The 56,461-nt window shown below is 54.5% G+C and carries 43 protein-coding genes and 2 pseudogenes (1 of these 45 only partly in view); 35 read left to right on the forward strand and 10 right to left on the reverse strand.

Features of this window, described 5'->3' with window-relative positions; genetic code table 11:
* On the reverse strand, nt 1–332 hold the beginning of the coding sequence (locus FBY13_RS19425) for a MurR/RpiR family transcriptional regulator (RefSeq protein ID WP_063880591.1). Its footprint begins 508 nt before the window's first position; 332 of the gene's 840 nt are visible here — the first part of the coding sequence; it begins with the start codon at nt 330–332; the stop codon falls past the left edge of the window.
* Between the two features lie 155 nt (nt 333–487).
* Between FBY13_RS19425 and yfhb the strand changes: the two genes are divergently transcribed.
* The gene (gene yfhb / locus FBY13_RS19430) at nt 488–1,126 is read left to right on the forward strand and encodes a phosphatidylglycerophosphatase C (protein ID WP_063880590.1); all 639 of its coding nucleotides are present in this window, start codon (nt 488–490) and stop codon (nt 1,124–1,126) included.
* A 73-nt stretch (nt 1,127–1,199) separates the two neighbouring features.
* Nucleotides 1,200–1,694 carry a tRNA adenosine(34) deaminase TadA gene (tadA, locus tag FBY13_RS19435; protein WP_096012804.1) on the forward strand — a complete coding sequence of 165 codons (495 nt, stop codon included), beginning with the start codon at nt 1,200–1,202 and terminating at the stop codon, nt 1,692–1,694.
* On the opposite strand, the gene mltF is transcribed toward tadA, so the two are convergent.
* Complete coding sequence (gene mltF / locus FBY13_RS19440) at nt 1,691–3,148, reverse strand: membrane-bound lytic murein transglycosylase MltF (RefSeq protein WP_096012805.1); 1,458 nt, start codon at nt 3,146–3,148, stop codon at nt 1,691–1,693. The two genes, tadA and mltF, sit on opposite strands and share 4 nt — an antisense overlap.
* A 267-nt stretch (nt 3,149–3,415) precedes the next feature.
* Between mltF and purL the strand changes: the two genes are divergently transcribed.
* The 5 genes from purL to glnB all read left to right on the forward strand — a co-directional run bounded on the left by purL (nt 3,416) and on the right by glnB (nt 11,738).
* Nucleotides 3,416–7,306, forward strand: coding sequence for a phosphoribosylformylglycinamidine synthase (purL, locus tag FBY13_RS19445; protein WP_145394924.1), 3,891 nt, complete (start codon nt 3,416–3,418; stop codon nt 7,304–7,306).
* Between the two features lie 566 nt (nt 7,307–7,872).
* On the forward strand, nt 7,873–9,300 hold the full coding sequence (locus FBY13_RS19450) for a HAMP domain-containing sensor histidine kinase (protein WP_096012807.1): 1,428 nt from the start codon (nt 7,873–7,875) through the stop codon (nt 9,298–9,300).
* 3 nt (nt 9,301–9,303) lie between these two features.
* Nucleotides 9,304–9,975 carry a two-component system QseEF-associated lipoprotein QseG gene (qseG, locus tag FBY13_RS19455; RefSeq protein WP_063880585.1) on the forward strand — a complete coding sequence of 224 codons (672 nt, stop codon included), beginning with the start codon at nt 9,304–9,306 and terminating at the stop codon, nt 9,973–9,975.
* Nucleotides 9,975–11,309, forward strand: coding sequence for a two-component system response regulator GlrR (glrR, locus tag FBY13_RS19460; RefSeq protein WP_063880584.1), 1,335 nt, complete (start codon nt 9,975–9,977; stop codon nt 11,307–11,309). Before qseG ends, glrR begins: the two co-directional genes overlap by 1 nt.
* Nucleotides 11,310–11,399: 90 nt before the next feature.
* Nucleotides 11,400–11,738 (forward strand): nitrogen regulatory protein P-II, encoded by a 339-nt coding sequence (gene glnB, locus FBY13_RS19465; protein ID WP_003848647.1) that lies wholly within the window; start codon nt 11,400–11,402, stop codon nt 11,736–11,738.
* A gap of 51 nt (nt 11,739–11,789) precedes the next feature.
* Here the strand turns inward: glnB and hmpA are convergent, their stop codons facing one another.
* On the reverse strand, nt 11,790–12,974 hold the full coding sequence (gene hmpA, locus FBY13_RS19470) for an NO-inducible flavohemoprotein (RefSeq protein WP_145394925.1): 1,185 nt from the start codon (nt 12,972–12,974) through the stop codon (nt 11,790–11,792).
* Between the two features lie 324 nt (nt 12,975–13,298).
* Between hmpA and glyA the strand changes: the two genes are divergently transcribed.
* Together glyA and FBY13_RS19480 are read left to right on the forward strand one after the other, a co-directional pair.
* Nucleotides 13,299–14,552 (forward strand): serine hydroxymethyltransferase, encoded by a 1,254-nt coding sequence (gene glyA, locus FBY13_RS19475; RefSeq protein WP_109717526.1) that lies wholly within the window; start codon nt 13,299–13,301, stop codon nt 14,550–14,552.
* Between the two features lie 130 nt (nt 14,553–14,682).
* Complete coding sequence (locus FBY13_RS19480) at nt 14,683–15,831, forward strand: 3-phenylpropionate MFS transporter (RefSeq protein WP_145394926.1); 1,149 nt, start codon at nt 14,683–14,685, stop codon at nt 15,829–15,831.
* On the opposite strand, the gene csiE is transcribed toward FBY13_RS19480, so the two are convergent.
* On the reverse strand, nt 15,813–17,081 hold the full coding sequence (gene csiE, locus FBY13_RS19485) for a stationary phase inducible protein CsiE (RefSeq protein WP_145394927.1): 1,269 nt from the start codon (nt 17,079–17,081) through the stop codon (nt 15,813–15,815). The genes FBY13_RS19480 and csiE overlap by 19 nt on opposite strands.
* Nucleotides 17,082–17,235: 154 nt before the next feature.
* Between csiE and FBY13_RS19490 the strand changes: the two genes are divergently transcribed.
* From FBY13_RS19490 to FBY13_RS19500, 3 genes are all read left to right on the forward strand, one after another.
* A complete protein-coding gene (locus FBY13_RS19490; protein ID WP_109717529.1) occupies nt 17,236–17,862 on the forward strand; it encodes a DUF1007 family protein in 627 nt (208 codons plus the stop codon).
* Nucleotides 17,853–18,833 carry a nickel/cobalt transporter gene (locus tag FBY13_RS19495; RefSeq protein ID WP_063880578.1) on the forward strand — a complete coding sequence of 327 codons (981 nt, stop codon included), beginning with the start codon at nt 17,853–17,855 and terminating at the stop codon, nt 18,831–18,833. Before FBY13_RS19490 ends, FBY13_RS19495 begins: the two co-directional genes overlap by 10 nt.
* Nucleotides 18,834–19,028: 195 nt before the next feature.
* Nucleotides 19,029–20,042 (forward strand): hypothetical protein, encoded by a 1,014-nt coding sequence (locus FBY13_RS19500; protein WP_063880577.1) that lies wholly within the window; start codon nt 19,029–19,031, stop codon nt 20,040–20,042.
* A 47-nt stretch (nt 20,043–20,089) separates the two neighbouring features.
* Here FBY13_RS19500 and suhB read toward each other — a convergent pair whose 3' ends face one another.
* A complete protein-coding gene (gene suhB, locus FBY13_RS19505) occupies nt 20,090–20,893 on the reverse strand; it encodes an inositol-1-monophosphatase (RefSeq protein WP_063880576.1) in 804 nt (267 codons plus the stop codon).
* A gap of 119 nt (nt 20,894–21,012) precedes the next feature.
* On the opposite strand from suhB, the gene trmJ reads away from it, so the two are divergent.
* The 5 genes from trmJ (at nt 21,013) to sseB (ending at nt 25,873) form a co-directional block, all read left to right on the forward strand.
* Nucleotides 21,013–21,759: a tRNA (cytosine(32)/uridine(32)-2'-O)-methyltransferase TrmJ gene (gene trmJ / locus FBY13_RS19510; protein WP_145394928.1), complete on the forward strand. Its 747-nt coding sequence runs from the start codon at nt 21,013–21,015 to the stop codon at nt 21,757–21,759.
* Between the two features lie 136 nt (nt 21,760–21,895).
* Nucleotides 21,896–22,393 carry a Fe-S cluster assembly transcriptional regulator IscR gene (gene iscR, locus FBY13_RS19515; RefSeq protein WP_063880574.1) on the forward strand — a complete coding sequence of 166 codons (498 nt, stop codon included), beginning with the start codon at nt 21,896–21,898 and terminating at the stop codon, nt 22,391–22,393.
* 89 nt (nt 22,394–22,482) lie between these two features.
* Nucleotides 22,483–23,643, forward strand: coding sequence for an IscS subfamily cysteine desulfurase (locus tag FBY13_RS19520; RefSeq protein WP_063880573.1), 1,161 nt, complete (start codon nt 22,483–22,485; stop codon nt 23,641–23,643).
* 127 nt (nt 23,644–23,770) lie between these two features.
* Entirely contained in the window at nt 23,771–25,057 is a 1,287-nt protein-coding gene (pepB, locus tag FBY13_RS19525; protein WP_145394929.1) for an aminopeptidase PepB, read from the forward strand.
* 51 nt (nt 25,058–25,108) lie between these two features.
* On the forward strand, nt 25,109–25,873 hold the full coding sequence (sseB, locus tag FBY13_RS19530) for an enhanced serine sensitivity protein SseB (RefSeq protein WP_096012814.1): 765 nt from the start codon (nt 25,109–25,111) through the stop codon (nt 25,871–25,873).
* A gap of 33 nt (nt 25,874–25,906) precedes the next feature.
* Here the strand turns inward: sseB and sseA are convergent, their stop codons facing one another.
* A complete protein-coding gene (sseA, locus tag FBY13_RS19535) occupies nt 25,907–26,749 on the reverse strand; it encodes a 3-mercaptopyruvate sulfurtransferase (protein ID WP_145394930.1) in 843 nt (280 codons plus the stop codon).
* Between the two features lie 145 nt (nt 26,750–26,894).
* On the opposite strand from sseA, the gene FBY13_RS19540 reads away from it, so the two are divergent.
* From FBY13_RS19540 to FBY13_RS19605, 14 genes are all read left to right on the forward strand, one after another.
* Nucleotides 26,895–31,793, forward strand: a complete 4,899-nt coding sequence (locus tag FBY13_RS19540; protein WP_145394931.1) for an alpha-2-macroglobulin — start codon at nt 26,895–26,897, stop codon at nt 31,791–31,793.
* Nucleotides 31,794–31,805: 12 nt separating this feature from the next.
* Nucleotides 31,806–34,133 carry a peptidoglycan glycosyltransferase PbpC gene (pbpC, locus tag FBY13_RS19545; RefSeq protein ID WP_145394932.1) on the forward strand — a complete coding sequence of 776 codons (2,328 nt, stop codon included), beginning with the start codon at nt 31,806–31,808 and terminating at the stop codon, nt 34,131–34,133.
* 174 nt (nt 34,134–34,307) lie between these two features.
* Nucleotides 34,308–34,739, forward strand: coding sequence for a nucleoside-diphosphate kinase (gene ndk / locus FBY13_RS19550; RefSeq protein ID WP_003848684.1), 432 nt, complete (start codon nt 34,308–34,310; stop codon nt 34,737–34,739).
* Between the two features lie 183 nt (nt 34,740–34,922).
* Entirely contained in the window at nt 34,923–36,092 is a 1,170-nt protein-coding gene (locus tag FBY13_RS19555; protein ID WP_063880567.1) for a bifunctional tRNA (adenosine(37)-C2)-methyltransferase TrmG/ribosomal RNA large subunit methyltransferase RlmN, read from the forward strand.
* A gap of 81 nt (nt 36,093–36,173) precedes the next feature.
* Nucleotides 36,174–36,905: a type IV pilus biogenesis/stability protein PilW gene (gene pilW, locus FBY13_RS19560; protein ID WP_145394933.1), complete on the forward strand. Its 732-nt coding sequence runs from the start codon at nt 36,174–36,176 to the stop codon at nt 36,903–36,905.
* Nucleotides 36,895–37,899, forward strand: coding sequence for a cytoskeleton protein RodZ (gene rodZ, locus FBY13_RS19565; RefSeq protein WP_063880565.1), 1,005 nt, complete (start codon nt 36,895–36,897; stop codon nt 37,897–37,899). The genes pilW and rodZ overlap by 11 nt, the downstream gene beginning before the upstream one ends.
* A 39-nt stretch (nt 37,900–37,938) precedes the next feature.
* Nucleotides 37,939–39,060, forward strand: a complete 1,122-nt coding sequence (gene ispG, locus FBY13_RS19570; RefSeq protein WP_063880564.1) for a flavodoxin-dependent (E)-4-hydroxy-3-methylbut-2-enyl-diphosphate synthase — start codon at nt 37,939–37,941, stop codon at nt 39,058–39,060.
* A gap of 105 nt (nt 39,061–39,165) precedes the next feature.
* Nucleotides 39,166–40,440 (forward strand): histidine--tRNA ligase, encoded by a 1,275-nt coding sequence (hisS, locus tag FBY13_RS19575; RefSeq protein ID WP_145394934.1) that lies wholly within the window; start codon nt 39,166–39,168, stop codon nt 40,438–40,440.
* Between the two features lie 38 nt (nt 40,441–40,478).
* Nucleotides 40,479–41,096 (forward strand): YfgM family protein, encoded by a 618-nt coding sequence (locus tag FBY13_RS19580; protein ID WP_145394935.1) that lies wholly within the window; start codon nt 40,479–40,481, stop codon nt 41,094–41,096.
* A 19-nt stretch (nt 41,097–41,115) separates the two neighbouring features.
* Nucleotides 41,116–42,297, forward strand: a complete 1,182-nt coding sequence (bamB, locus tag FBY13_RS19585; protein WP_063880561.1) for an outer membrane protein assembly factor BamB — start codon at nt 41,116–41,118, stop codon at nt 42,295–42,297.
* Nucleotides 42,298–42,471: 174 nt separating this feature from the next.
* Complete coding sequence (gene der / locus FBY13_RS19590; protein ID WP_063880560.1) at nt 42,472–43,956, forward strand: ribosome biogenesis GTPase Der; 1,485 nt, start codon at nt 42,472–42,474, stop codon at nt 43,954–43,956.
* A gap of 72 nt (nt 43,957–44,028) precedes the next feature.
* Nucleotides 44,029–44,250: a zinc ribbon domain-containing protein gene (locus tag FBY13_RS19595; RefSeq protein ID WP_074181031.1), complete on the forward strand. Its 222-nt coding sequence runs from the start codon at nt 44,029–44,031 to the stop codon at nt 44,248–44,250.
* Between the two features lie 325 nt (nt 44,251–44,575).
* Complete coding sequence (locus tag FBY13_RS19600) at nt 44,576–47,017, forward strand: glucose/quinate/shikimate family membrane-bound PQQ-dependent dehydrogenase (RefSeq protein WP_063880559.1); 2,442 nt, start codon at nt 44,576–44,578, stop codon at nt 47,015–47,017.
* Nucleotides 47,018–47,128: 111 nt separating this feature from the next.
* A protein-coding gene (locus FBY13_RS19605; protein ID WP_370513244.1) for an IS3 family transposase occupies nt 47,129–48,351 on the forward strand; the annotation gives its coding sequence in 2 pieces (ribosomal slippage) (nt 47,129–47,473 and nt 47,476–48,351; 1,221 coding nt in all).
* Between the two features lie 31 nt (nt 48,352–48,382).
* Here the strand turns inward: FBY13_RS19605 and FBY13_RS19610 are convergent.
* Genes FBY13_RS19610 through xseA form a run of 3 tightly spaced genes read right to left on the reverse strand, consistent with a single transcriptional unit; the run spans nt 48,383 to nt 51,145 of the window.
* Complete coding sequence (locus FBY13_RS19610) at nt 48,383–48,721, reverse strand: protealysin inhibitor emfourin (protein WP_145394936.1); 339 nt, start codon at nt 48,719–48,721, stop codon at nt 48,383–48,385.
* Nucleotides 48,718–49,731, reverse strand: a complete 1,014-nt coding sequence (locus FBY13_RS19615) for a M4 family metallopeptidase (RefSeq protein WP_063880557.1) — start codon at nt 49,729–49,731, stop codon at nt 48,718–48,720. Before FBY13_RS19615 ends, FBY13_RS19610 begins: the two co-directional genes overlap by 4 nt.
* 40 nt (nt 49,732–49,771) lie before the next feature.
* Nucleotides 49,772–51,145 (reverse strand): exodeoxyribonuclease VII large subunit, encoded by a 1,374-nt coding sequence (gene xseA / locus FBY13_RS19620; RefSeq protein ID WP_145394938.1) that lies wholly within the window; start codon nt 51,143–51,145, stop codon nt 49,772–49,774.
* Nucleotides 51,146–51,313: 168 nt separating this feature from the next.
* On the opposite strand from xseA, the gene guaB reads away from it, so the two are divergent.
* From guaB to FBY13_RS19640, 4 genes and pseudogenes are all read left to right on the forward strand, one after another.
* Nucleotides 51,314–52,780, forward strand: coding sequence for an IMP dehydrogenase (guaB, locus tag FBY13_RS19625; RefSeq protein ID WP_063880556.1), 1,467 nt, complete (start codon nt 51,314–51,316; stop codon nt 52,778–52,780).
* A gap of 69 nt (nt 52,781–52,849) precedes the next feature.
* Nucleotides 52,850–54,430 (forward strand): glutamine-hydrolyzing GMP synthase, encoded by a 1,581-nt coding sequence (gene guaA / locus FBY13_RS19630; protein WP_063880555.1) that lies wholly within the window; start codon nt 52,850–52,852, stop codon nt 54,428–54,430.
* A 239-nt stretch (nt 54,431–54,669) separates the two neighbouring features.
* Nucleotides 54,670–54,949 (forward strand): annotated as a pseudogene (locus tag FBY13_RS23785) (Arm DNA-binding domain-containing protein); the annotation flags it as partial.
* A 316-nt stretch (nt 54,950–55,265) separates the two neighbouring features.
* Complete coding sequence (locus tag FBY13_RS19640) at nt 55,266–56,033, forward strand: hypothetical protein (protein ID WP_145394937.1); 768 nt, start codon at nt 55,266–55,268, stop codon at nt 56,031–56,033.
* Between the two features lie 164 nt (nt 56,034–56,197).
* Here FBY13_RS19640 and FBY13_RS19645 read toward each other — a convergent pair.
* A pseudogene (locus tag FBY13_RS19645) lies at nt 56,198–56,461 on the reverse strand (transposase); the annotation flags it as partial.

Consider the following 56,461-nt stretch of genomic DNA (forward strand, 5'->3'; position numbering starts at 1 on the left):
AGCGTCGCACGAATCGCCGAGAGTTTTTCCGTCAGCAATTTTTCGCCAACCGCTTTAAGCGGATCGTCACTCAGTATCTGATTGTGCACAGTAATGGCATCTTTATCCGCCAGTGACTCACTCAGTGCCAGTTTGAGCGCAGGAAAACCTTTGTATCCCAGCTTTTGCGCAAACTTAACGACGCTCGACTGACTGACCCCTGACTCTTCCGCCAGCTTTTGCGAACTTAAATGCCGTGCCCGATCCGGTTGTGACAGTAAAAAATCCGCCAGCCGCCGCTCGTTCAGCGCCAGAGAGGGATAAAGCTGGCGAATGCGCAGCAATGAACTCATGCTCAATCCTTGTGATTTAGCGGATGTTCCGCATGGAATAAATGATTCAATGGGCATTGTAGTCACTGGAATAAAAAATGACAGTCATCGCCTCGCTGGACGAAGATGACTACAATAGAGGCTGTTGATGCATATTCGTTAAAAAGGAGTGTTGTTTGACCAACGATATACAACGTCGCGTGGTGTTTTTCGACCTTGATGGCACATTGCACCAACAGGACATGTTTGGCACCTTCATGCGCTATCTACTGCGTCGCAAGCCGCTGAATGTGCTGCTGGTGGTGCCGTTACTGCCGGTGGTGGGCGCAGGATTATTAGTCAAGGGACGTGCCGCGCGCTGGCCGATGAGTTTGCTGCTGTGGTCGATTACCTTTGGCCGCTCTGAAGCAACCCTGTTGCGCCTGGAGGCTGAATTCGCCCAATGGTTTCGGCAACGCGTTAAAGCCTTTCCCGTGGTGCAGAAACGCCTCAGTGAATATCTCAGCAGCGATGATGCAGATGTGTGGCTGATTACAGGGTCCCCCCAGTCTCTGGTTGAACAGGTCTATTATGACTCCGCGTTTTTGCCACGAGTAAAGCTGATTGCCAGCCAGATGCAGCGCGGTTTAGGAGGACGTGTGTTGAAAATGCGCTGCCTCGGTCACGAAAAAGTCGTGCAGCTGGAAGAGCAGATCGGTACGCCATTGCAGCTTTATAGCGGTTACAGCGACAGCAAACAGGACAACCCGCTGTTGTTCTTTTGCCAGCATCGCTGGCGCGTCACGCCGGTTGGTGAATTACAGCAGCTGGAATAACGGCCATCGCGCTTCGGTTTTCCAGGCGTGATGGGTATAATGCGCCGCTTTTTTGCTGCCGGGAGTGGTCTGCGTGACTCAAGAACAAGATGAATACTGGATGCGCCGTGCGCTTACCCTGGCGCAGCGCGCATGGGAGCAGGGCGAAGTGCCAGTGGGCGCGGTGCTGGTTCAGGGAGAGCGGGTGATAGGCGAGGGCTGGAACCGGCCTATCGGGCAGCACGATCCCACGGCCCACGCGGAGATCATGGCGCTACGTCAGGGCGGAAAAGTGCTGGAAAACTATCGCCTGCTTGATACCACGCTCTACGTTACGCTGGAGCCGTGCATTATGTGTGCGGGGGCGATGGTGCATGCTCGCATTGGTCGTCTGGTATATGGGGCGCACGATGTGAAAACCGGCGCAGCCGGTTCACTGATTGACGTGTTAGGCCATCCGGGCATGAACCATCAGGTGGCGTTGCATCACGGTGTGCTGGAAGAGGCGTGCGCGGGGATGCTGAGCGATTTTTTCCGTATGCGCCGCCAGCAACAAAAAGCGCTGCGTCAGGCGCAGCGCGACAGTTAGTTCATTGCCACCTCGGGCGTGACGGCAGGATAACCTTTGCCCATCTCCGCTTCCAGAGCGGCCTGTTGGGCAAGGTGTTTTTCCTGCTCCTGCAAATAGCCCACCAGGCTAATCTCATACTTGCGAATATTCTCTACGTAGTTGTAGGCTTCCTGCCCGCGCGCATAGCCATAGGTGGTTTGCGTGTAGTAACGCTTTTGACTCAACATGGGTAAACGGAGTTTCACGTCAGCCCAGCTGTCCGGGTTACCGCCCTGTTTCGCGGTGAGCTTACGCACATCCAGCATATGAGCATAGCCCATGTTATACGCCGCCAGCGCAAACCAGATACGTTCATCTTCCGGAATGGTTTGTGGCACCTTTTCCATCATGTTTTGCAGATACTGGCTCCCGCCACGAATACTCTGCTCGGGATCGGTACGGTCACCCACTTCAACGCTGTCAGCGGTGTTACGCGTTAACATCATCATGCCGCGCACGCCGGTCGGCGAGGTTGCCTGCGGATTCCAGTGCGATTCCTGATAGGAAATGGCTGCCAGTAATCGCCAGTCGATATTATTGGCATACTTCTCGAACAGCGGCTTAATGTCAGGCAGGACGTTATCAATGGAACGCAGGAAGGTGCGCGTATCCACGTAGTCGAAGGTGCCGACGTGACCGAGGTATTTCTCCTCCAGTCGGGCCATCGCGCCTTCTTCTCCCATGCTGTTAAAGAAATCCAGCATCGCAGCATTCAGGCTGTCATCACTGTCATGGGGCAGGTACCACGTGACGGGTTCTTCATCCGTGACGTCGAAGGCAACGGCTAACTGAGGATGAATGCGCTGAAGCAGGGCAATCGTTACGGAATCGCCAATCGTGTAATCCAGCTTGCCTTCTGCCACGGCTTCCAGCAGGGCTTTTGGACTTTGATCGGTCGAAATGGCCCAGTCGAGATCGGGATACTGGTTTGTCCTGGCGCTCTTTAACGTCGACAGGTAGGCCGATCCCGAGGCAACCACCAGCCGTCCCTTCAGGTCACCCAGGTTTTTCGGCCGGGGTTTATCCACGCGATAAACCAGCTGCTGCGAAACGCTGTAGTAACCGGGGCCGGTTTGATAGCGATTCAGGCGCTCATTGTTGTAGATAAGGCCCGCTGCCAGCAAATCGGCTTTGCCATCGTCGAGCGCATCAAACAGGTCACTGAGGTTAGCGCGCACGGTTATGTCGAGCTTCACGCCCAAATAATCGGCAAAACGCTTCGCCAGCTCGTAGTCCATCCCGGCCGGTGCTTTATTCACGGTGTAGTAAGTCAACGGCGAGTTTACGGTACTGACGCGCAGCACTCCCCGTGATTTAATCTGTGAGATCGTATCTTGTCCACCACCGTACCAGGGGATGGACGGCCACAGTGCCAAAGCCAGCAGCACGGTGAGAAGACCGATAACCAGATAATTAAATTTTAGGCGTTTCAAATAGTTATCTCTCGATGGCTCCAAGGCCTCTGTCTTTTAAGGCAGTATTGATCTTGTTTTAACTCCCAGAGCGAGGGGCATTTTGCGCAACAAACTCAGGTAGAGCAACTTATAAAGCAAGTTTTGCGCAAATTTCAGGCAAATCTTGTTGGCCATAAATTTTGCGCAAACGGTTTCGTCGCGGAGTGGGTTTCTCTATAATACGCCCCGTTTTCCCCTGTTGCGCCCAATGAAGCGTCGCCCGGCGCTTCGAAGACGAGAGATCTTATGATGGAAATTCTGCGTGGTTCGCCCGCCCTGTCGGCATTTCGTGTAAACAAACTGCTGACCCGCTTTCAGGACGCTCATCTGCCGGTGAGTGATATTTACGCTGAGTACGTCCATTTTGCCGATGTCAGCGCGCCGCTGAGCGAGGATGAAACGTCCCGTCTGCAGCGCCTGCTCAAGTACGGCCCTTCTCTCGCTGAACATGCGCCACAAGGGCGTTTACTGCTGGTGACGCCGCGTCCTGGCACCATTTCACCGTGGTCATCGAAAGCCACTGACATTGCCCACAACTGCGATCTTTCGCAGGTGCGTCGTCTGGAACGTGGCATGGCCTTTTATGTCCAGGCGCCTGAACTGACCGAAACCCAGTGGCAGGCGCTGGCGGCACTCCTTCATGACCGCATGATGGAAACGGTGTACAGCGATTTCAATCAGGCCGAGCAGCTGTTTGCTCACCATGAACCTCAGCCGGTCAAAAGCGTCGATGTGCTCGGTGAAGGCCGTCAGGCGCTGGTTGAAGCCAATATGACGCTGGGACTTGCGCTGGCCGAAGACGAAATTGATTATCTGCTGGCTGCCTTTACCGCACTGGGGCGCAATCCAAACGACATTGAGCTTTATATGTTTGCCCAGGCGAACTCTGAGCATTGTCGTCACAAGATTTTTAACGCTGACTGGATTATCGACGGCGAAAAACAGCCTAAATCGCTGTTTAAAATGATTAAAAACACCTTCGAGCAAACACCGGATTATGTTCTGTCAGCCTACAAAGATAACGCTGCGGTCATGGAAGGCTCTGAGGTGGGACGCTTCTTCGCGGATGCTGAGAAAGGCGAATACGCCTATCACCAGGAAGCGGCGCACATTCTGATGAAGGTTGAAACCCACAACCATCCCACCGCGATTTCCCCCTGGCCTGGTGCGGCAACCGGCTCCGGCGGTGAGATTCGTGATGAGGGCGCAACCGGACGAGGCGCAAAGCCGAAGGCTGGCCTGGTCGGATTCTCGGTGTCGAATCTGCGTATTCCCGGCTTTGAACAGCCATGGGAAGAGGATTTTGGCAAGCCTGAGCGCATCGTCAGCGCGCTGGATATCATGACCGAAGGCCCACTGGGCGGCGCGGCATTTAACAACGAATTTGGTCGTCCAGCCTTAAACGGCTACTTCCGTACCTACGAAGAGCAGGTTAACAGCCACAACGGCACTGAACTGCGTGGCTACCACAAACCCATTATGCTGGCTGGCGGTATCGGAAATATCCGTGCCGATCACGTGCAGAAGGGTGAAATCACCGTGGGTGCCAAACTGATCGTGCTGGGTGGCCCGGCGATGAATATCGGCCTGGGTGGCGGTGCCGCATCATCAATGGCGTCGGGTCAGTCCGATGCCGATCTCGATTTTGCGTCAGTGCAGCGTGACAATCCAGAAATGGAGCGCCGTTGCCAGGAAGTCATTGACCGCTGCTGGCAACTGGGCGATGACAACCCCATTCTGTTTATCCACGATGTGGGCGCAGGCGGATTGTCCAACGCGATGCCGGAACTGGTCAGCGATGGTGGCCGCGGTGGCCGCTTTAACCTGCGTGACATCCTCAGTGACGAACCGGGAATGAGCCCGCTTGAAGTCTGGTGTAATGAATCACAAGAGCGTTATGTGATGGCTGTTGCCCCAGAGAAGCTGGCCGAGTTTGCTGCTATTTGTCAGCGTGAGCGTGCGCCTTATGCGGTTATTGGTGAAGCCACAGAGGAGCTGCATCTGACGCTGGAAGACAGCCACTTCTCTAACAGCCCGATTGATATGCCGCTGGATGTGTTGTTGGGGAAAACCCCGAAAATGACCCGCGATGTGGTGAAACAGCAGGCTCAGGGGCACCCACTCCAGCGCGACGGCATCACGCTGACGGACGCGGTGAACCGTGTGCTGCACTTGCCGACCGTGGCGGAAAAAACCTTCCTGATCACGATAGGCGACCGCAGCGTAACCGGCATGGTGGCGCGCGATCAGATGGTCGGCCCCTGGCAGATCCCGGTCGCCAACTGCGCCGTAACAACGGCCAGCCTCGACAGCTACCATGGTGAGGCCTTCGCGCTGGGCGAGCGCGCCCCTGTGGCGCTACTCGACTTTGCCGCCTCGGCCCGTCTGGCCGTCGGTGAAGCACTGACTAACCTTGCGGCCACGCCGGTCGGTTCTTTGAAGCGCGTGAAACTTTCGGCTAACTGGATGTCGGCAGCAGGCCATCCGGGTGAAGACGCTGGCCTGTATGACGCTGTAAAAGCCGTCGGTGAAGAGCTGTGCCCGGCACTTGGCATCACCATTCCGGTGGGTAAAGACTCCATGTCGATGAAAACCCGCTGGCAGGAAGGCACCGAACAGCGCGAAATGACCTCGCCTCTGTCTCTGGTGATTACCGCGTTTGCCCGTGTAGAAGACGTGCGCCGCAACGTGACACCACAGCTGGTGGCAGATCAGGATAACCTGCTGCTGTTGATCGACCTTGGTAACGGCGCTAACACCTTAGGCGCGACGGCACTGGCTCAGGTTTATCGTCAGTTGGGCGACAAGCCTGCAGATGTGCGTGATGCACAGCAACTGGCGGGCTTCTTTAATGCCGTTCAGGCGCTGGTCAGCCAACAAAAACTGCTGGCTTATCATGACCGTTCAGATGGTGGCCTGCTTGTTACCCTGGCGGAAATGGCCTTTACCGGTCACTGCGGCATTGACGTCGATATCGCGGCGTTGGGCAGCGATGCGCTGGCTGCGCTGTTCACTGAAGAGCTGGGGGCGGTCATTCAAATCAACGCCGCCGATCGTGAGGCAGTAGAGCAGATTCTTGCAGCGCACGGTCTGGCGCACTGCAGCCATGTGCTGGGATGTGCGAAGCCGGGCGACCGCTTTGTGATTCGTTCTGGCGAGAGTGCTGTGTATAGCGAAAGCCGTAACACCTTACGGACCTGGTGGGCCGAAACCACCTGGCAGATGCAGCGTCTGCGTGATAATCCAGCCTGTGCCGATCAGGAACATCAGGCAAAGCAGGATAACAACGATCCGGGCCTGAACGTCAGCCTGACATTCAAGCCAGAAGAAGACGTTGCAGCACCGATGATTGCCACAGGTGCGCGTCCACGCGTTGCCGTCCTGCGTGAGCAGGGGGTTAACTCCCATGTGGAAATGGCCGCCGCCTTTGATCGCGCCGGGTTTACTGCGGTTGACGTTCATATGAGTGACCTGCTCGCCGGACGGATCGATCTGGAACGTTTCCAGGCGTTAGTGGCTTGCGGCGGCTTCTCTTACGGTGACGTATTAGGGGCCGGTGAAGGCTGGGCAAAATCCATTCTGTTTAACCCACGTGTTCGCGATCAGTTCGCATCCTTCTTCCATCGCCCACAAACGCTGGCGCTCGGTGTCTGTAACGGCTGCCAGATGATGTCCAACCTGCGTGAGTTGATCCCCGGCAGCGAACTGTGGCCACGCTTTGTCCGTAATCAGTCAGAGCGTTTTGAAGCGCGCTTCAGCCTGGTTGAAGTGGCTGCCAGCCCGTCGTTACTGTTAGACGGTATGGCCGGCTCACGTATGCCAATCGCCGTATCGCACGGCGAGGGCTTCGTTGAGGTTCGCGATGGGGCGCATCTTGCCGCCCTCGAGTCCAAAGGGCTGGTGGCGCTACGTTATGTCGATAACGCAGGTAAGGTGACAGAAACCTATCCGGCAAACCCGAATGGGTCGCCAAACGGCATCACCGCCGTGACCAACGAGAGCGGGCGCGTCACCATTATGATGCCGCACCCTGAGCGCGTGTTCCGCACGGTCAGCAACTCATGGCACCCGGCTGAGTGGGGTGAAGACAGCCCCTGGATGCGTATTTTCCGTAACGCGCGTAAACAATTAGGTTAATTGCTGTTAAAAAAATGGGAGGCGCTCAGGCCTCCCATTTTTTATGGCGCGGTTGTTGGCAAAAGGAGACAGCCGTCACCTTTTTTTGTCGCTAATGGGTGACATCTATCTTGATGATTTTTCTCAGCAGATTCTGAACGACAGAATTGTGTTGGTATTTGGCGACACTTTTAGCAGACCAGACGGTCCGGAACGAAGCGTTAAAAGGTAAGCTGGCAGCCAATGCCCTGAAAATAAAGGGCCTTTCATTGTTGGCATGAACCTTGCTATACTTAACACGCTGCTCATTCACCTGTTTATGATTGCCACCGCGTTGCGGGTAGAGCTCATAAAGCCCGAATGACGCACCAAACGGAGCCTGTCGTCCACCACACCGATAATCGTATGTTCTGCATCGTTATCAAGCATCGGACGCAACGTTGAGTTAGGCTCCACCCATTCTGACGTGCTGCCAGGGCGGCACGCTAACGGCAGGCCATCGCGCCTGCCGTTTTCTTTTCTGCCTCTTCCTTCTCTGGGCTGACTCCGCTAGCATCCGATAAGCGTATCTTTAAGGAAGCTGTCGCGTGAAAAAATGGCGTTTATTTCCCCGGTCCCTGCGCCAGTTGGTGCTGATGGCCTTTTTGCTGGTGCTCCTTCCGCTGCTGGTGCTGGCCTGGCAGGCCTGGGAAAGCCTGTCGGCGTTAAGCAATCAGGCTGCCGACACTAACCGCAATACGTTTACCGACGTCAGGCGCAGTGAGGCCATGGCTCGAACCGCCATTGAGCTGGAACGCAGTTATCGCCAGTACTGCGTGCTGGGTGATACGTCGCTGGCAAAGCTTTATCAGACGCAGCGTATTCGCTACAGTCAGATGCTCAGTTCCCATGCCGATAGCCTGCCTGATTTACCGGCGTTTAAAACCCTGCAGGCCACGCTGCCACAACTGGAAACGTTGCAATGTGATAACGGCAATCCCGTAACTCACGCCGCTCAGGCACTGGAAAAGTTTTCAGCGACGAACGTGCAGCTGGTCCAGGATACGCGAGAAGTGGTGTTTGCCCGTGGTCTGCAGCTGCAGCGTGAAATTGCCGATCGCGGCCAGTTCTTCGGCTGGCAGGCGCTGATCCTGTTTATCATCAGTCTGACGTTAACCCTGCTGTTTACCCGCATGATCATCGGTCCGGTAAAAAGTGTTGAACGCATGATTAATCGTCTTGGTGAAGGACGTGAGCTGGGAAGCAGTATGGTGTTTCGTGGCCCGCGGGAGCTACGTTCTCTGGGGCAGCGCATTATCTGGTTAAGTGAACGCCTGGCCTGGCTGGAAACCCAGCGCCATGAATTTTTACGTCATCTTTCACATGAACTTAAAACACCGCTGGCCAGCCTGCGTGAAGGCACAGAACTGCTGGCGGATGAAGTGGCGGGCGCACTGAATCCGGAACAGAAAGAAATTGTCTCAATACTGGATAACAGCAGCCGTCATCTGCAACGCCTTATCGAACAATTACTTGATTACAACCGTAAGGTCGCCGATGGGCCGATTACGCTAGAAGCGGTGAAGCTGAATGACATTGTGCATGATGTGGTTAACGCGCATGCGCTTACGGCGCGGACCAAACTCATGCATGTCGATATCGATCTCAAAGCAACGGATTGCCAGGCAGAGCCTATGCTATTGATGAGTGTGATCGATAACCTCTACTCTAACGCCGTGAACTATGGCAATGAATCCGGTAACATTTGGCTGCGCAGCCGCCAGCAGGACGACCGGATAGTGATCGAGGTGGCTAACAGCGGCACGCCCATTCCCGAAAATGAGCAGGAGATGATTTTTGAGCCTTTCTTCCAGGGCAGTCACCAGCGCAAAGGGCCGGTTAAAGGCAGCGGACTGGGGTTAAGCATCGCAAAGGATTGTCTGCGCCGTATGCACGGTAGCCTGCAACTGGTTGCCTGCGACGACGCTGATGTTTGTTTTCGCATCGAACTGAATACCACAGCCGGGAAAGTCTGAAGCATGAAATTTTTCGCCGTCATTATTTTAAGCGCCCTGAGCAGCATGATGCTCAGTGGATGTGCCTCATCCCCGGTCACCTCAACAACCCAGCCTGCCAGCGGCAACGTTGTGGTGCCTGAAGCCAGCCTGGTTGACTATCTCACCACGCACTGCGGCGATATCTGGCGCATTGAAAATAGCGCCGCTATGACGAATCCCCTTTACTGGATGCGCAGTATCGACTGTGCTGAGCGGCTTTCTCCCGCGGAAGCGCGCGCGGAGGCCCATCGCTGGCCGGTAGACAGTTGGGCGCGAGCGTTTAAGCAAGGCGTCTTAATGGCAAACGGCAATGTGACGCCGCTGGAGCGTCGTGACTACATCAACGTGCTCGATGGCTACAGTGAGCAGTTTCCGTCCAACCTGCGGGCATTCATTCAGCTCTGGCGCAGTAATCAGGTTGCCCAGCTTGAGTTAAGCGCCATGCGTACGCGTTACGCCCATTTACAGCAGAGCAGCGATGCGCAATCAGATTCACTGCGTCAACAGCAGATAAAACTGCGTCAGCAGCTCAGTGATACCCAGCGCAAACTGGAGCGTTTAACCGATATCGAACGCCAGCTTTCGTCGCGCAAAACCTCCGATATGTCTGACGGCAGTCACGGAACGGCCCTGCCACAAGAGGACGAACAGTAATGGTGAAACATGCGGCACACCTGCTTTTAGTGGATGACGATCCCAGCCTGCTCAAACTGCTAGGTATGCGCCTCACCAGTGAGGGATATCAGGTGACCACTGCCGCCAGTGGACCCGAGGCGCTTCGACTCTTGCAGAAAGAGAAAATCGAGCTGGTCATCAGCGATCTGCGCATGGATGAAATGGACGGCCTGGCATTATTTGGCGAAATTCAAAAGCGTCATACAGGCTTGCCGGTCATTATTTTAACGGCTCACGGCTCGATCCCGGAAGCGGTAGCGGCAACGCAGCAGGGCGTTTTCAGCTTCCTGACCAAACCGGTCGATCGCGATGCACTGTATAAGGCGATAGATGAAGCCCTGGCACAGCGCGCGCCAGTGAGTGACGATCGCTGGCGGGAAGCGATTGTCACCCGCAGCCCACAGATGCTGCGTTTGCTTGAACAGGCACATATGGTGGCCCAGTCAGACGTCAGTGTGCTGATCAACGGGCAAAGCGGAACGGGTAAAGAGGTGCTGGCGCAGGCTATCCATGCGGCAAGCCCGCGCGCAGGGCAACCGTTCATCGCCATCAACTGCGGGGCCTTACCCGAGCAACTTCTGGAGTCAGAATTGTTTGGTCATGCCAAAGGTGCCTTTACCGGTGCGGTGAGCGCGCGTGACGGGCTGTTTAAAGCCGCAGAGGGCGGCACGCTGTTTCTGGATGAGATCGGTGATATGCCGCCTGCGCTGCAGGTGAAATTACTGCGCGTGTTACAGGAGCGGAAAGTCCGGCCGCTGGGCAGCAACAATGATATTGATATTAACGTGCGGATTATCTCGGCAACGCACCGGGATCTGCCAAAGGCGATGGAAAAGAAAGAGTTCCGCGAAGATCTGTTTTATCGCCTTAACGTGGTGAATCTGAAAATTCCGGCGCTGCATCAGCGCACAGAAGATATCCCGTTGCTGGCGAACCATCTGCTGCGTCAGGCGGCAGAACGGCACAAACCACAGATACGCAGCTTTTCCGTTGATGCGATGAAGCGCCTGATATCTGCCAGTTGGCCGGGTAACGTACGTCAACTGGTTAACGTTATTGAGCAATGTGTTGCGCTCAGTTCCTCGCCGGTTATCAGCGATGCGCTGGTGGAGCAGGCGCTGAGCGGAGAAAACAGTGCGTTGCCTACCTTTGTAGAAGCGCGAAACCAGTTCGAACTCAATTATCTCCGCAAACTGTTGCAGATGACCAAAGGAAATGTCACCCACGCCGCGCGTCTGGCTGGACGTAACCGTACTGAATTCTATAAGCTGCTGTCACGGCATGAACTGGACGCCAGCGACTTTAAAGAGTAGTTTTCTGCCCCAATAGGCCTGCGGCATTGCCAGCGACATTTATACTTAAAAATCCCTCTGCACATGGAGGGCGTGAGGAAAGGATCTGACATGAAAAAGATCGATGCAATTATTAAACCCTTCAAGCTTGATGACGTACGTGAAGCACTCGCTGAAGTCGGCATCACCGGCATGACCGTGAGCGAAGTAAAAGGATTTGGCCGCCAGAAAGGCCATACGGAACTCTACCGTGGCGCAGAGTACATGGTGGACTTCCTGCCTAAGGTCAAAATTGAAATGGTGGTCGGGGACGATATCGTTGATACCTGCGTTGAAACCATCATGCGCACCGCGCAAACCGGCAAAATTGGCGACGGTAAAATCTTTGTTTTCGATGTGGCTCGGGTAGTGCGTATTCGTACCGGCGAAGAAGACGAAGAAGCGATTTGATTACGATTGAGTCAGAAGCCCGCCTGTTGCGGGCTTTTTTATGTCCTGAGATCACATCTCTTTATGCGGCCCGAACACCTCATAGTGAATTCTTTCTGCCGCAATGCCCACCGCATGCAACTGCTTAACGATAAAAGACATAAAGCCCAGCGGCCCACACAGGTAGAAGTGGGTGTTCACATCCTGCAGTCGTGCTGACACTGTCGCCAAATCCATAACACCTTGCGCATCATAGCGGCCTGCGTCTTGTTCATCGGGCGCGCGATACCAGATGTGCTGTACAAAATCAGGAAGCTGGGCGCAGGTCGTGTTTACTTCCTCTGCGAAGGCATGCTGTTTACCGTTTTCGGCAGCGTGGAGCCAGTTGACGGGCGCCGGATGGCGTTGTGCAGCTAACGCGTGCAGCATGGCCAGCATCGGTGTTTGTCCCACGCCAGCAGAAATGAGTGTGACCGGCGTCGTCGGGCGCACCTGCAGGAAAAAATCGCCGTGCGGCGCGGCCAGCTGCACCTCGTCACCCACTTCGGCATGTCGGTGCAGCCAGCCTGATATACTCCCCAGCGCTTCTTGTTTAACCGCGATACGGTAGGTTTTCTCGTTGCTGGCTGTGGTTAGTGAGTACTGACGAATCTGATGATATTCAAACCCCGCAGGCTGTAAGTGAAGCGTCAAATACTGTCCGGGTTTGAACGCTGCAACCGGGCCGCCATCCACAGGCGTAAAGGTAAAGCTTTTAATGACGGCACTTTGCTGTTCCATCGCACTGATGCGAAACACCCGCTTCCCGCGCCAGCCGCCTTTTTGCTGTTCTGACGCCTGATAAATGGCATCTTCACGCTGAATAAATACCTCTGCCAGTGCGTTGTAAGCGCGTCCCCAGGCGGCCAGCGCCTCATCACCCGGATTCAGCAGTGTCTTGATGGTTGCGAGTAAATGCTCACCCACAATTGCATACTGCTCGGGTTGAATAATGAGGCTGGTGTGCTTCTGAGCAATTTTTTCAACAGCAGGCAGTATCGCCGTCAGGTTTTCCAGGTTTGCCCCATAGGCGCATATCGCATTAAACAGGGCTTCGCGCTGACCGCCATTACGTTGGTTATTCATGTTAAAGACATGCTTCAGTTCCGGATGCTGAGAAAACATGCGGTTATAGAAATGTGCCGTGAGATCGGGACCACAGGCGGCGATGGCGGGTAGGGTGGATTTCACGGTAGCAATGGTCTGTGCATCAAGCATGACAACACCTCGTTTAAAGTTGCATTTAAAATACATCTTATAACCACTTCTTTCACGCTGTAAATCTTCGCTTACTTTTTGTTGGCAGCAACTGGCAGGTTTTCGCTACAAAATGGAAGGAAATCTGTTTCATCGTCAGGAATAATGTTGAAGGGCAGGCATTGCAAAAAATGCGGTGAAAATGCTTTGCTATTCCATAGCCAAACGTTTGCGTAAAAAGAGGGAATTCACCCTACCTTACCCAGATAAAACGGTTTACACTGTCAGCCTTCGCCCTCAGGGGCGTAAATTGCCGATTTAAAGATAGCCAGTCAGGAGATGCGGATGTTAAAGCGTGAAATGAACATTGCCGATTATGATGCCGAGTTGTGGCAGGCGATGGAGCAAGAGAAAGTGCGTCAGGAAGAGCACATTGAACTGATTGCTTCTGAAAACTACACCAGCCCGCGTGTTATGCAGGCGCAAGGTTCACAGCTCACTAACAAATATGCCGAAGGCTATCCGGGCAAGCGTTACTACGGCGGCTGCGAATACGTGGATATTGTCGAGCAACTGGCTATCGATCGTGCTAAAGCCCTGTTTGGCGCAGACTATGCCAACGTTCAGCCTCACTCTGGCTCTCAGGCTAACTTTGCCGTTTTCACCGCGCTGTTGCAGCCCGGCGATACCATCCTGGGTATGAACCTGGCACACGGTGGTCACCTGACGCACGGTTCGCCGGTTAACCTGTCAGGCAAACTGTATAATGTCGTGCCTTACGGTATCGATGAAACCGGTAAAATTGACTACAACGAACTGGCCGATCTGGCACAAACCCACAAGCCTAAAATGATCATCGGCGGCTTCTCGGCGTATTCCGGTATTTGCGACTGGGCTAAAATGCGTGAAATCGCTGACAGCGTTGGCGCATGGCTGTTTGTTGATATGGCGCATGTTGCGGGTCTGATTGCTGCGGATGTTTACCCTAACCCGGTTCCTCACGCGCACATCGTGACCTCCACAACGCACAAAACCCTGGCGGGTCCGCGTGGTGGCATCATCCTGGCTCAGGGTGGCGACGAAGAGCTGTACAAAAAGCTTAACTCTGCCGTATTCCCTGGTGGACAGGGCGGCCCGCTGATGCATGTCATCGCAGGTAAAGCCGTTGCTTTTAAAGAAGCGATGGAGCCTGAGTTTAAAGTCTACCAGCAGCAGGTGGCAAAAAACGCCAAAGCAATGGTAGAGGTGCTGATTGAGCGTGGCTACAACATCGTATCAGGTGGCACCTATAACCACCTGTTCCTGATCGACCTGGTCAGCAAAAACATGACCGGTAAAGAAGCGGATGCCGCGCTGGGCCGTGCTAACATCACCGTGAACAAAAACAGCGTGCCGAACGATCCGAAAAGTCCGTTTGTCACCTCAGGTGTGCGTATTGGTACGCCAGCCGTCACGCGCCGTGGCTTTAAAGAAGCGGACGTGCGTGAACTGGCCGGTTGGATCGCTGATGTGCTAGACAACGTCAATGATGAAGCCACCATTGAACGCACCAGGCAGAAAGTGCTGGATATCTGTGCGCGTCTGCCGGTTTACGCATAACAGGCTCTGTTGAAAACACAGTCTGACAAGAGGATGGCCCCGGCCATCCTTTTTTATTGCCTGCACGACCCGGCTCTGCCAAAGTAACGACCACTCATTATTGCCTGGTAGCATCGCTGCTGGAGGGAAAATGGCAATCGGCTCCGCCAGGTGGCTTGGATTAAGCTACTTCACCTACTTTTTCTGTTACGGTATTTATCTTCCTTTCTGGGGCGTCTGGCTTAAAGGTGTCGGTCTGGACCCTGAACAAATTGGCTTGTTACTGGGATGCGGCATGGTAGCGCGCTTTGTTGGCAGTTTGTTTATTGCTTCCCAGGTTAAAAATCCAGCACAACTGATTACGGCGTTACGGCTGCTGGCGCTGCTGACCTGTTTTATTGCCGTCGGTTATTGGGTCGGGCAACAGTGGATGTGGCTGCTGTTAGTGATGACCGGTTTTAACCTGTTTTTCTCACCGCTGGTGCCGTTAAGCGATGCCCTGGCTGCAACCTGGACACAGCAGATTGGTCTGGCCTATGGGCCCGTGCGCCTGTGGGGTTCCCTGGCATTTGTGATTAGCTCGGCGCTGACCGGGATGCTGGTGAGTGCGTTCTCTTCACAGGCGATCCTCATGCTGCTGTCTGTGGGGCTGGTCAGCATGCTGGCGGGCATGTTGCTGACGCCACGAACACATCCTCAGGGCAGCGAAAGGCAGGGCAGGGTAAGCGGTGGCTGGCAGGCCTGGCGTGACCTGATAAAGGAAAACGCGGTCTGGCGCTTTATGGTGTGCGTCACGTTATTACAGGGCGCGCATGCCGCCTATTACAGCTTTAGCGCAATCTGGTGGCAGGAGAGCGGCTATTCCGCGTCGGTGGTCGGTTATTTATGGTCGCTGGGCGTGGTGGCTGAAATTGTGGTATTTGCATTGAGTCACCGGCTGTTTCCCCGCTGGCGCGCGCCCGATCTGCTGCTGCTCTCGGGCCTCTGTGCGCTGATTCGCTGGAGCCTGCTGGGAGCCAGCACCGCCTTGCCATTGCTGATCGTGGCGCAAATTCTGCACTGCGGCAGCTTTACGGTTTGCCATCTGGCCGCGATGCGTTTCATCGCTTCACGTCACGGAACGGATGTTATTCGTTTGCAGTCACTCTATTCGGCGCTGGCGATGGGCGGCGGTATTGCGGTGATGACCATGCTTTGCGGCGTCCTCTTTACCCATCTACAGGGTCATCTCTTCTGGGTCATGGCGCTGGTTGTCGTGCCTGCACTGTTCCTGCGCCCGCGCTACGATTCAAGTAAATAGCGAATGCGTTGCTGATGGTATTCTGTCAGCGGCAGTTCTGCGTGAATCAGCGGGGGCGAGAACAGCGGCAGCGAAGTCACATAAGGCGAAATAATTAAATCGACTTCGCGCGGTGCGCCATCGCGCTGAAAATCCTCAACGCGCTGGTAAGTAATATTGACAGGCAGCAAGGTGATCTCCCGGATCTGCTGCTCGACATCCTGTTCCAGCTCGGGATCGTCACCGGTAAGCAGCAGCACCTGTTTTTCCTGTAGCGCACTACTTTGCATGAGCCAGGCACCTAAAATCACGGTGATCAGACTAACCTCTTCCGCTTCGAAACTGATCTCATATTCCTGCTCAAAAGCGACCAGCGCCTGCTGTGTCGTGCGCAGCAGGCGCGGATAAAGCCTGGTTACGTCTTGTGCCACACTGTCATCAATACCAATAGTAAAGTAGGTGCGATCCAGCGCCTGAGCTAAATGGGTATATAACTGCTGCTGCAGTTCAGATCGTTCATGAAAAGCGTTGCCAGCATAATGCTCAAAGTCATCAATCAGTCGCTGAGTGGCGCGCATCAGACGCTGTTCGCTGGAATGCGTGACGCAGTCAGGATCAGGCGAGTGGAGCAGGCTAAAGAGCAGCGTCCAGAAATCAGTCTCGCTGGCGTCCGGCGACAGATGGCAGCGTTTTTGCCAGTGATGGATAACATCTGTTGCGGCCTGACGTTCTGCCTTTGCTGCCAGCCATGCCTGCTGCTGGGCAGTAAAGATCGCAGGCTGACGTTGGCACAGACCGTATTTCATAAATATTTGTAAAAAGAGTTGATCGCGTGTGCTGAACGGGCGATTAAGGCACAGGCTGCAGTGCTGAATTAGCGCCTGCAAGTTGGTTTCATCGTACAGCGCTTTTTCAATTTTCATCTGTTTCAGGCGCTGACGTAAGGGGGCAGCAAAATGCTCGCAGACAAAAGCCTGCGACAGTCGCAGGCTGCGTCGCAAATTGTGTATTAAGCAAATTCGGCGATCCAGCTCTGTACCATGAATGCGTAGGCTGCCATCCACCATCTGGTGAAGCTCCAGTTGATGATAGCGCTGTATCTCATCACCGACTTCCGCGATATCTTGTCGCGCGGTGGCGATATCCACTCCGTTTAGCAGGCTTAATCTTTTAAGCGTCAGCGCGGGAGCAGGCAGAAACAGCAGTAACAACAGATGGCAGCGACGCTGTAAACCGGTGAAGAGTGGTGCTGAAGATGTAGCAGAACTCATCAATCATTATCCAGCAGGCTATTTTTAGCTAAGAATAGTCAACCACCTGGACCAGTGAACGGTTTACCCGACTTTTTGTTCAGAGGTTTAAGGCGGGTCACAAAATTTTGTTACTTATGAAACCTTTTCATCAGGAAAGTTACTTTATAACATTATGAAACGCATGTTTTTCGTACTACTCTGCCTGGTAAGTTCGTCAGTCCTGGCACATCCCCACAGCTTTATCGATATGAAAACCGAGCTGGTCACGAAGGACGATCGTTTCACCGGTCTGAAAATGACCTGGACCATGGATGAGATTACGTCTGCCGATTTGCTGTATGACGCGAGTGATGCCAAACCGGGTACGGTGGTATGGAAGAAGCTGGCTGCGGGAGTGATGGCAAACGTGCTTGGACAACATTACTTTTCTGAAATCTGGCACAACAAGCAGCGGGTGAAGTTCTTGAATTTACCAACAGAGTACAATCTGTCACGCAGCGGCAACAAGGCGGTACTGGAGTTTGTCCTGCCGCTGGCCGAGCCGCCGTTACTCAACAATGAGCGCTTCGAGATTTTGACCTTCGATCCCACTTACTTCGTCGATATGTTTTACGACAAACCTGAGGCGCTAAGCGTACCGCCAGCGTTACAGTCACGCTGTTCATTTACGTTACATACGCCAAAGCCTGACGATTCATTGAAACAATATGCCCTCTCGCTCGACAAGGCGGATGCGCCGCCAGAGGATATGGATTTAGGCAGGCAGTTCGCGCAAACGGTGATCCTGACATGTCACTAACGCTTACGACGAGGCCCAAAAAAAGGCTGTGGCCGCTGGCGCTATTTGCCGCAGCGCTTGGCACGGTGGGGGCGGCAATCTGGCTACACTGGCCGCAGATACTCCTGCAAAGTGTTCTCTGGCAAAAAGTGTTGCATCGCCAGATGACCCAGCTCCTGCAGCAGGTTGCAGAGCAGCCCCATCATGCCGGACTGTCGTTACTGGCATTTAGCCTGATTTATGGCGTGCTCCATGCATTAGGGCCGGGCCACGGTAAAGTGGTGATTACTACCTTCCTGGCAACCCATCCGGCAAAATTAAAAACCAGCATGAAGCTGACGTTGCTGGCCTCCCTGCTTCAGGGCTCGGTCGCCATTATCCTGGTCACGCTGATGCTCGTGGTGCTGAAAACCTCGTCGCGCCAGTTGCATCTCAGCAGTTTCTGGCTGGAGAAGGGCAGCTACCTGCTGGTTATTGCCTTAGGCATCTGGGTTGGCTACCGGGCAATCAAGACGCTTTGGTTGCTGCTGCGTCCACCGTCGGCAATGAAAATTCATGCGATCCATCCTCACCATCAACATGATGAGCATTGTGGTTGCGGGCATGCACATCTGCCGAGTGCGCAGCAGGTTGCTGGCGCAGTTAACGGTAAAACCCAACTGCTGGTGGTGGTGTCGATGGGACTGCGGCCCTGCTCTGGCGCGGTTATGATGCTGCTGTTTTCTAAGGTGATTGGCGTTTATCTGTGGGGCGTGCTCTCTGCAGCCGTCATGGCCCTGGGCACCGCCCTGACCATTTCTGCCATTGGTTTACTGGTTCAGCGTTCCCGTGCTCTGGCGCAACGTCTTGGCGCTGACAGCCAGGCGGGTAAAGGTGCGCGCAGCCTGCTGCCTGTACTGGCATTACTGGGAAGTCTGACATTAATTGTTGTGGGCTGTGCACTTTGGCAATCAGCCCAACCCGGGCTGGCGGGTGGAATCCGGCCGTTTTAATTTCCTTAGCAGCGGAAGTCAATTTCCGCTGTGAATTCTCCGCTTTTTCTTTTCCTCTGCTATTTTCATTTTTCTGTTGACGGTTTAGTGGTGAAAGTTGTTTTCACTGACTACGCTATTAACAGCTAATCCACTTCCCATCCTGGGAATAAATAAACATGGCACGGCTTTTCTGTGTTGCGAGGAAAATATCTCATGGCTGATACCCGTATTAATAATGGTTACCACGATCCGCTGGTAACTGGAACGGCAGGTTTACCCCTTAAACGCATTTCATGGAGTGCCATTTTTGCCGGTGTAATTTGTGCTTTGATTATTCACATATTATTAACCTTGCTGGGTACGGCAATTGGTGCTACCACCATTGATCCTTTGCAGGAAGATAATCCATTTAAACATTTGGGAACCGGTGCGTTAGTCTGGACGGCAATTGAAATGCTCCTCGCCATTGCTGCCGGTGGTTACGTCGCCGGACGCCTGGCCCAGCGTGAAGGTGCGCTACACGGACTGCTGATGTTTGGTATTAGCACCGTTTTAACTATTTACCTGGCGGTCAGCCTTGCCAGTAGCGTATTAGGCGGTGCCATGAATATTCTTGGTACGGGTTTTCAGGCGGTAGGCAGTGGTATTTCAGCAGCTGCGCCATCTGTTACGCAAATGGCAAAAGACAAACTGCAGCAAAACAATATTAATTTGAACGATATGCAGAAAGAACTGGAAACTACGCTGCGTCAAACGGGTAAACCTGAATTACAACCGGAAAAACTGAAGCAGGATGCGAATAATGAAGCGCAGAATGCAGAGAACCAGGCGAATAATACCGCTAACCATCCTCAAACCGCCGACACAGATTTAACCAACTGGTTTAAAGGCGTCATTGAACGTCATTCGGATACGTTACAGGCAGCCGACCGTGATGCGTTAAAAAATATTATTAAAGCGCGGACCGGAAAAAGCGATCAGGAAGCAGAACAGATCGTTAATCAGGCTGAACAAAGCTATCAGCAGGCCATGCAGAAATATCAGGAACTGAAAAAACAGGCAGAGCAGAAAGCGCGCGAAGCGGGTGAACAGGCTGCCAAGGCAACGGCCAAAGCCAGCTGGTATGCCTTCTTTATCCTGATTATTGAAGCCGTACTGGCAGGTGTGATGGGAATGGTGGGTCGTCGTACTCAGCCAGCTCAGGTACTCACACACGAACGTCACTAACCGACAGGCAATAAAAAAGGCGGCACGTTAACGTGCCGCCTTTTCTTTTAGCGCTTCAGCGCTTCGCTCAGCTCATCACGCATCGCGGATAACAGCGATTTCACCACGCGAGGATTACCGGCAACGATGTTGCCTGATTGCAGGTAGCCGTGGTTGCCTGTGAAGTCAGTAATCAGCCCGCCAGCTTCACGCACCAGCAGTTCACCTGCGGCGAAATCCCAGGGTTTCAGACCAATTTCGAAATAACCGTCAACCCGACCTGCCGCAACATAGGCCAGATCCAGCGCAGCAGAACCCGTGCGACGGAAATCGGCACACTGGGTAAACAGTTTCGTCAGGATGTTCATATAGGCTGGCGCGTGCTGCTTGAGCTTAAAAGGGAAACCGGTGGCAAGAATCGTGCCGTCCAGATCGCGAGCAATGCTGCCACGCAGGCGGTATCCATTAAGTTGCGTACCTTGTCCACGCACGGCGCTGAACAGTTCATTACGCATTGGATCGTAAACGACAGCCACTTCTGTACGGCCTTTAATACGGACGGCAATAGAAACGGCGAAGTGGGGCAGACGTTTGATAAAGTTGGTGGTGCCATCCAGCGGATCGATTACCCATTGAATGTCCTGATCTTCCCCCTCCAGCTCACCGCTTTCTTCAGTGATGATGGTATGTTTTGGGTAGGATTTACGAATGACTTCGATAATCAGGCGTTCTGCGTCGCGGTCAACATTAGTTACGAAGTCGTTGCTGCCTTTCTGGCTGGCCTCGACGGCGTCCGGGGTTTCATAATTCTTGGCAATTAAATTTCCGGCCTTGCGCGCTGCGCGCACGGCAATGTTGAGCATTGGATGCATCGGTATCTCTCGCTGGATGTTAAAGAACGGGGAAAACGGCGCGGAGTATAGCAGGGTGTTCGGTAAATGTCCTGCTTTATGTTAGAGTACGCCTCATCATTTTCTGACCGATCCCAACTATGCTGCAAAATATTCGTATCGTGCTGGTGGAAACTTCTCATACCGGCAACATGGGCTCCGTAGCGCGCGCCATGAAAACCATGGGGTTAACTAACCTCTATTTGGTCAACCCGCTGGTGAGGCCTGATTCTCAGGCTATCTCTCTGGCTGCGGGTGCCAGTGACGTGATTGGCGAGGCGAAGATTGTTGACTCGCTGGATGAGGCCATTGCCGGGTGCAGCCTGGTGGTGGGCACCAGCGCACGTTCCCGCTCTTTGCCCTGGCCGATGCTGGACGCCCGCGAATGCGGTGTTAAAAGCATTGAAGAAGGGCAGCAGGCACCCGTCGCGCTGGTGTTTGGCCGTGAACGTGTTGGCTTGACCAACGAGGAACTGCAAAAGTGCCACTATCACGTGGCGATCCAGGCCAATCCAGAATACAGCTCGCTCAACCTGGCGATGGCCGTGCAGATTATTGCTTATGAAGTGCGCATGGCCTGGCTGCAGGCGCAAGAGAAGCAGAGTCCAAAACCGCAGTACGACGCTTCACCTTATCCGCTGGTGGACGATCTGGAGCGCTTCTATCAGCATATGGAAAACATGATGCTGGAAAGCGGGTTTATCCGCGAAGCCAACCCCAGTCAGGTGATGAGCAAACTGCGTCGTCTGTATACGCGCGCCCGTCCCGAACGCGATGAGCTGAATATTTTGCGCGGTATGCTTTCATCTTTTGAGAAGCGCAAAAAGACGAAGCCGGACAGCGAATAATAGTTGAGTAAATTACCAGGTTAAATACTTGAGTAATTTACTTGGTTAAATAGTTGACCAAATTACTCGGGAATGTCAGACTTGCTGTCATCTTCGCTAATCCTCCGATAACCGGACGCTATTGAGGTTGTATGCTATGAGACTGACATCCAAAGGACGTTATGCTGTTACCGCTATGCTGGACGTTGCCCTGCATTCTCACCAGGGCCCGGTTCCACTGGCTGATATCTCTGAACGCCAGGGCATTTCGCTCTCCTATCTGGAGCAGTTATTCTCGCGTTTACGCAAGCATGGCCTGGTCGCAAGCGTTCGTGGCCCGGGTGGCGGCTATCTGTTAGGTAAAGAAGCCAATGCGATTGCGGTTGGTGAAGTGATCACTGCCGTGGATGAGTCCGTGGACGCGACCAAGTGCCAGGGTAAAGAAGGCTGCCAGGGCGGCGAACGCTGCCTGACTCACGTCTTATGGCGCGATCTGAGTGTGCGCATCAGTGAGTTCCTGAACAACATTACGCTGGCCGAGCTGGTGAATAATCAGGAAATCCTGGATGTGGCCGATCGCCAAAATGCCAACGACAACCGCCGTTTCCAGAACTCCCGTGCTCAGGAAATCAACGTTAACCTTCGCGCCTCGTAATCCTCCGCTTCTCCGGCCCTTACTGCTAACGCGGTAGGGGCTGAATCTGCTATAAATACGTATGATTTTCTATACGGAGCTGTAGCGCAATGAAATTACCGATTTACCTGGATTATGCCGCCACCACGCCGGCCGATCCGCGTGTGGCCAGCAAAATGATGCAATTCCTGACGCTGGATGGCACGTTTGGTAACCCGGCCTCCCGTTCACACCGTTTCGGCTGGCAAGCAGAAGAAGCGGTGGACGTTGCGCGTAATCAGGTTGCAGAGCTGGTCAATGCTGACCCGCGTGAAATTGTGTTTACCTCCGGTGCGACCGAATCCGATAATCTTGCGATTAAAGGCGCCGCCCATTTCAATCAGGCGCGTGGCAAGCACATTGTCACCAGCATAACCGAACATAAAGCGGTGATTGATACTTGCCTGCAACTCGAACGAGAAGGGTTTGACATCACCTGGTTGACGCCCGCCGCGAACGGCCTGATCGCTGTTGAGGATCTGCGCGCGGCGCTGCGTGACGACACGGTTCTGGTGTCGATCATGCACGTGAACAATGAAATCGGCGTGATTCAGGATATTGCCGCGCTGGGCGCGCTTTGTCGCGAACAGGGCATCCTGTTTCATGTTGATGCGACCCAGAGCGTGGGTAAACTCCCGATTGATCTCAGCGAACTCCCTGTCGATCTGATGTCTTTTTCCGCCCATAAAGTTTATGGTCCCAAAGGCATCGGCGCGCTGTATGTGCGCCGTAAACCGCGTATCCAAATCGATGCACAAATCCACGGCGGCGGTCATGAGCGTAATATGCGTTCGGGCACCTTGCCTGTGCACCAGATTGTCGGTATGGGTGAAGCCTATCGCATTGCCCGTGAAGTCCGTGAAGACGAGATGGCGCGCCTGGCTGCACTGCGTGACCGGCTCTGGCAGGGACTTCGTCAGACAGGTGGCGTGAGTGTCAACGGTGATTTGCAGCACAGTTGCGCCAACATTCTTAACGTGAGTTTTGCTGACGTTGAAGGTGAGTCGTTGATCATGGCGTTGAAAGATCTCGCGCTGTCGTCTGGATCGGCCTGTACCTCTGCCAGTCTGGAACCTTCCTATGTCCTGCGCGCGCTTGGCCTGAACGAAGAGCTGGCACACAGTTCGCTTCGCTTCTCGTTGGGACGCTTTACCACTGAAGAAGAGATCGACTATGCCATCGCGCTGGTGCAGAAGTCTGTTACCCGGCTGCGCGAACTCATGAAGTCATAATGCATTTGCCAGCCGAGGCTGACAAACTGTGCGCCGACAACGTCTGCGGCGTGCAGCGTAACATCTGAATTAAAAGCCGTCGCAAAAACAGGCTGGATGAAACGAATAACGAATACGGAGCCCTACAATGAATACACAACCGATGAAGATTACTCTCAGCAGCCAGCCCGCCGATGCGCGCTGGGGCGAAAAAGCGCTGTTAAGCAGCAACGAAAACGGCATGACGCTGCACCTGCGTGATGCGGATGCATTGATGACCATCCAGCGGGCTGCCCGTAAACTGGATGGACAGAGCATTCGTCATGTGGCGCTGGCGGGTGAAGGCTGGCACCTGGAGCAGTGCTGGGCGTTCTGGCAGGGCTATCGCGGTCCAAAAGCTAAAAACCAGGTGGACTGGCCGCAACTGGGTGAACACGAGCAGGCGGAGTTTGATCGCCGCCGTAAGATCGTGGGCTGGGTGCGCGATACCATCAATTTACCTGCAGACGATCTGGGCCCGGAAACACTGGCGCACAGCGCTATCGACTTACTCAGTGAACTGGGTGGTGAAGCCGTCAGCTATCGCATCACCAAAGGCGACGATTTACGTGAACAAGGCTATATGGGCCTGCACACCGTCGGTCGCGGCTCCAACCGTCCGCCGGTCTTTTTAGCGCTGGATTTCAACCCAACCGGCGACAGCGAAGCTCCCGTTTACGCGTGTCTGGTGGGCAAAGGCATTACCTTTGATACCGGCGGCTACAGCCTGAAACCGAGCGCTGGCATGGACTCGATGAAGTCAGACATGGGCGGCGCAGCCACCGTGACCGGTGCACTGGCTATGGCAATCTCTCGCGGCCTGAATAAGCGCGTTAAGCTCTACCTCTGCTGCGCGGATAACATGGTCAGCAGCAACGCCTTTAAGCTGGGCGACATTATTCGTTACCGCAACGGCAAGTCAGTGGAAGTGATGAACACCGACGCTGAAGGCCGCCTGGTGCTGGCTGATGGTCTGATTGATGCCAGTGAGCAGAACCCGACGCTTCTGATCGATGCGGCAACCCTGACCGGTGCAGCGAAAACGGCGGTAGGTAACGATTATCACGCACTCTTTACCTTTGACGATAATCTGGCGCAGTCGGTGATGGGCAGCGCAGTCAGCGAAAACGAACCTTTCTGGCGTCTGCCGCTGGCAGAATTCCATCGCAACCATCTGCCGTCGAACTTTGCCGATCTGAATAACATCGCCAGCCCGGCGCACTCGGCGGGTGCCAGCAGCGCTGCCGCGTTCCTGTCGTACTTCGTCAGCAACTATCAGCAGGGCTGGTTACATATTGACTGCTCAGCAACCTACCGCAAAAGCGCGGTGGATCAGTGGGCTGCCGGTGCAACCGGTCTTGGGGTGCGGACCCTCGCCAACCTGTTACTGAAATAAGCGCAATCCAGCGGTGGCCTGGCCACCGCTTTCTGAAGGTAGAAGTAAACTATGAACCGTCTTGAAGAGGTACTGAAGCTGGCAGCGACCGAGCCTGCGCACCGGCCTGAATTTTTCCAGCTGTTGCTGGAAGCCGATGTCTGGGTCCCCGGCGAAAGTACCAGCCAGCAGTTGGATGCCAGCACGCCAGTCGATCTCCAGCACTGGGAGAAAGAGGATGGCAGCAGCGTCATTCCGTTTTTTACTTCCGAACAGGCAATGAGCGACGCCGTCGATGACGAACAGGCGTATTTACGTTTACCCGTGCGCACCCTGTTTGAAATGACGCGCGGCGAAACCCTGTTTCTCAATCCAAAACTGCCTACCGGCAAAGAGTTCTCCGCCGCGGAAATCAGCCATCTGCTGGGCGAAGAAGGCAGTGCACTCACGCAGCAAAGCGTGCTGGAAGGGGGACAGTCGCTGTTGCTGTCAGAAGTGGCAGAGCCGCCCGCTCAGATGATCGACTCTCTGACCCAGCTGTTTAGTAAATATAAGCAGGTGAAACGCGCCTTTGTTGCCAGCATCCGAGAACATGCTGATGAGCAGGCTAACTTGCTGATTGGAATTGAAGCGGACAGCGATATTGAGACGATTATTCAGGCCGCCGGCAGCGTTGCCAGCGACACATTACTGGATGATGCACCCATTGATATCTGCGAGGTCACGGCAGAAGATCGCGGCATTAGCCACTTTTTTACCGCCCACATTACGCCCTTTTATGAACGCCGCTGGGGAAGCTTCCTGCGCGAGTTCAAAGGCGGTCAGCGTATTATCTGACAACGCGCGCGGCCGCTCTGGCCGCGCGTTTCCTTATTTCGCAATCGGCAAATCGTCCCGGCTGCCCCATTCGCCCCAGGAACCGTCATAGAGCGAGACATCACGAACACCCAGCGACGTCAGCGCCAGAATCAACACGACTGCGGTCACGCCTGAGCCACAGGTGGCGACAATGGGTTGATGAATATCCACGCCTGCTTCGGCAAACAGGGCGCGCAGTTCGGACGCCGGCTTCAGTTGTCCCTGTTCAACCAGCAGGTTCCACGGCAGATTCAAACTGTTGGGAATGTGCCCGCGATGTAAACCGGGACGCGGTTCATCTACCTCGGCATTGAAGCGGTTAGCCGCGCGCGCATCCACAATTTGCGCACCACCTTCATGGCTAATCAGCAGCACGTCAGTCAGGCGTTTCACCAGGCCATCATCAAACTCTGCGTCAAATTCACCTTCAGGCAGGCTCACTTCGCCCTCCGCCAGCGTCAATCCGGCGGCTTTCCAGCCTTGTAAACCGCCTGCCAGAATGGAAACCTGCGCCACACCAAATGCGCGTAGCATCCACCAGGCGCGGGGCGCAGAAAACAGGTTGCCCTCATCATAAACAATCAGATGTTTATCACTGTTCACACCCAGCTCGCGCATGGCCACGGCAAAACTTTCAGCGCGCGGGAGCATATGCGGATAAGGGCTGGTGTGATCGGAAAGTGCTTCAATATTAAAGAAAGGTGCCTGGGGCAAATGACCCGCCAGGTATTCAGCCTGGATATTGCGAACCGCATCCATGCCTGGCGGCAGCATACGTGCGTCCAGTACCTGCAGCGTTTCATCATTGTAGTGTTCTTGTAACCAGTCGGCGGACACAAACAGTGGCGTCGTCATAACAACCTCATCTCAGCAATCTGTCATGCCAGTGTCGGGTAATGTGCACACCATCTCAAGAGAAGCGTTGATTAAATGCGAGCATTGATGTGAAATTGCCCAGCGTTATACAACAATTCCCCTGGGACCCGGTGAAGGATTTACCATGAAAAAACGCATTAACCGGCTGCTGTTCAGCATGCTGATCGGTGGATCGCTGCTGTCTGTCGCCACCTTACCTGTTTTTCCCGTCAGTGCAGAAACCCCTGCAGCCAGCGCGCAGGCCAGCAAACCGCTCACCATTATCGATCTCTCTGAATTACAGCTTGATGGCGCGGCGGCGTTGGTTTTAACCTTTAATCAGCCGCTGGATGACAAGCAGGATCTGGCGCAAAAGGTCAGGTTGATCGACGATAAACACGGCAAAGTCGATGGTGGTTGGGAGCTTTCCAGCAATCGTAAAGCCCTGCGTTTTCGCCATCCTGAACCCTCTCGTCAGTTCACCGTGACCGTCGATTCGGGCTTGCGCGCCGCCAGCGGTGAGACGCTGGCAACGGCCTATAGCAAAAAAATCACTACCCGTGACATTGAGCCGATGGTGGGCTTTGCCAGCCGAGGCTCCCTGTTGCCATTGCGTATCGCTCAGGGGCTGCCGGTACTGGCGTTGAACGTGGACCAGGTGGATGTGGATTTTTTCCGAATCAAAAATGCGGGCCTGGCGGAATTCCTATCCCAGTGGAATTACGGCAACAACCTGTCTACCTGGCAATCTCAGGAACTGCTGAAAACCAGCCAACTGGTGTATACCGGCCGCTTTGAACTCAACCCGGCCCGTAACACGCGGGAAAAACTGCAGTTGCCGCTGAAAGACATTAAGCCGCTTCAGCAGCCAGGGGTTTATCTGGCGGTGATGAAGCAGGCGGGCACTTATCACTACAGCATGCCTGCGACGCTGTTTACCCTGAGCGATATCGGCCTGTCGCTGCACCGCTTTCCCACCCAGTTTGAACTCTTCGCACAGAGTCTGGAAAACGGCGCACCGCTTTCCGGCGTCAGTATCAGGCTGTTGAATGATAAAGGCCAGGTGCTGCAAAACGGCACCAGCGACAGCAGCGGTCATTTGCGCCTTAATGCGGATGAAAAAGGCAAGTTCCTGCTGGCCATGAAGGGCGAGCAAACCTCGCTGATCGACCTGGCGCGTCCGGCTCTGGATTTAGCCGAATTCCCCGTAGCGGGGCCCGAAGGCTATGACAAACAGCTCTTCGTCTTCGGCCCACGAGATATTTATCGGCCTGGCGAAACGGTGATCGTCAATGCGCTGCTGCGCGATGCTGACGGCAAGCCTTTACCGGCCCAACCGGTTAAAGCAGAACTGGTACAGCCTGACGGCGAGGTAGTGCGCACGGTGGTCTGGCAGCCGCAGGACGGTTTCTATCAGCAGCGGTTTGCTTTACCGACTTCGGCGATGACCGGCGGCTGGATGCTGCGGCTGAATACCGGTGATAACCAGCTGCGGCAGTGGCATTTTCGCGTTGAGGATTTTCTGCCTGAGCGCATGGCATTAACGCTGAAAAACGATGAACAACCCCAGCCAGCGGATGCCGATATTACGTTCGACATTGAGGGGCGCTATCTGTATGGCGCGCCTGCGGCAGGCAATCAGCTGCAGGGACAGCTCTATCTGCGTCCGGCCCGTGAAGCGGTTGCTGCGCTGCCGGGCTACCAGTTTGGTGACATCACCGAACAGGGCCTGAAGCGCAGTCTGGACGATGTCGATCTTAAGCTTGACGCCAACGGCAAGGCGCAACTGACCGTGGATAATCAGTGGGATCAGCTTCACTCACCGCTGAACCTGATACTGCAGGCCAGCCTGCTGGAAACCGGCGGTCGCCCGGTCACCCGACGTGCTACTCAGGCCATCTGGCCCGCGGATGCGTTGCCCGGCATTCGTCCGCTGTTTGGCAATAAATCGGTTTACGATTACCGCAATGACAGCTATCACGATGAGCCGACCGTGCCAGAAAACAGCCTGGCAGAATTCGATATTGTTTATGCCAACAGTCAGGGCGCTAAGCTGGCGGCAGAAAAGCTTGATGTGCGTTTGATTCGTGAACGGCGTGATTACTACTGGAGTTTCTCTGACAGCGAAGGCTGGCAGTCACGTTACGATGCCAAAGACCTGCAGGAAGATGAGCAATCTGTCAGCATTCCCGCTGACGGCAGCACGAAGGTCAGCTTTCCGGTTGAGTGGGGCAGCTACCGGCTTGAGGTCCAGTCAGGTGAAAAAATCATTAGCAGCGTGCGTTTTCAGGCGGGCTATGACTGGCAGGATAATACCAATGGTACAGGCGCACTGCGTCCGGACCAGGTCAAGCTGAAGCTGGATAAAGCCGCGTATCAGCCGGGTGAAACCGTCCATTTGCAGGTCGAATCGCCCACGGCCGGGAAAGGCTATCTGATGGTGGAATCCAGCAGCGGGACGCTCTGGTGGCAACCCTTAACGGTGCCGCAGGGTGGAACGCAGGTGGACGTGCCGATCGCGGACAACTGGCAGCGTCACGATCTCTATTTCAGTGCCATTGTGGTTCGGGAAGGGGACAAGGCCAGCGGCGCAACGCCGAAACGGGCGGTCGGACTGTTACATCTGCCGATGGCGACCGAGGCGCGACGTTTAACGCTGACGCTGGACGCACCCGATAAGGTCCGTCCTGAGCAGAACCTGACGGTGAACGTTCAGGCCAGCCGTGAAGGCGGCCCGCTGCCTGACAAGGTGCACGTCCTGCTGTCAGCGGTAGACAGCGGTGTGTTAAGCGTGACGGATTATAAAACGCCAGATCCCTGGACGGCTTTTTTCGGTCGCAAGCGTTATAACGTCGATCAGTACGATGTGTTTGGTCAACTGATTGAAGGCGGTGGACGGCTGGCCGCTCTGCGCTTTGGCGGAGACGGTGAAGACGAATCCATGACGCGCGGCGGTAAAAAACCGGTCACCCATGTCAATATCGTGGCACAGCAACTTCAGGCCGTTACGCTGGATAAAAACGGCAAGGGCTCAGTGGCACTGCCCATTCCGGCCTTTAACGGCGAGCTGCGGCTGATGACGCAGGTCTGGAGCGATGACAGCTTTGGCGCAGCAGAACGCAAACTGGTGGTGGCTGCCCCGCTGGTCAGCGAACTGGCCACGCCGCGTTTTCTGGCCAGCGGGGACAGCGCGTCACTGGCACTGGATATCACCAATCTGACGGACCTGCCGCAAACGCTGAAGGTAGATTTGACTGCCAAAGGTCTGATAGGACTGTCGGGCGCGGCCACACAAAACGTGACGCTGGCAAAAGGCGAAAGGACCACCTTACAGGTGCCCGTGACGGCGAAAACCGGGTTTGGTGACGGCGAAGTGCAGGTGCAGATTTCAGGACTGAACCTGCCCGGTGAGACGGTGCGGCCCAGTCAGCAGACGTGGAAGATTGGCGTAAGGCCGCCTTATCCTGCGCAAACCCTCAATTTTGCCGCTGTCATTGACCACGATAGCCCCTGGCAAGTCACGGCGGCGGCATTTGCGGGTCTGGATGCAGAAACCCTGAGTGGACAACTGACTCTGAGTAATCGTCCGCCTTTAAATATCGCCAGCTACATCAGTGCGCTTTATGCCTATCCCTATGGCTGTCTGGAGCAGACCACCAGCGGTCTCTGGCCGTCGCTCTATACCAGTCAGGCGCAGCTCAGCGCTATGGGGATAAAAACCAGCAGTGATGACGTTCGTCGGGCCGCCGTTGACACCGGCATCGCCCGTCTGGCCGGGATGCAGCGTGCTGACGGCAGTTTTGGGTTGTGGAGTAAGCAGAGTGAAGAGGAGTTCTGGCTTACACCTTATGTTACCGACTTTTTACTGCGCGCCAGCGAAGCGGGCTATGCCTTGCCCCCTGACGTGATTGATCGGGCTAACGCACGGCTGCTGCGTTATTTACAGGACCCTTCACAAATCACCGCCGGTGGCAGTGCCGACACCGATGCATTGCGTTTCAGCGTTCAGGCTTATGCCGGCCTGGTGCTGGCGCGTCAGCAGCGTGCGCCACTGGGCGCGTTGCGTGCGCTTTACGAAAAGCGTGACAAGGCCAAATCGGGGCTGGCGCTGATGCAGTTGGGTGTAGCGCTGAAGCTGATGGGGGATGGGCAGCGTTCGCCGCTGGCTGTGATGCAGGGCGCCACGCTGTCACGACCTGAAAGCCGCTGGTTTGGCGACTATGGCAGCACGGTGCGTGATGAGGGGATGATGATCGCCCTGTTAGCGGAATATCAGCTGCAGCCGGAACTGCAAAACAGCCTGCTGCTGTCACTGTCAAAAGAGCTGAACGGGAAGCGCTGGCTCTCCACCCAGGAGAACAATGCGCTTTACCTGGCGGCGCGCACGCTGCAAACCGCACAGGGTAAGGACTGGCAGGCGATATTACAGGGTCATCAACCGCCCGTAAGCAGCAGTGGGCCTGTGAATAAAGGGCTGGATAATCAACAACTGGCGCAAGGCGTTGAGGTGAGCAATCCTGGCACGGCACCGCTGTATGGCAGCCTGAATGTGGTCGGTTATCCGCTGACGCCGCCGAATCCGGTCAGCCATATGCTGTCCGTTAAGCGAGAGTACTTCACCCTGGACGGTAAACTGGCGGATCTCAATAATCTGCGCAGCGGTGAATTGCTGGTGGTCCGTCTTACCGTGGTCGCGAAACGCCGCATCAGCGATGCGCTGGTCGTGGATCTGTTACCGGCCGGGCTGGAGCTGGAAAACCAGAATCTGGCAGACAGCAGTGCCAGCCTGGGTGACAGTGCGGATGCGTTAAAAGAGAGCATGATGGATATGCAGCAGGCCAACATCCGGCATATTGAGTTCCGTGACGATCGCTTCGTTGCCGCGCTGGCAGTGGATACTTATCGTCCTGCCACCTTGATGTATCTGGCGCGCGCGGTGACGCCGGGCCTCTACCACATGCCGCCACCGCAGGTGGAATCGATGTACGTACCTGAGTGGCGGGCGATTGGCGCTACGCCGCAACAGCTGCATGTACAACCGTAGCCGGGCCGGGTTGTGATCAAAAACAGGCACATCAAAAAGCGGTGGGTAGCCCTGCCGCTTTTTATTCTGGCCTTGCTGTTTATCCCGCTGATTCTGGATCGGTTATTCCCCTTGCCCCTCAAAGAGGTGCAGCCCGCACGCGTGGTGGTCGCCGAGGATGGCACGCCACTGTGGCGCTTTGCCGACAGCCAGGGCATCTGGCGCTATCCCGTCACCCCCAGTGACGTCTCGCCTGCCTATTTACAGGCGTTGCTGACCTATGAAGATCGCTGGTTCTGGTACCATCCCGGCATTAATCCCCTGGCCCTGCTTCGCGCAGCCTGGCAGGATCTGCGTCATCGCAGCGTCATTTCGGGCGGCAGCACCTTAACCATGCAGGTGGCACGACTCATTGACCCGCAACCGCGAACACTGCGCGGCAAGCTGATTCAGGCATGGCGCGCTCTGCAACTGGAGTGGCATCTTTCTAAACGCGACATCTTAACGCTTTATCTGAATCGCGCGCCCTTTGGTGGCACGCTGGAAGGGATTGGGGCGGCAAGCTGGAGCTGGCTGGGAAAAGCCCCGTCGCAGCTGACACGAGGCGAAGCGGCCCTGATGGCCGTATTGCCGCAGGCACCCAGTCGTCTGCGCCCCGATCGCTGGCCAGAGCGGGCGGAAGCCGCACGTAACAAGGTGCTGGACAGGCTGGCACAGTATCATGTCTGGTCGCCCCGCCAGGTCGCCGAAATCCGCGAGGAACCGGTCTGGCTTCCGCCGCGCCAGATGCCGCAGATGGCGCCGTTGCTGGCGCGACGACTGCTGTCGATGACCACGCACGATAAAATTGTCTCTACGCTGGACCCGTCCCTGCAGCGTGAACTGGAAAACATGGCGCTGAATGTTAAAAACCAGCTCCCCCCACGGACCTCGCTGGCGATGCTGGTGGTGGATCACACGACAATGGCGGTACGGGGTTATGTCGGCTCCGTAGACTTTAGTGATGACAGCCGGTTTGGTCATGTCGATATGATTGCCAGCGTGCGTTCGCCAGGCTCGGTATTAAAACCCTTTGTCTATGGCATGGCGCTGGACGATGGGCTCATTCATGCCGAGTCCTTACTGCAGGATGTCCCGCGCCGCTTTGGCGATTACCGCCCAGGCAACTTCGATACCGGTTTTCATGGCCCGGTCAGTGCCAGCGAGGCATTAGTACGATCGCTAAACCTGCCCGCCGTTCAACTGCTGGAGGCGCTTGGCCCCAAAAATGTCGCCGCACGTCTGCGCAACGTGGGGCTGAATTTACGTTTCCCACCGGGGGCGGAGCCAAACCTCTCCTTGATACTCGGCGGCACCGGGGCGCGCATGGACGATATCGTCGCGGCCTATAGTGCCTTTGCCCGTCATGGCAACGCCGCTCAACTGCGCTGGATGGCCGATCAACCTTTACAGGCGCGCCCGCTGCTTTCGCCGGGTGCCGCCTGGATTATCCGCCATATTCTGGCGGGAGAGGCCCAGCCTGCTGGCAATGGCAGCGCGCCTGCTGTCGTACCACTGGCGTGGAAAACCGGCACCAGCTATGGCTACCGCGATGCGTGGGCGGTGGGGATAAATCCTCGTTATTTAATCGGCGTCTGGGTTGGACGACCGGATGCCACACCGGTGGCCGGCCAATTTGGCTTCGCGTCTGCCGTGCCTGTTATGAATCAAATTAACAGCGTACTGATGAACCGCGTAGCCGCTCAGGAAATGCCCACCGATCCGCGTCCAGCGTCGGTCAGCGTGGCCAGCATCTGTTGGCCTGGCGGTCAGCCATTGCCTGCCGGGGATGAGAACTGTCGACAGCGGCGGCAGAGCTGGGTGTTAAATGAGACGCTACCGCCCACTTTACTCGCGCCGGGGCAGGAAAGCCTGAGCGGCTTACGCCTGCACTACTGGCAGAACGATCAGGGTTTGCGGGTTGCGGCGGATTGTCCGCATGCTATCAGCCATGAACGCCTGGTGTGGCCGCTGCCGCTGGAGGCCTGGCTGCCCCCGCAGGAGCGTCGGGCGCAGCGTTTACCCGCTATCGACACCCGGTGTCCGCCTTTGCAGCAGGGCAGCAGCGCGCCGCTGATTGTCACCGGCGTTATCGAAGGACAGCGCGTTCAGCCGCTGCCGGGCACTACGACGCTGGTGATGCCGGTGGCGGTGCAGGGTGGTCAGGGCGTTCAGCGCTGGTGGTTTTTAAATGGCGAGCCGCTTGAGACGGAAAGTCAGAACGGCACGCTGTCGCTGCGCCTCGACCGGGCTGGCGATTATCAGCTGGTGGTGATGGATGAAGCCGGTCAACTCGCTTCCGTCGGCTTTACCCGCGATTGAGTGTTTTTTGCGCTAAATCACAGTGGAAAGCTGTCCGCACAGACGCAGATCAAGATTTTTCAATAAATTATGGGTTCTGTGATAGGCAACGTCACACTCAACCCCTATAATCGGCGCCGTTTCTTAGCCGGGGCGCGCCTCCGGTTTCTTCAGAACGTCAAGACAGAGGTCATCATGGCAATCGAACGTACTTTTTCTATCATCAAGCCAAACGCCGTCGCGAAAAACGTGATCGGTGCTATCTACAACCGTTTTGAAAGCGCAGGCTTCAAAATCGTTGGCGCAAAAATGCTGCAGCTGAGCAAAGAGCAGGCTGAAGGTTTCTACGCAGAGCACCAGGGCAAGCCGTTCTTCGACGGTCTGGTTGAATTCATGACGTCTGGCCCGGTTGTGGTTTCCGTGCTGGAAGGTGAAAATGCCGTTCAGCGTCACCGTGACCTGATGGGTGCAACTAACCCTGCTAACGCACTGGCCGGTACACTGCGTGCTGACTATGCTGACAGCTTCACCGAGAACGCCACTCACGGTTCAGATTCTGCAGAATCAGCAGCCCGTGAAATTGCCTACTTCTTCGGCGAAAACGAAATCTGCCCACGCACGCGTTAATCCCTTAGCGGCTGACGCGTACGCGGCTTTACAAAAATCTGCTGAACACAGGCAAGTCTCACCTGTTATCAGGCAGCAGATGTTGTACAATATTGCGCCTTCATTGAGTCAGCTTAGTGAAGGCGTAATTTTTTTCTTTTCCCAACAGCGCCATAACGTGTAACAACGAGGCCAGAGAACATTATGTCCGAACAGATTGTGACGTCCGCGTCCACCTCGCCTATTTCCGTCTCTCCGAAGAGCCAAAAAATCAACCTGCTGGATCTTAACCGTCAGCAGATGCGTGAATTTTTTGTCTCGCTCGGTGAAAAACCGTTCCGTGCCGATCAGGTGATGAAGTGGATTTACCACTACTGCTGCGATGATTTCGAGCAGATGACCGACATTAACAAGAAGCTGCGTAATCGCTTAATGGAACTCACCGAAATTCGCGCCCCGGAAGTGGCCGAAGAGATGCGCTCAACGGATGGCACCATTAAATGGGCTATTCGCGTAGGCGATCAGCTGGTTGAAACGGTTTATATCCCGGAAGGTGAGCGCGCGACCTTGTGCGTGTCATCTCAGGTGGGTTGCGCACTGGAATGTAAATTCTGCTCGACGGCACAGCAAGGCTTTAACCGCAATCTGCGCGTATCAGAAATTATTGGCCAGGTCTGGCGTGCTGCAAAAATTGTCGGTGCCGCCAAAGTCACCGGCCAGCGTCCTATCACCAACGTGGTGATGATGGGCATGGGCGAGCCGTTGCTTAACCTGAATAATGTCGTCCCGGCTATGGAAATCATGCTGGATGACTTCGGTTTTGGTTTGTCAAAACGCCGTGTCACCTTGTCGACCTCGGGCGTGGTTCCGGCCCTCGACAAGCTGGGTGACATGATTGACGTTGCGTTGGCGATTTCGCTGCATGCGCCAAATGACAAACTGCGCGACGACATCGTACCCATTAACAAGAAGTACAATATTGAAACTTTCCTGGCCGCGGTTAAACGCTACATTGGTAAATCCAATGCAAACCAGGGACGTGTCACCATCGAGTATGTGTTGCTGGATCATGTTAACGACAGCACGGATGATGCGCATGAACTGGCAGCATTGCTGAAAGAAACGCCCTGTAAAATCAACCTGATCCCATGGAACCCCTTCCCGGGTGCGCCTTATGGCCGTAGCTCTAACAGCCGTATCGACCGCTTTTCTAAGGTGCTGATGGACTACGGTTTTACCACCATTGTGCGTAAAACCCGTGGTGATGATATTGATGCCGCCTGCGGTCAGTTAGCCGGTGAAGTCATTGACCGTACCAAGCGTACCCTGCGTAAGAAAATGGCGGGCGAAGCGATATCTGTGAAGGCGCTCTGAAAGGCTGATTAACAGCGTTTCCCATTCTGTCTCTGCGTGGCAGGCTGATGCCCGCCACAGAGATAACAGGATGGAGACGATATGTGCAAAGGGATGCGCGCGGCATTACTGGCCGTTTTTGTTGTAAGCGGTTGTGTCAGTTCACCGTCACAACCCGGGGCAGCAGAACTGCGTTTGCAATTGGGTATGCACTACCTGGCAGTGGAAGATTACCCCGCTGCGCGCCGCAATCTCCTGCGGGCACAGGCTGCTGATCCCCAGGATTACCGGGTGCACCTGGCCTTAGCCAGGCTGGCTCAGCGGCAAGGGCAAAACGCCGCTGCGCATTTCCATTTTTCAAATGCGCAGCGAATTGCGCCACATAATGGTTACATCCCTAACAATTACGGTGCGTTTCTTTGCGCTTTAGGGCAGTATGATGATGCGCATCAACAGTTTATCCGGGCGAAGGGTGCGCAGGAAGGAGACGCCCGTATCGATGCGTATGAACTGTCGGGGTATTGTTATCTGCGGGCAGGGGACAGACAGGCAGCGCGTGCTGCGTTGTCATATGCGCTCGATGCGGACCAGAGTAAAGGAGAGGCGCTACTAGCCGAAGCTGAAAGCGCGGTCGAAAATGACCAGTGGGCTAACGTAGCGCTATTATTAGAGCTTTACCAGCCGCTGCCGACGACGGCACGCAGCCTGGCGTTACACATACGTTTCGCCGCGCAACAGGGAAATGCCGCAGACGTTTCACGTTATGGCGACCAGTTAGCGCGACGTTTTCCGCAATCGATACAGTACCAGCGTTATTTAGCTAATGAATACTGAAGCCACTCAAGAAAATTCTGCAGTTCATTCCACAGGTACACGCCTGCGTCTGGCCCGTGAACAAATGGGACTCACGCAGCAACATGTTGCTGAACGCCTGTGCCTTAAACTTTCTACCGTACGTGAAATTGAAGAAGACAGATTACCTGCGAATTTAGCCTCTACCTTCCTGCGCGGTTACATCCGTTCTTATGCCCGTCTGGTGCATATTCCTGAAGAGGAACTGCTGCCGATGATGGAAAAACAGACGCCGGTTCGCGCCACAAAAATTGAGCCGATGCAGAGTTTTTCCCTGGGCAAACGCCGTAAGAAACGCGACGGCTGGCTGATGATTTTCACCTGGCTGGTGATCTTCGTGGTGGTCGGTCTGACAGGTGCCTGGTGGTGGCAGAACCATAAAGCCTCTCAGGATGAACTGGTGTCGATGGCCGATCAGAACGGCAGTAGCAGCGACAGCAGCCAGTCAATCCCGTTAGGGCAAACTAACGCCGCATCAACGGATAACAGCACCAGCGTACCGCTGAACAATAATACCAGCAGTACACCGGCTAACACTGGCGCAGCGACCAGCACGGCCCCCGCTGAAAGCAGTAACGGCAATAACACGGCTGCGGCGACGCAGCAGGAAGAGAACAACGCGGTCGTGTCGCCTTCGCAGGCACCGACTGATACCAGTAGCACTGCACCGGCCAACACTGCGCAGCAGATGCCAGTAGGCGCAGCGGCGGTCAGCGAACCGGCTGCCGATCCCAATTCAGTGGTCATGACCTTTACAGGCGACTGCTGGCTGGACGTCACGGATGCTACCGGTAAAAAACTGTTCAGCGGTATTCAGCGTAGCGGCGGCAAACTGAGCCTGTCAGGCACAGCGCCTTATCGTCTGAAAATTGGCGCGCCATCTGTTGTTCAGGTGCAATATCAGAATAAACCCGTTGATTTAAGTCGTTTTATCCGTAATAACCAGGTTGCTCGCCTGACGTTGGGTGCGCAATAACAGCGTATCGCGTGTACCGGGCAATTGTGGAGAAGAAATATGCATAACCAAGCACCCATTATCCGCCGTAAGTCCAAACGTATTTACGTCGGCCAGGTGCCCGTTGGCGACGGCGCGCCAATCGCCGTCCAGTCGATGACCAACACCCGCACCACTGACGTGGCCGCGACGGTAAACCAGATTAAAGCCCTTGAGCGCGTGGGCGTTGATATCGTGCGCATTTCGGTACCGACCATGGATGCCGCAGAAGCCTTTAAGCTGATTAAGCAGCAGGTCAATGTGCCGCTGGTGGCCGATATCCACTTTGACTACCGTATCGCGCTTAAAGTGGCTGAATACGGCGTGGACTGCCTGCGTATTAATCCGGGCAATATCGGTAATAACGAGCGTATTCGCGCCGTCGTTGACTGCGCCCGCGATAAAAATATCCCCATTCGTATCGGTGTTAACGCCGGATCGCTGGAAAAAGATCTGCAGGAAAAATACGGTGAACCTACGCCGCAGGCCCTGCTGGAATCAGCGATGCGACATGTCGATCATCTGGATCGCCTCAACTTCGATCAATTCAAAGTCAGCGTTAAAGCCTCGGATGTTTTTCTGGCGGTTGAATCTTATCGTCTGCTGGCAAAACAAATCGAGCAGCCTCTGCATCTTGGGATTACGGAAGCGGGCGGCGCGCGCGCAGGTGCGGTGAAGTCCGCTATCGGCCTGGGGCTGTTGCTGGCCGAAGGGATTGGCGACACGTTGCGTATTTCTCTGGCCGCCGATCCGGTTGAAGAGGTGAAAGTCGGCTTTGATATTCTGAAGTCGCTGCGCATTCGTTCTCGCGGTATCAACTTCATTGCCTGCCCGACCTGTTCACGTCAGGAGTTTGACGTTATCGGTACGGTTAACGCCCTGGAGCAGCGCCTGGAAGACATCATCACCCCGATGGACGTCTCCATTATCGGCTGTGTGGTGAATGGTCCGGGCGAAGCCACGGTATCCACGCTGGGCGTGACTGGCAGCAACAAGAAAAGCGGCTTCTATGAAGATGGCGTGCGTCAGCGCGTGCGTCTGGATAATGACGATATGATCGATCAACTGGAAGCGCGCATTCGTGCCAAAGCGGCCATGCTGGATGAATCCCGTCGTATTGACGTGCAGCAACTGGAAAAATAATCCGGTTCCTGTACGGCATGCATGACTTTTTTAGCTGAGCCTGTGCGGTTTCATCCTCATGAGGTATGATGCCGGACAGGTTTTTTTGTATTAAGAGATTTTAACGTGGCGAAGAATATTCAAGCGATTCGCGGGATGAACGATTTTCTGCCTGCGGATACGGCCATCTGGCAACGGATTGAAGCGGTACTGAAGTCAGTGCTGGCGAACTATGGTTACAGCGAAATTCGCTTACCTATCGTAGAGCAGACTCCTCTGTTCAAACGCGCCATTGGTGAAGTTACCGATGTGGTTGAAAAAGAGATGTATACCTTTGACGATCGCAATGGCGAAAGCCTGACGCTTCGTCCGGAAGGGACGGCAGGCTGCGTGCGTGCAGGTATCGAACACGGTCTGCTTTATAATCAGGAACAGCGCCTGTGGTACATGGGCCCGATGTTCCGCTACGAGCGACCTCAGAAAGGGCGCTATCGCCAGTTTCATCAGATAGGCGTTGAAGTGTTTGGCCTGCAGGGGCCGGATATTGATGCCGAACTGATTATGCTCAATGCGCGCTGGTGGAAAGCGCTGGGTATCGCCGATCATGTTCGTCTGGAACTGAACTCCATTGGTTCGCTTGAAGCCCGTGCCAGCTATCGCGACGCGCTGGTGGCATTTCTGGAACAGCACAAAGACGCGCTGGACGAAGACTGCAAGCGCCGCATGTACAGCAACCCAATGCGTGTACTCGACAGCAAAAACCCCGATATTCAGACGTTGTTAAATGATGCGCCCCAGTTGGGCGATTATCTGGATGCGGAGTCACGCGAGCATTTTGACGGTCTGCGTGCGCTGCTGGACGACGCCGGTATTGACTATACGGTCAATCAGCGCCTGGTGCGCGGGCTGGATTATTACAACCGCACGGTGATTGAATGGGTTACCGACAGCCTGGGATCGCAGGGCACCGTTTGCGGTGGTGGTCGTTATGATGGCCTGGTCGAACAACTGGGCGGTCGGGCAACGCCTGCTGTTGGTTTTGCCATGGGAATGGAGCGCCTGGTGTTGTTAGTGCAGGCGGTTAATCCGGAATTTGAACCCGCGCGCAATGTCGATGTCTATGTTATCGCTTCCGGCCAGGGGGTTCAGTCAGCGGCGATGCAGTTGGCTGAAAAGCTGCGTGACCAACTGCCCGACATGAAACTGATGACCAACTTTGGTGGCGGTAACTTCAAGAAGCAGTTTGCCCGTGCGGATAAGTGGGGCGCTCGCGTTGCTCTGGTGCTGGGTGAAGATGAACAGAAGGCCGGTCAGGTCGTGATTAAAGATCTGCGCAATGGCGAACAGCAAACGCTGGCGCAGGCGGATGCGGCTGCTGCACTGCGCACGCTGTTGCAGTAAGCGTGTCACAGCACAACCATTGAAAGGAGAAGGATTGCGTGGAAGTTTATAGCAATGAGAACGAACAGGTTGATGCGCTGCGTCGCTTTTTCGCCAACAACGGTAAAGCCTTAGCTGTCGGTGTCGTCATCGGGATCGCTGCGCTGGGCGGCTGGCGTTACTGGTCCAGCCATCAGCAGGATTCAGCTAAAACCGTGTCAGCTGAATACCAGAAAGTCACCAGTGCCATGCAGGCCGGTAAGCCAGAAACGCTGGAAGCGGTAAACACTTTCGCCAGCGAAAACAGTAATACCTACGGTGCCCTGGCGGCACTGGATCTGGCGAAGCAGTATGTCGACAGCAATCAGCTGGACAAAGCCGCAACCCTGCTGCAAAACGGATTGAAAGACACGAAAGATGCCAACCTGCAGGCGGTCATTAACCTGCGTCTGGCACGCATTCAACTGCAACAAAATCAGGCTGATGCAGCACTTAAAACCCTTGACGGTGTGAAGGGTGATGGCTGGACAGCCATTGTCGCTGACATCCGCGGCGAAGCGCTGCTGAGCAAAGGCGATAAGCAGGGCACGCGCGATGCATGGAGCAAAGGCGTCGAATCTGATGCGTCTCCTGCACTGAAGCAAATGATGCAGATGAAGATGAATAACTTAAGCTAAGCCAGTCAAGAGAGAGCGCATGGAATTACGTAAATACCTGCTGCCGGGGCTGATCTCAGTCACCTTGCTCAGTGGTTGCTCGCTGTTCAGCGGCGAAGAAGATGTAGTGAAAATGGCCCCATTGCCGAAGGTGGAAAATCAGTTCACGCCTCAGACCGTGTGGAGCACTGGCGTGGGTGATGGAATCGGTGATTTCTACTCTAACCTGCACCCGACCTGGCAAGACGGCACCGTTTATGCTGCTGACCGCTTTGGTATCGTAAAAGCGCTCGACGCGGCGGATGGTAAAGAAAAATGGAAAGTCGATCTCTCTGAGAAAACCGGCTTCTTCTCGAAAAACCGCTCTGCCATGCTGTCTGGCGGTATCACCGTGAGTGGCGACCGCCTCTACATCGGCAGCGAACGTGGTCAGGTCTATGCACTGAACACCAGCGATGGTGCGATTGCATGGCAAGCCAAAGCCGCGGGCGAAGCGCTGTCGCGTCCGGTGGTCAGCGATGGCCTGGTACTGGTTCACACCAGCAACGGTATGCTGCAGGGACTTGATCAAACCAGCGGTGCAGTAAAATGGACCGTTAACCTGGATATGCCTGCGCTGTCACTGCGCGGTGAATCTGCCCCGTCTGTTGCCTTTGGTGGCGCAATCGTGGGTGGCGATAACGGCCGCGTGAGCGCCGTTATTCTGAACCAGGGCCAGCTGATTTGGCAGCAGCGTATTTCACAGCCGAGCGGTGCGACAGAAATCGACCGTCTGAGCGATGTGGATACCACGCCGGTCATTGTTAACGGCGTTGTGTATGCGTTGGCTTACAACGGTAACCTGACTGCACTGGATTTACGTTCTGGTCAGATTTTGTGGAAACGTGAAATCGGCGGTGTGAAAGATCTGATTGTGGATGCGGGTCGTATCTACCTGGTGGATCAGGACGATCGCGTGATTGCCCTCAACGCGGATGGCGGTGTGGCTATCTGGCGTCAAAGCGATCTGCTGCATCGCAATCTGACTTCACCGGTCCTGTATAACGGCTACCTTGTGGTCGGTGACAGCGAAGGCTATCTGCACTGGCTGAACACCACCGACGGCCGTTTTGTTGCCCAGCAAAAGCTGGACAGTTCAGGCTTCCAGACTGAGCCAGTCGTCGCCAGCGACAAGTTGCTGATTCAGTCAAAAGACGGTGAAGTTTACGCCATTACCCGCTAACGGGTAAGTTGTCAGGCAGGGTTATCCTTCCGGCACAACGGCTCCTGATTTCATCAGGGGCCGTTTCGTTTTTAGTCAGGCATGGTATCCTTAGCGCCTTAAGCCTGAACTGAGCGGCTAAAGCCGTTATAATCACGCCATTCGGGCGATTTAATACATTATTGAGGCATTGTTATGGTACCTGTGGTCGCGCTGGTTGGGCGTCCCAATGTGGGAAAATCTACGCTGTTTAACCGTTTAACCCGCACACGAGATGCGCTGGTAGCGGATTTTCCTGGACTGACTCGCGATCGCAAATATGGTCGCGCCGAAGTGGAAGGGCGCGAATTTATTGTTATCGATACCGGCGGTATTGATGGCACCGAAGACGGTGTTGAAACGCGTATGGCAGAGCAGTCGCTGCTGGCGATTGAAGAAGCAGACGTTGTGCTGTTTATGGTGGACGCGCGCGCAGGCATGATGGCCGCCGATCAGCAAATTGCAAAACATCTTCGCTCTCGCCAAAAAGCGACGTTTCTGGTCGCGAATAAAACTGACGGACTGGATCCGGATCAGGCGGTCGTAGACTTCTATTCTCTGGGGCTGGGTGAGATTCACGCCATCGCCGCTTCTCATGGCCGCGGTGTCACCAGCCTGATTGAAACGGCCCTGCTGCCGTGGATGGAGAAGGTCGATCCGGTCGAGATGACCGAAGAAGACGAAAACGAAGCTTACTGGGCAGCCTTAGCGGCAGAAGAAAACGGTGAGGAAGAGGAAGAAGAGGATGATTTCGATCCTACAACCTTGCCAATTAAGCTGGCGATTGTTGGCCGTCCTAACGTCGGTAAGTCTACGTTGACTAACCGTATTCTCGGTGAAGATCGCGTGGTCGTTTACGACATGCCAGGCACCACCCGTGACAGTATCTACATTCCCATGGAACGTGACGGTCGCGAGTATGTGTTGATCGACACCGCTGGCGTACGTAAGCGCGGAAAAATCACGGATACGGTCGAGAAATTCTCGGTAATCAAAACGTTGCAGGCGATTGAAGACGCTAACGTAGTGATGCTGGTGATCGATGCGCGTGCCGGCATTTCCGATCAGGATCTGTCCCTGTTGGGCTTTATCCTGAACAGCGGACGTTCACTGGTGATCGTGGTGAACAAATGGGATGGCTTGTCGCAGGAAGTCCGTGACGAAGTCAAAGAAACGCTCGACTTCCGTCTGGGCTTTATCGATTTTGCGCGCGTGCACTTCATCTCGGCGTTGCATGGCAGCGGCGTAGGCAACCTGTTTGAGTCCGTCACGGAAGCATACGATTGCTCCACGAAGCGAGTAAACACGTCACTGCTGACGCGCATTATGAACATGGCAGCGGAAGACCATCAGCCACCGCTGGTTCGCGGTCGTCGCGTTAAACTGAAATATGCCCATGCGGGCGGTTATAACCCACCGATTGTGGTGATACACGGTAATCAGGTTAAAGACCTGCCGGACTCCTACAAACGTTATTTGATGAACTACTTCCGTCGTTCACTGAACGTGATGGGGACGCCAATCCGCATTCAGTTTAAAGAGGGTGAAAACCCTTATGAAGGCAAACGCAATCTGCTGACGCCGACGCAACAGCGAAAGCGCAAGCGTTTGATGGCGCATATGAAGAAAAATAAGCGTTAACTGATCGAGGGCCAGATGGCCCTCTTTTTTTTGTCCTAGAATTGCGCTTATTTGCCTGGCCGGATGAAAAAAATGAGCGCAACCTGTGAAAAATGTCAGCAACCCTTAGCCCCGGACGCCACCGATCTTATCTGTACAGGTTGTGGTGTCCGTTATCACTATCAGCCTGTCTGCCCCGACTGCCATCAGCCCCTTGAGCAACTCAGAAGCTGCGGCGCGACTGACTACTTTTGTAATCATGGTCACGGCTTAGTTTCAAAACATCGTCTGACTTACAGGATTGTTCCTGCCTGACGTCTGGGTGCTTCAACCTGCAACACATAACGATCCAAACGCTGCGAGCCGTAACGGCGTAAAAATTTGTAGCGAAAATGCTATTGCTTCGTAACGAACACGTTTAAACCTTCACGGGATAACGTACCAGGTGGTACAATTTTTGCCGCGTCATGACGGAGTCACGCCAGCATGGGCTGCCTCCGGAACACATCATTCATTTCATGAACGCGGGTCCGCTTTAATTGGAATAAAACAACGCTGTTTCTTTTACCTGCACCGTGACCGGCGATGAGCCGGGTCGCACAGGACAGGAACGGCTTTGTTTATCAGGAGAGTAAGTGTTATGGCTGAAACATCATCTCGATCCGGTAAAGGGTTGAGAATATGGTCCGTGCTGCTCGGGCTGGTGCTACTGGCAACCGGCCTGTTCTTTGCTGTTGGCGGGGGGAAACTCGCGACGCTGGGCGGCAGTTGGTATTTTCTGATTGCAGGCATCGTGATGGTGCTGTCCGCCATTCAGTTTGTCCGTGCCAAATCATCGGCAGTGGTTCTGTTCCTGCTGGTGTTTGTCGGGACGTTAATCTGGGCCGTTATCGACGCCGGGCTGGATTTCTGGCCACTGGTTTCCCGCCTGATGGTGCCTGCGGGTTTAATGATCCTGGCATTCATCACATGGCCCGCGCTGCGTAAGCGTGAAAATAAGCCTTCTCTGGCAAAAGTCTCGTACGCCTTTTCTGCCGTCATTGCCGTAGGCATGGTTGCCACATTAGTGCAGATGTTCCAGCCTCATCCTACCGTTGCTTCAACCGGTCAGGAGCTGCCGCTGATCCCGGTGGATAAGTCAAAGCAACAGCAAAACTGGGATCACTATGGGAATACCGCAGGGGGAAGCCGGTTTGTTGCGCTGGACCAGATCACCCGCGATAACGTGAAGGATCTGCAGGTCGCCTGGACTTACCACACTGGCGATATTCCAGAAAGCCCAACCGGCAATGGTGCTGAAGATCAGCAAACCCCGCTGCAGGTGGGAAATACCGTCTATCTTTGCACCCCGCATAACAATGTGATTGCGGTTGAAGCCGACAGCGGCAAGCAGATTTGGAAGCGTGAAATTAATGCCCAGGCAGAAGTCTGGCCGCGCTGCCGTGGACTGGCCTATTTTGATGCCACCAAACCGCTTACCCAGCCAACTCAACCGGGATCAACGCCGGTCCCAGGCGTGACTCTGGCTGCCGGAGACAGCTGCCAGCGCCGTATTCTGATGAATACCATTGATGCACGTCTTATTGCTATCAATGCCGACAACGGTGAATTCTGTGAGGACTTCGGAAACCACGGCATCGTCGATCTCAAAGCGGGCCTGGGTGATGCGCCCGATCCCCTTTATCAGCTCACGTCTGCACCCACGATTGCCGGTACAACAGTTGTCGTAGGCGGGCGCGTGGCTGACAACGTTAAAACAGACATGCCTGGCGGTGTGTTGCGCGGTTTTGACGTGATCACCGGCCAGATGCGTTGGGCCTTTGACCCGGGCAATACCGATCCAAATGCCATTCTGATGCCGGGTAAGGACTATACGCGGAGTACGCCGAACTCATGGGCACCCATGTCCTATGATCCGGCCATGAACACCGTGTTTATTCCAATGGGAAGCTCCTCAGTCGATCTGTGGGGTGCGAACCGCAACGCACTGGACCATAAATACGGTGCCTCGGTACTGGCGCTTGATGCCACAACCGGCAAAGAGAAGTGGGTTTATCAGACCGTACATAACGATCTCTGGGACTTCGATCTGCCGATGCAGCCCAGCCTGATCGACTTCCCGATGAAGGACGGCAGCACCAAACCTGCGGTGGTTATCGGCGGCAAGACCGGCATGATCTTTGTGCTGGATCGTCTGACCGGCAAGCCTCTCACTAAAGTGGAAGAGCTGCCGATGCCGCAGGGGCATATCCCGAACGAGCAATATACGAAAACCCAGCCGCATTCGACCGGTATGCCAATGATTGGCAATCAGAAACTGAAAGAGTCTGATATGTGGGGCGCCACGCCGTTCGATCAGCTTGCCTGCCGTATCGCGTTTAAATCCATGCGCTATGACGGCCTGTTTACCGTGCCGGGCACCGATAAGTCGCTGAGCTTCCCTGGCTCGCTGGGTGGGATGAACTGGGGCAGCATGTCCACCGATCCAAATAACAACCTGTTGTTTGTCAACGACATGCGTTTAGGATTGTGGGTACAGATGATTCCGGTGGATACCAGCAAGGTTTCCCGTGGCAGCAACGGCGGTGAAGCGATTAATACCGGTATGGGCGCCGTTCCTCTGAAAGGCACACCTTATGCGGTGAACAAGAACCGCTTTATGTCACCGCTGGGCATTCCCTGCCAGGCACCGCCGTTTGGTACCTTGTCAGCTATCGATATGAAAACCCAGAAAATCGTCTGGCAGGTCCCGGTTGGTACCGTACAGGATACCGGTCCGTTTGGGATTAAAATGCGCGCCAAAATGCCAATCGGTATGCCAACGCTGGGCGGCACGCTGGCAACTCAGGGCGGTCTGGTCTTTATTGCCGGCACCCAGGATTACTATCTGCGGGCATTCGATAGCGCAACCGGTAAAGAGGTGTGGAAAGCGCGTCTGCCTGTGGGAAGTCAGGGCGGTCCGATGAGCTATGTCTCACCAAAAACCGGTAAGCAGTACATTCTGATCTCGGCAGGCGGTGCACGTCAGTCACCGGATCGCGGTGATTACGTGATTGCTTATGCGCTGCCTGACAGCAAGTAACAGCACGTTGTAACTGATAAAAGAAAAGGGCCGCTAGCGGCCCTTTTTTCTGCTTATTTTCCCGTCCTGAATAGCGTTGACACATTTTCCACTGGTTTTGAGGAGAATGTGATGAAACAGTATGTTAAACGCACTCAGCGGGATTACTCTCTTTCCTTTAAGCTGGCAGTCGTGGAGCAGGTTGAAAAAGGCGAGATGACTTACCGCCAGGCTCAGGAACGCTACGGCATCCAGGGATGTTCCACCGTGCTCATGTGGTTACGTAAATACGGTCATCTGGACTGGCAGTCATCCCGGCAGCGCACCACCCGCGGAGGAAACATGACAAAATCTCTTCCCCTCACACCTGAACAGCGAATCAAAGAGCTTGAGCAGCAACTGGCTGAATCCGAAGTTAAAGCGCAGTTTTTTGAAGCTGTCGTGAAGGTGATGAACACCGAATTCGGTGCCACACTCACAAAGAAGCAGTTAGCGTCCTTATCGCGAAAGCACAGACACAATCCCTGAAACTGACTGTCGTCAGGGTCTGCCGGTATTTAAAGATAAGCCGTCAGGCCTGGTATCAGGGATGCCGGCGTGAAATGCGCAGGTCTGAAAAGGCACACCGCATTACTGAGGAAGTCAGACTTATCAGGTTACAGCAGCCCCGACTGGGTACCCGGAAACTGCAGCATATTCTTAACGAGCGGGAAGATGCCGCATTGCATATCGGGCGGGACAGTCTGTTCGCTGTGCTGCGGGAAGCCCGGTTACTGGTTCATCCGGCAAGGGCTTATCATAAAACAACGAACAGCCGTCATCATTTTTACAGACATCCGAATCTGCTGAAAGCGGGGCCGGAGCAGACGGTTATCTCCGGTCCGGAGCAGGTATGGGTTGCCGACATCACCTGGCTTCCGGTAAGGACAGGTATGGCCTACATCAGTCTGGTAACGGACGCTTTCTCACGAAAAATCGTGGGGTATCATGTTCATGAAAGTCTGCATACGGAACACGTTATTAAGGCGCTACAAATGGCACTGAGGGAGCGGCAGGGAAAGGGCCGCCTGATCCACCACTCAGATCGCGGACTTCAGTACTGTTCGGCAATGTATCAGTCAGTGCATAAAAAACACGGTCTTGTCTGTTCAATGACGGACGGCTACGACTGCTATCAGAATGCGCTGGCAGAAAGGGTTAACGGCATACTGAAAAATGAATTACTGATTACGCGTCCGGCAGACGTGGTGCAGGCAGGCAGGATGGTCAGTGAGTCAGTCAGGATCTATAACAGCCAGCGTCCTCATCTGTCATTAAAATACAAAACGCCTGATGAGGTACATCAGGCGTTTTAAAAGATAAAAAAAGTGTCAACCTATGCCAGGACTAGTCATATTTTCCGTCGCGGAAGAGCGACGCCAGCTCCGGCGGTGCCGACTGCTCCGGTATCAGGAGCACTACCGTGCCTGCTTCACGGCGCGTGGCGTACTGGATCTGGATACGAAAATAGCGCTGGTCCCCGCCGCCTACCTTAGCCGCTTTTTCCTCTGGTTCGCACAGCGGCATCGCCTGTTCCAGCACTTTACAGACGCGCTGTTTCTCTGGCGCAGGAAGTTCACCCAAAGGAAAACGACGCTCGCTACGTAAGCCGGGAATAAAAGCAAAGCCACCTTCACGCGTAACCACAATGGTTGCGTCATCGGTAAGTTCGGGGAGTTGACTCATAATACGCCTACCTCTTTCCACGCCTGTTCAATTTTGCTACCAACAGAACGATCAAAGCGCTTTTCACCGTGCTGCACGGTCAACTGTGCAAAGGCTTTAAAGTCAGCATCCTGATGCAAATTATCATCACATAAGGTGTCATACCAGGCTTGCCCTGCCTGTTCCCAGGCAAATCCACCTAATGCTTTTGCTGCCAGATAAAAGGCACGGTTAGGAATGCCAGAATTCAGATGCACACCGCCGTTATCTTCACGCGTTTTAATATAATCGTCCATATGGCCCGGTTGCGGGTCTTTACCCAACATGGGATCGTCATAAGCGGTGCCGGGGTGCGACATCGATCGCAAGCCTTTACCGTGGATACCTTTCGCCAGCAAGCCTTCACCAATAATCCAGTCGGCTTTCTCCGCCGTCTGTTTCTTACTGAACTGTTTTACCAGAGAGCCAAATACGTCGGACATCGACTCATTCAGTGCGCCAGCCTGTTCAAAATAGATCAAACCGGCCTCGGTTTCTGTGACACCGTGCGATAACTCATGCGCAACAACGTCGATAGCGATGGTAAAGCGGTTAAAGATTTCACCATCGCCGTCTCCGAATACCATCTGCTGACCATTCCAGAAGGCATTCTGATATTTCTCGCCATAATGCACGGTGCCAGCTAATTTCAAACCGTTATTATCCAGAGAATTGCGTTTATATATTTGCCAGAAAAAGTCATGAGTTACGCCAAGATAGTTCCAGGCCTCGTCGGCGGCAATGTCACCATTTGAGGACTGGCCTTCTTTACGCACCAGGGTGCCCGGTAACGTTTCCTGATTTTTGGCGTCATAGATTTCACGCTCAATCTTCCCGGCCTGCGTGGTCTTGGGTGCAGCGGTCTTTTGCCAGTGCTCCGCCATCAGGTGCTGAACGTGGGTGAGCGTACGGCGCGCCTGCTCCTGCTGATAGCCGGAACCGTGAGCAATAATCTTACGAAGAATGTAGGGAGGTATAACGCTGAAAGCCATTGTAGACTCCTTGGCACGAGGGATGTACTAGGAAGTATAGTTAAGAAATGCTTTTCTTTCGTTTCGGTTTTTCAGGAATCAGCTGAGTGACCTGACTTTCTACCCAGCCATCATCAAGGCGGGTACGCAGTAAATCGCCGTTGCTTAACTGGCGTGTTTTTTTCACCACCTGACCCGCGTTGTCGGTGGTGACGCTGAAGCCACGCGCCAGGGTGGCTAACGGGCTGACGCCTTCCAACTGGGCAGCAAGCTGACCGAAGCGGTTTTTGTCGCGGTTAAGCAATTTCTCCATGCTTTGTTGCAGGCGATAATGCCAGCTTTGCAGGCTTTGTTGCGCCAGATACAGGCGCTGCTGTGGCTGCTGCTGTGCCAGCCTCTGTGACAGGCGATCCTGCTGGCGGCTGGCGTTGCGCAGCCGCAGTTCCATCGCTTCGCTCAGGCGCTGCTGTAAGCGAAACAGTGCAGTCTGCTGGCGGGCCAGGCGCAACTGCGGATGCTGCTGTTGCAGGCGGTGATCTAAACGGCTAAAGCCCCGCTGCTGGCGTGCCAGATAATAATCCATCGCCATTTCCAGCCGCTGCTGTTGTGACTGCAGCTGACGCAGAAGTTCAAGCTGATTACGGCTGACAATTTCTGCCGCGGCAGAAGGCGTTGGCGCGCGCAGGTCGGCAACAAAATCGGCAATAGTCACGTCGGTTTCATGGCCCACCGCGCTGACCACGGGAATGCGACTGGCAAAAATCGCACGCGCGACTCGCTCGTCGTTAAAACTCCACAGATCTTCCAGCGAACCGCCGCCGCGCCCCACGATGAGCACATCGCACTCTGCACGCTGGTTAGCAAGCTCAATGGCGCGCACGATAGCGGCAGGCGCATCCACGCCCTGTACGGCGGTGGGGTAAATCACCACAGGCAATGACGGATCGCGACGATGCAGCACACGCAGCACATCGTGCAGGGCTGCACCGGTCGCGGAGGTAATAACGCCAACCTGTTTAGCCGGTTGGGGCAAGGGTTTTTTGTGCCCGGGCTCGAATAAGCCTTCCTGTGCCAGCTTAGCTTTCAACTGCTCAAACTGCTGCTGCAACAGGCCTTCACCAGCGGGATGCATGCTTTCAATAATCAGCTGATAATCGCCGCGCGGTTCATACAAGGTGATGTTCGCGCGCACCAGGACCTGCTGACCGTGCTGAGGACGAAACGTGACGCGACGATTGCCATTGCGGAACATGGCACAGCGTACCTGTGCGCCATCATCTTTTAGGGTGAAGTACCAGTGACCCGAGGCAGGCTGGGTAAAATTGGAGATCTCGGCACTGAGCCAAACCAAACCCATCTCATTTTCCAGCAGCTGACGCACTGTGGTATTGAGACGGCTGACGGTAAAAATATTGGCGTTTGGCGGCAGCGACATGTGACGAAGATCAAATTCCAAATCAGTAGGTTAATCAGTCGATACTACATTGCTGATTGTGCGGATCAAGACTTTTTATTAAATAATAGTGGAGGCAATCGATTACGGCCTGTATAATGCCGCGGCAATATTTTATCTATTCTCACGCACCCAAGGTGGAGTATTGCCATGTTAAGAATCGCTAAAGAAGCACTCACTTTTGACGACGTCCTGCTCGTTCCTGCACACTCCACCGTCCTGCCGAATACGGCCGATCTCAGCACTCAACTGACCAAAAACATTCGTCTGAATATTCCAATGCTTTCTGCTGCGATGGATACCGTGACCGAAGCGGGTCTGGCTATTGCGCTGGCGCAAGAGGGCGGTCTGGGCTTCATTCACAAAAATATGTCGATTGAGCGTCAGGCAGATGAAGTGCGTAAGGTTAAAAAGCATGAAAGCGGCGTGGTCACCGAACCACAGACCGTGTTGCCAACCACCACGCTGGCAGAAGTCAAAGAGCTGACCGAACGTAACGGCTTTGCCGGCTATCCGGTGGTGAACGCGGACAACGAACTGGTGGGCATTATCACCGGTCGCGATGTGCGCTTCGTTACCGATCTCACCCAGCCCGTCACTGCCGTTATGACGCCGAAAGAGCGTCTGGTTACAGTGAAAGAGGGCGAAGCCCGTGATGTCGTACTGCACAGAATGCATGAAAAGCGTGTAGAAAAAGCGCTGGTCGTGGATGACAGTTTCCACCTGCTGGGCATGATCACCGTTAAAGACTTCCAGAAAGCCGAACGTAAACCTAACGCCTGTAAAGATGCGCAGGGTCGTCTGCGCGTTGGTGCCGCCGTGGGTGCAGGTGCGGGCAATGAAGAACGCGTGGATGCCCTGGTCGCAGCAGGGGTGGACGTACTGCTTATTGATTCGTCGCATGGCCACTCCGAAGGCGTGCTGCAGCGTATCCGCGAAACCCGCGCTAAATATCCTGAGCTTGAAATCGTCGGCGGCAACGTGGCGACAGGTGCAGGTGCGCTGGCGCTGGTTGAAGCTGGCGTGAGCGCGGTCAAAGTTGGTATCGGCCCAGGCTCAATTTGTACCACTCGTATTGTTACCGGTGTGGGTGTACCTCAGATTACCGCCGTTTCTGACGCCGTTGCCGCGCTGGAAGGCACGGGCATTCCGGTTATCGCAGACGGCGGGATTCGTTTCTCTGGTGATATCGCTAAGGCGATTGCGGCTGGCGCGTCCTGTGTGATGGTGGGATCGATGCTGGCAGGTACTGAAGAATCGCCGGGTGAAATCGAACTTTACCAGGGCCGTTCTTTTAAATCCTACCGTGGAATGGGCTCGCTGGGCGCGATGTCTAAAGGATCATCAGACCGCTACTTCCAGACCGATAACGCTGCTGACAAGCTGGTGCCAGAAGGTATCGAAGGCCGCGTGGCCTATAAAGGCCGCCTGAAAGAGATCGTGCATCAGCAAATGGGCGGCCTGCGCTCCTGTATGGGTCTGACCGGCTGCCAGACCATTGATGACCTGCGCACCAAAGCCGAATTCGTGCGTATCAGCGGTGCGGGCATCAATGAAAGCCACGTGCATGATGTGACCATCACCAAAGAGTCACCAAACTACCGCATGGGTTCATAACCCCGTAAGATTTCCCGCCCGGCAACAGCCGGGCGCTTTACTTTAAGTCACCGTTCTGGAAACCCCTCAATGACGACGGAAAATATCCATAAGCACCGCATTCTGATTCTCGATTTTGGTTCTCAATATACTCAGTTGGTCGCGCGCCGCGTACGTGAGCTTGGCGTGTACTGTGAACTCTGGGCGTGGGATGTCACCGAAGCGCAGATTCGCCAGTTCAATCCAAGCGGCATCATCCTGTCTGGCGGCCCGGAAAGTACCACCGAAAACGACAGCCCGCGCGCACCTGACTATGTGTTTACCGCGGGTGTACCGGTTCTGGGTGTATGTTACGGCATGCAAACCATGGCGATGCAGTTGGGTGGCAAGGTGGAAGGGTCCAACGAGCGCGAGTTTGGCTATGCGCAGGTTGAAGTCAACACCGCAAGCGCGCTGATTCGCGATATCGAAGATGCCATCAGCGCGGCCGGTAAACCGCTGCTGGATGTCTGGATGAGCCACGGCGATAAAGTGACCGCTATCCCTGATGGTTTTGTTACGGTCGCCAGCACAGAAACCTGTCCGTTTGCCATCATGGCTAACGAAGAGAAACGCTTCTATGGCGTGCAGTTCCACCCGGAAGTCACGCACACGCGTCAGGGACTGCGCATGCTGGAACGTTTCGTGATGGATATTTGTGAATGTGAAGCGCTCTGGACACCGGCGAAAATCATTGAGGATGCCGTCGAGCGTCTGCGTGTGCAGGTCGGCAACGACAAAGTGATCCTGGGCTTATCCGGCGGTGTGGATTCGTCAGTGACTGCCATGCTGCTGCATCGCGCCATCGGTAAAAACCTGACCTGCGTATTCGTGGATAACGGGCTGCTGCGCCTGAATGAAGCTGAGCAGGTGCTGGACATGTTCGGCGACCATTTTGGTCTGAATATTGTGCACGTTGACGGTGAAGCACGTTTCCTGGATGCCCTGGCAGGGGAAAACGATCCGGAAGCGAAGCGCAAAATCATTGGCCGCGTTTTCGTCGAAGTGTTTGACGAGCAGGCACTGCGCCTGCAGGACGTGAAGTGGCTGGCGCAGGGCACTATTTATCCTGACGTGATTGAATCCGCTGCCTCTGCTACCGGTAAAGCGCACGTGATCAAGTCGCACCACAACGTGGGTGGCCTGCCAAAAGAGATGAAGATGGGCCTGGTCGAGCCGCTGCGCGAGCTGTTTAAAGACGAAGTGCGCAAGATCGGTCTGGAGTTAGGTCTGCCTTACGATATGCTCTATCGCCATCCGTTCCCGGGGCCTGGCCTTGGCGTGCGCGTGCTGGGTGAAGTGAAGAAAGAGTATTGTGACCTGCTGCGTCGCGCAGATGCCATCTTTATTGAAGAGCTGCACAAAGCCGACCTCTACAACAAAGTCAGCCAGGCCTTTACCGTGTTCCTGCCTGTGCGTTCCGTTGGCGTGATGGGCGATGGCCGCAAATATGACTGGGTTGTCTCACTGCGTGCGGTCGAAACCATCGACTTCATGACCGCCCACTGGGCGCACCTGCCGTATGACTTCCTGGGCCGCGTATCCAATCGCATTATCAACGAAGTTAACGGCATTTCCCGGGTAGTTTATGATATTTCGGGCAAACCACCGGCGACGATTGAGTGGGAATGATTTCGCGTCTAGCAACACCCTGCACGTGAAAGCAGTAAAACATCTCTAAGCCCGCGTAATTGCGGGCTTTTTGCTTCTTGGGTCTGGCAAATTCTGGCAGCTCTTTGTATCGCCAGGCACCGTGTTTAAGTAGAATGGTACGGGGCATTGACAGCGCCAAATGCCATGCCCGGTGCTCGATACCATGTCGCCTTAGCAGGGAAGGGCATGGTTTTTTTAATAGGGAATCCGCGGCTGCCATGATTACCGATATCAGGCTGGGTAATCTCAAACCGAAAGAAAACTCTACCAACTGAACAACTATGATAAGTTGCACTTGGCCGTCACCGCTGCCGGTTCCATCTCATTTCGCTTCAATTACTCCATCAACGACCATCAGGAGACCATTACGTTTGGTCGTTAAGGGTGGGTGGCATCACGCTTGCTGAGGCCAGAGAGTGCTTGGGTGAGGCATAAAAGATGGTTTTGGCTGGCAAGTCACCTGCTAAAGTTAAGGCCCGTGCCAAGGGGCAGGTCAGGGTGTTTGAGCATAATCTAAAGCATAGAGTGAAAGAGTATCGTGCCGCTGGTGAGCTCGTGCGTGTTATGGATCTTAGTCCCGCTGATGCGCAATTAGCTCTTAGTAATGGCATCAAGGTTAACGCTAATATTTATAGCTACTTCAATAGCTCTTGGTACCAGTTCCACTGTCATCAAGGTAATATCTACCATGGATTTAGTGGCGGGTTCGTTCGAGATGCTGCGACACGACAGCGGGCTTCCGATGAAGCAGCTCCCCAAAGTCAGTCACTTCAACTTTATTTGTATGGCACTTATTACAAGGACTTAATATATTATGCCGTTTCTTCCAGAGTATGACCCTCGTACTGGAAAGACTGTCTTAGTCCCCGGTCTGAAAATTGGCGATTATCCTGGCCGGCTATTGCCGAAGGATCTGCTTCCAGGAGACGTCCTTGTTTGGTTCGCGCTAGACAATAGTTCAAAAGATGATAAAAAACATGCAGTTATACGAGAGGCAACAGAAGGGGCCTATTCGCATGTTGGTATATATCTCGGAGCCGGTATTTCAATTGATGCAGGCCCAGACGGCGTAAGTAAAACACAACTTAAAAGTCTCATGGATGGATTTGAGTCAGGCGATGTCCTGCGATACCGTGGGCTAGGTAAACGTATCGAGAGCGTATTAGCCAAGGCGCGTTCTTTCGAAGGTTACGCTTATGCGAAATCAGATGCCAATCGCATGCCGTTTAGGCGAGCAGCGTATAGAGCCAAACAATACCAAAGGACACCCAGCCGTATTAAAGAGTTAATCGGGAGGTATTTCTTGAAAGCGCGCTTGAAATCAGGACCTCCGAAAAATCAAGTTTACTGTTCTCAAATGGTCATTGAGGCCTATGGTGCAGCGGGAATATATCCTGATGAGATGGTGCGTAGTGCAGCTATTTCACCCAATGATTTAATCGAAAATGGTGAGTTCGAATACATGGGGTTTATTTCGAATAAGCCTACACCACAACGGCATTTACTTGATATAAATGCGGATGTTGCTAGAAATACTTCGGGGACCTGGAAGTTTGACTGGCGACGACTGTTCGGGTTGTGAGTTTGTTCGTGGGTCTATGAAATAGTGCTTTGTAGTGGTCAACAAAAACTGGCCACAGCTTTAGAGTTTTTCCAGAACAATTGTTCTGATTCATTCGGCGTCAAGCCACCATTATATTGATGGGGTCTGAGCTGATGACCTGCTCCCAGTATTAGATACAAGGCTCAGTTAGTAATGTCGGATCCTTCACTCTCATAATTACCCTTTCTCCAGCCCGCCGCAAATTCAGACGGCGTCTGATAATTCAGCGTGGAGTGTGGGCGACATTCGTTATAATCCTGACGCCATTCACTGATGGTTTTCTGGCATGGCTGATGTCGCTAAACCAGTGTACATTCAGGCATTCATCGCGAAAGCGTCCGTTAAAACTCTCAATAAATCCGTTCTGTGTCGGTTTACCGGGCAGAATAAGCCGCAGCTCCACGCAA

Source organism: Pantoea sp. SJZ147 (assembly GCF_007828605.1).
Lineage (GTDB): Bacteria > Pseudomonadota > Gammaproteobacteria > Enterobacterales > Enterobacteriaceae > Pantoea > Pantoea allii.

What these genes read in the sequence shown, in the direction of transcription:
- purL (WP_145394924.1), top strand. Translation starts at nt 3,416, where the DNA reads ATGATGGAAATTCTGCGTGGTTCGCCCGCCCTGTCGGCATTTCGTGTA.
- qseG (WP_063880585.1), top strand. Translation starts at nt 9,304, where the DNA reads ATGAAATTTTTCGCCGTCATTATTTTAAGCGCCCTGAGCAGCATGATG.
- glrR (WP_063880584.1), top strand. Translation starts at nt 9,975, where the DNA reads ATGGTGAAACATGCGGCACACCTGCTTTTAGTGGATGACGATCCCAGC.
- glnB (WP_003848647.1), top strand. Translation starts at nt 11,400, where the DNA reads ATGAAAAAGATCGATGCAATTATTAAACCCTTCAAGCTTGATGACGTA.
- hmpA (WP_145394925.1), bottom strand. Translation starts at nt 12,974, where the DNA reads ATGCTTGATGCACAGACCATTGCTACCGTGAAATCCACCCTACCCGCC.
- glyA (WP_109717526.1), top strand. Translation starts at nt 13,299, where the DNA reads ATGTTAAAGCGTGAAATGAACATTGCCGATTATGATGCCGAGTTGTGG.
- FBY13_RS19480 (WP_145394926.1), top strand. Translation starts at nt 14,683, where the DNA reads ATGGCAATCGGCTCCGCCAGGTGGCTTGGATTAAGCTACTTCACCTAC.
- csiE (WP_145394927.1), bottom strand. Translation starts at nt 17,081, where the DNA reads ATGAGTTCTGCTACATCTTCAGCACCACTCTTCACCGGTTTACAGCGT.
- FBY13_RS19490 (WP_109717529.1), top strand. Translation starts at nt 17,236, where the DNA reads ATGAAACGCATGTTTTTCGTACTACTCTGCCTGGTAAGTTCGTCAGTC.
- FBY13_RS19495 (WP_063880578.1), top strand. Translation starts at nt 17,853, where the DNA reads ATGTCACTAACGCTTACGACGAGGCCCAAAAAAAGGCTGTGGCCGCTG.
- FBY13_RS19500 (WP_063880577.1), top strand. Translation starts at nt 19,029, where the DNA reads ATGGCTGATACCCGTATTAATAATGGTTACCACGATCCGCTGGTAACT.
- suhB (WP_063880576.1), bottom strand. Translation starts at nt 20,893, where the DNA reads ATGCATCCAATGCTCAACATTGCCGTGCGCGCAGCGCGCAAGGCCGGA.
- trmJ (WP_145394928.1), top strand. Translation starts at nt 21,013, where the DNA reads ATGCTGCAAAATATTCGTATCGTGCTGGTGGAAACTTCTCATACCGGC.
- iscR (WP_063880574.1), top strand. Translation starts at nt 21,896, where the DNA reads ATGAGACTGACATCCAAAGGACGTTATGCTGTTACCGCTATGCTGGAC.
- FBY13_RS19520 (WP_063880573.1), top strand. Translation starts at nt 22,483, where the DNA reads ATGAAATTACCGATTTACCTGGATTATGCCGCCACCACGCCGGCCGAT.
- pepB (WP_145394929.1), top strand. Translation starts at nt 23,771, where the DNA reads ATGAATACACAACCGATGAAGATTACTCTCAGCAGCCAGCCCGCCGAT.
- sseB (WP_096012814.1), top strand. Translation starts at nt 25,109, where the DNA reads ATGAACCGTCTTGAAGAGGTACTGAAGCTGGCAGCGACCGAGCCTGCG.
- sseA (WP_145394930.1), bottom strand. Translation starts at nt 26,749, where the DNA reads ATGACGACGCCACTGTTTGTGTCCGCCGACTGGTTACAAGAACACTAC.
- FBY13_RS19540 (WP_145394931.1), top strand. Translation starts at nt 26,895, where the DNA reads ATGAAAAAACGCATTAACCGGCTGCTGTTCAGCATGCTGATCGGTGGA.
- ndk (WP_003848684.1), top strand. Translation starts at nt 34,308, where the DNA reads ATGGCAATCGAACGTACTTTTTCTATCATCAAGCCAAACGCCGTCGCG.
- FBY13_RS19555 (WP_063880567.1), top strand. Translation starts at nt 34,923, where the DNA reads ATGTCCGAACAGATTGTGACGTCCGCGTCCACCTCGCCTATTTCCGTC.
- pilW (WP_145394933.1), top strand. Translation starts at nt 36,174, where the DNA reads ATGTGCAAAGGGATGCGCGCGGCATTACTGGCCGTTTTTGTTGTAAGC.
- rodZ (WP_063880565.1), top strand. Translation starts at nt 36,895, where the DNA reads ATGAATACTGAAGCCACTCAAGAAAATTCTGCAGTTCATTCCACAGGT.
- ispG (WP_063880564.1), top strand. Translation starts at nt 37,939, where the DNA reads ATGCATAACCAAGCACCCATTATCCGCCGTAAGTCCAAACGTATTTAC.
- bamB (WP_063880561.1), top strand. Translation starts at nt 41,116, where the DNA reads ATGGAATTACGTAAATACCTGCTGCCGGGGCTGATCTCAGTCACCTTG.
- der (WP_063880560.1), top strand. Translation starts at nt 42,472, where the DNA reads ATGGTACCTGTGGTCGCGCTGGTTGGGCGTCCCAATGTGGGAAAATCT.
- FBY13_RS19595 (WP_074181031.1), top strand. Translation starts at nt 44,029, where the DNA reads ATGAGCGCAACCTGTGAAAAATGTCAGCAACCCTTAGCCCCGGACGCC.
- FBY13_RS19600 (WP_063880559.1), top strand. Translation starts at nt 44,576, where the DNA reads ATGGCTGAAACATCATCTCGATCCGGTAAAGGGTTGAGAATATGGTCC.
- FBY13_RS19610 (WP_145394936.1), bottom strand. Translation starts at nt 48,721, where the DNA reads ATGAGTCAACTCCCCGAACTTACCGATGACGCAACCATTGTGGTTACG.
- FBY13_RS19615 (WP_063880557.1), bottom strand. Translation starts at nt 49,731, where the DNA reads ATGGCTTTCAGCGTTATACCTCCCTACATTCTTCGTAAGATTATTGCT.
- xseA (WP_145394938.1), bottom strand. Translation starts at nt 51,145, where the DNA reads ATGTCGCTGCCGCCAAACGCCAATATTTTTACCGTCAGCCGTCTCAAT.
- guaB (WP_063880556.1), top strand. Translation starts at nt 51,314, where the DNA reads ATGTTAAGAATCGCTAAAGAAGCACTCACTTTTGACGACGTCCTGCTC.
- guaA (WP_063880555.1), top strand. Translation starts at nt 52,850, where the DNA reads ATGACGACGGAAAATATCCATAAGCACCGCATTCTGATTCTCGATTTT.
- FBY13_RS19640 (WP_145394937.1), top strand. Translation starts at nt 55,266, where the DNA reads ATGCCGTTTCTTCCAGAGTATGACCCTCGTACTGGAAAGACTGTCTTA.